This is a genomic window from Brevibacterium sp. HMSC07C04, from assembly GCF_001815905.1.
In the GTDB taxonomy this organism is placed as follows: Bacteria; Actinomycetota; Actinomycetes; order Actinomycetales; family Brevibacteriaceae; genus Brevibacterium.
Window position 1 is genome coordinate 1 of the sequence record NZ_KV823248.1, and the last position, 50,584, is coordinate 50,584.

A 50,584-nucleotide genomic window follows, 5' to 3' on the forward strand; every position below is an offset into this window, starting at 1 on the left:
GGGCCGCAGACACCCAGTCTGCGGCCCTCACCTATGGCTGTTTTCAGGGCACCGCACCGGAAAGTGGGACTCCCAGCCTGCGGCGCGGCGATCAACCTGCAGAGACGATCTCCGCTCCTTCCGCGCGCAGCTCGACCTTGCGGATCTTGCCGGAAACGGTCATCGGGAACGACTCCCTGACCTCGACGTAGCGCGGGATCTTGTAGTGGGCCAATTTGCCCTGGGCGAATTCGCGAACGTCATCAGCTGTCAGCGTCTCTTCTCCTTCGCGGAGAATCACCCAGGCCATAAGCTCTTCGCCGTACTTGGGGTCGGGAACGCCGACCACCTGCACATCGCGAATAGACGGGTGGGTGTACAGGAACTCTTCGATCTCACGCGGGTAGACGTTTTCGCCGCCGCGAATAACCATGTCCTTGATCCGACCGGATATGTCGAGATAGCCGGCTTCGCTCACGATCCCAAGGTCTCCGGTGTGCATCCAGCCATCGGGATCGAGCACCTCGGCAGTTTTGTCCGGCTGGTTCCAGTAGCCCTTCATAACGCAGTAGCCGCGAGTGCATACCTCCCCCTTCTGGCCTCTAGGCAGAGTCTCCCCCGTCACCGGGTCGACGACCTTGACTTCCGTGTGCGGCATAACGGTGCCCACGGTTTCGGTACGAGCTTCAAGCGAGTCGTCGACCCGCGTCATGGTGGACACGGGTGCGGTCTCCGTCATCCCGTAGCAGATCGCCACTTCAGACATATTCATTCGGCCGATGACGGCCCGCATGACTTCAACGGGGCACGTGGATCCTGCCATGACGCCGGTGCGCAGCGTCGACAGATCATAGTCTTCAAAGTTCGGCAGTTCGAGTTCGGCGATGAACATTGTCGGCACACCGTAGAGCGAGGTCGCCTTCGTCTTCTCAACTGCGCTCAGGGCTGCGCTCGGATCGAATCCTGCGCTGGGAATCACCGCCGTGCTTCCATGGCTGAAGGCTGCGAGAATGCCGATGACCATCCCGAAGCAGTGGAAGAACGGCACGGGAAGAACAACCGTGTCCTTTTCGGTGTAGGCCAGGTTCTCCCCAATGAGAAAGCCGTTGTTGAGAATGTTGTGATGTGTCAGAGTCACACCCTTCGGAAAACCGGTTGTTCCCGAGGTGTACTGCAGGTTTATCGGCTCATCACAGTTGAGGGTGTCTGTGATCTGGCGGATGCGAGTGCGGATCTTGGCCCCGTCGTCAGCCAACAGCCTCTCCCCTGTTTCGAGGAGGGCGGAGAAGCGGCTTTCCGCGTTGATGTCCTGCTGCCGCATAGGGGTGGCAGTCTGCTCCTGCGATGTGTCAACGTAGACCACCGACAGGTTCTCGAGCTTCGCAGCGACCGCGCTTGTCACTTCGACGAAGTCGATGTGAGGCGGTGCAGCCACCTGACTGATGAGCATCGAGGCTCCGGAGTGTTCGAGGATGAACTCCAGTTCGTGCTCCCGGTAGGCGGGGTTGATGTTGACGATGATGACGCCGAGCTTGGCGGCCGCGTACATTGTCAAAACCCATTCGGGAATATTCTGGGCGAAGATGCCAAGCCGGTCGCCCTTCTTGAGCCCTCGGTCCATAAGAGCGGCGGCCAAGCGGTCTGTGTCACGCTCAAGTTCCGCGTAGGTCCACGAACGGCCTGTGGGAAGGTCGAGAAGTGCTTGTGCATCCGGGGCCTGTGCTGTCTGCACGGCAAAATGGCCGGCGATGGTGTCGCCGATAAGCCCTGCCGAAGCAGGGCCGGATGAATACGATAGGGTCACGGCTCTGTGCTCCTTGCTGTTGTTTTCACACGCCTGTGTGCGATGAAAATCACTTTGCCATAAACGAGCTTTGGTTTCTACAAACACAGCAGCTTCTGCAGACACCACCTACCACCAGGACTTTCACGCCTATTATGGAGGCATGGGCAAAGTCATAGTCCTCGGATCGATCAACATCGACACGGTCATCCGCACACCCCGCTACCCTCGCTTGGGCGAAACGCTCATGGCAAACAGCGTGCGCACCATGCCGGGAGGAAAGGGGGCCAACCAAGCAGTTGCGGCCAACCGCGCCGGTGCTGAAACACTGTTTCTCTCGTGCGTGGGATCAGACGCCCAGGGCGCCTTCTACCGCAAACACCTCGAGGCTTCGGGACTGGACACGAATTTTGTGCGGACAACCGCGGGGCCGACGGGCTCAGCGACGATCATCGTCGAAGATGCGGGCAACAATGCGATCCTCTTCGATCCCGGTGCCAATGCAGCTGTCGGCGAACCGGAAATCGAGACCATCCTCAACCTGGCACAGCCGGGCGATGTTCTGTCAATCGTTTTGGAAATCCAGGACCAGACGGCCCTGCGCGCTCTTGCTGTGGCTCAAGAGCGCGGTGTCACTACCCTGCTCAACCCCTCCCCCTGGACGCCTGCCGCTCAGAGCCTCGCCGATTCAGCCGACATCGTGATCGTCAACGAACAGGAATCTGCCCGGCTCAACCGAGTCGACGAAAGGGTCTGCATAACATTCGGCGCTCAGGGCGCCCTGTGGCGCGGCGTCCACGCTCCCGCACGCCGTATTGAGGCGGTCGACAGCACCGGCGCAGGCGACACTTTCGCCGGAACACTGGCCGCGGCGGTTGCGCGAGAGCTTTCAACGGAAGAGGCCCTGCAGACAGCGACAGCAGCGGCGACACGAGTCTGCGAACACGACGGCGCGCAGGACTGGAAAACGCTGGATTCCTGAGATTTTCCCCTGCGTTCATTTCGCGTTAACGTAAGCCTTGTCATCTTTCGGTTCCACACCGACCCTCGTCCGGCCGAGCGCGCTCTGCGGGAACGGGTCCCTCGCCAAGCGGAGCCGACCTCGCACATAAGCGGAAGCAGACAGTGGATTTCGTCCTACTCATCGTCGTTCTCGTCATCGCCTTGGCGCTGTTCTTCGATTTCACCAACGGCTTTCACGACACGGCAAACGCCATGGCCACCCCGATTGCGACAGGTGCTCTCAAGCCGAAAACGGCGGTGGGACTCGCCGCAATTCTCAACCTCATCGGAGCTCTCCTGTCGACGGAGGTGGCAAAGACTGTTTCCGGCGGCATCATCAACGAAGAGCAGATAGGCGGGCAGCTGTTCCCCTCCCTCATATTTGCAGGGCTCATCGGCGCTATCTGCTGGAACATGCTGACCTGGCTTTTGGGACTGCCTTCGAGCTCATCTCACGCTCTTTTCGGGGGCCTGATCGGAGCGACGATAGTCGGCATCGGATTCACCGCCGTCAACGTAGGGGGCGTTCTCTCCAAAATCGTTCTGCCCGCAATCCTGTCGCCCCTGACGGCTGCCATCATCGCTTTTGTCGCAACCAAAGTTGCCTACGGCGTGACTCGCCGCTATGACAAAAAGCCATCGGGCCGCGATGGGTTCCGGTGGGGCCAGATCCTCACCTCCAGTCTTGTTGCTCTGGCACACGGCACGAACGATGCGCAGAAGACGATGGGCGTCATCACCCTTGTTCTCATTGCAGTCGGGTGGCAGTCGGCTGAGGACCACGACCCTCAAATCTGGGTAGTGCTGGCCTGTGCTTTCACGATTGCGCTCGGCACCTACATGGGCGGTTGGCGAATCATCCACACGCTCGGCAAGGGGCTCACCCAGGTGCGCCCTGCGCAGGGATTTGCTGCTGAGTCCTCCACCGCGGCGACGATTCTCGCGTCGTCTGCTCTCGGCTTTGCGCTGTCGACGACTCAGGTGGCATCCGGTTCTGTGATCGGCTCCGGAATGGGCAGACGCGGTTCGACCGTGAAATGGTCGATGGCGGGCAAAATTGTGCTCGGCTGGCTCGTCACGCTTCCGGCAGCGGGGCTCATCGGAGCGGCCGCAGCGCTGTTCGTTGTACTTCTGGGCAATTTGGGCCTGGTGCTTGACTTCATTGCCGCCACTGCGACGGTGCTCGGGCTCTATCTCTACTCAAAGCGCGGCAGCAGCGGCCCAGACCAAGCGCTTTCCCACGATGTCGCCGATGCTGGCTACGCTGTGGATGTTGAGCGCGATCTCCCGCCAACCCCACGGCAAGCACGCGCTCAGGAGCGCCGCCGCGTCGAACAGGCGAACAGCGATGATGACAACGGAAAGGCACAGCTGTGATCACAATTGACTGGGGCGCGTTCCTTCTGGTGTTCATCTCGGCTTTGGCTGCGGCGGTATTTCTCGTGGGCTTCTACGCCCTCGGTCTGCGCCTGCTGGTCGCGGGCGGCAAACCGCCGGTGGTTCATCCCGCAGAGTTCCCGGACGCCATCACTGTGATGTCGCCCAAGCAGATCCGCAAGGCTGAAAAGAAGGCCGCAAAAGCCGCCAAGAAGGTCCCTCTGTCACCCGAGGCCCAGAGACTGGTGCTTCTGGGCGCCTATTCATGTTTCGCCCTGTGCGCGGCAGTCATCGTCTTCGGCGTTCTTCTTCTGCTGGTATTCCGCTGATCTTCGAGCCTAGTCAAGAATCTGCACTGTTCAGACGCTAGGGTGAGGCCATGGTCGATCACTCCTCTCACCGCAGCGAGAAGGCCCGCAGCCGCACGGTGTACATCATCATCGCCATTGTCGCGGTCGTCGCTTTCACTGCAGTTGTCGCAATTGCCCAGCTCACATCGAACAACACCAAGTCTTCCGGGGAGGATTCCGCACAGCACGGTTCGTCCTCAGCTGGGTCATCCGCCGACGACAGCGCGAGCAAGGACTCGTCGACACCCGGCGAGGAGGGCGAATGGGTCCGCCGGGACGCAGATGACTCCGCGGCCATCGGAAATGTCGACGCCCCGGTCGTCATCACTGAGTGGACGGACCCCCGCTGCCCGTTCTGCGCTCATTTCCACACCGAAATCCTTCCAGAGCTGCAGAAGAAGTACGTTGACTCCGGAAAAGTGCGCTTCGAATTCATAACCGTCGCGTTCTTCGGCGAGCAGTCCGCGGCAGCTGGTGCAGCCATGGAAGCCGCGGGCAAACAGGGCAAGTACAGCGAGTACTCGGATGCCCTCTATGCGGCCGCGCCCGACAAGGGCCACCCCGATCTTCCCGAAGAGACCCTCGTGAAGTTCGCCGAAACCGCCGGCGTGAGCGACATCGAGCGGTTTCGCACAGACATGAACGATTCCGTGCTTATCGACGCAGTCAGCAGCGCAACTGCCGAAGCACAGCAGCAGTACGGAATTCCGGCTGTGCCGTTCTTCGCATCTTCCGACGGTGAAAGCGCACTGCGGGGCGCTCAGCCAGTCGAAAACTTCTCTGAGTTCATAGACGAACAGCTGGAGAAGGCCGGGGTCGAATGAGTCTGGGCCTGCTTGGAGCTTTTGCAGGCGGGGTCCTTACGCTTCTGAGTCCCTGCTCTGCGATGCTCCTGCCTGCATTCTTCTCTTACGCCTTCACCTCACCCAAGGAACTGCTGGGTCGGACATTCATCTTCTACCTGGGTCTGGTCACTACGCTCGTTCCCCTGGGTATTCTGGCTGGGTCGGTCGGCGCGTTCGTCACCGTGCATCGGGACGCTGTCGTAGCCATCGCCGCAGTCGTCATCAGCATCATGGGCGTTCTCACAGCACTCAACATCAACCTGCCGTTTATGCCCTCCGGGGTGCAGAGCGCGGGACGGTCATCCGCTTCGGTCTACCTGCTCGGTGCAGTCTACGGGGTCGCCGGTGTGTGCGCCGGTCCCATTCTCGGCGCCGTTCTGACTGTCGCTGCAGCGAGTGCCTCGGCACTGTGGGGCGGTCTGATTCTGGTGTTCTTCGCAGCCGGCATGGCTTTTCCGCTCGTGCTCCTTTCAGTGCTGTGGACGCGTCTGCCCGTCGTGCAGAGGATCGTGCGCCCTCGACCGGTTTCTTTCGGGCCGATCACAACCACGTGGACGAATCTGATCGGCGGCCTGCTCATGGTCGCACTGGCAGCACTCCTGTTCTTCACCAGCGGTACGGCCGAATTGTCCGGCTTTCTCGGGGCAGGTGCTCAGGCACGCATTGAAGGGTGGGTTCTGCAGAACTCGTCTGCTGGCGTCGAACTCGTGATTCTCGGCGTCATCGCCGCTGTGGGCGGTCTCATTACACTGTTTGCGCTGAAGAACCGCGGAAAGCGCGATGAGTGAGCTCAGGCCTCAGCAACACTGATTTTGCATTGGCAGGGCACATGGTCTAAGATAGTTCCTGTTGCCCAGACGGGTTCTGGGGGATTGGCGCAGTTGGTAGCGCGTCTCCATGGCATGGAGAAGGTCAGGGGTTCGAATCCCCTATCCTCCACTCGAGAAGCTTTGAGACAGCACTCGTAACAGGCCTCCGGTTGTCCCGGAGGCTTTTTCATTCCCGCTTTTGCCGATCCTGCACCGGCTAAGCGGCAGTCCCCTCTATACCGGCTTCCGTCGCACCATCGCGCAATGCGCATCACTCCCCATGCAGTTCACTGCGATGACAACATCCTGATTCTTCTCTCAAACCCCTAGGCATATGCGCATTCATCTATAAGACTGGTGCCTGCGGCTAGATCCGCCTGACCCGAAGTAAACAATGACGTTCACCATCGGATGAGTTAGGAAGTTTCCATGTCAACGATGAAAGCAGCTGTTGCCGAACAGTTCGGCCACAACCTCAATGTTACCGATTCCAATCTGCCCGAACCCGGCGAGCACCAGGCGCTGGTGAAGCTCATAGCCTCCGGTGTCTGCCACACGGACCTTCACGCTATGGAAGGTGACTGGCCGGTCAAGCCCAGCCCGCCCTTCATTCCCGGTCACGAGGGCGTCGGCATCGTCGAGAAGCTCGGTCCCGGCGAACACACCGTGAATGTCGGCGACACGGTCGGCAACGCCTGGCTGTGGAGCGCATGCGGCCACTGCGAGCACTGCCGTCAGGGTTGGGAAACGCTGTGCGAGCAGCAGGAAAACGGCGGCTATTCCGTCAACGGCTCCTTTGGTCAGTACATGCTCGTCGACACCCGCTACGCCCCGGTCATTCCCGAAGGATCGGACCCCCAAGAGGTCGCACCCGTGCTCTGTGCAGGTGTGACCGTCTACAAGGGCCTCAAGATGACCGAGGCTCGCCCCGGCCAGTGGGTTGTCATCTCCGGCATCGGCGGTCTGGGACACATCGCTGTCCAGTACGCGGTCGCCATGGGCCTGCGCGTGGTCGCAGTAGACATTGCCGAAGACAAGCTGGCCCTGGCTCAGAAGCATGGTGCTGAAATCATCGTCAATGCTTTGACAGAAGATCCCGCACAGGCCATTCAGGACAAGATCGGCGGTGCCCACGGAGTGCTTGTCACCGCCGTCCACGAGCAGGCTTTCAGTCAGGCGATCGGCATGTCCCGCCGCGGCGGAACCATTGTCTTCAACGGTCTGCCGCCGGGCGAGTTCTCCGTGTCGATCTTCAACGTCGTCCTGGCTGGTCTGACCATCCGCGGTTCGATCGTCGGCACGCGTCAGGACATGGTCGAAGCTCTCGACTTCTATGCCGCGGGCAAGATCAAGCCGACGTACTCCACACGCCGCCTTGAGGAGATCAACGACGTCTTCCAGGAGATGCGCGACGGCAAGATCGAAGGTCGCGTGGTCATCGAATACTGATGACTCCCCTGCCGCCGTCAGCGGCAGCCGACGTTCACGAGGCGGAGCTTGGCTCCGCCTCGTGAACCCAATTGAAAGGAGGTGCACCATGACTACTAAAGCCAATATCGGCTTCTGGCTATCGTTGGCAGCCTTCATCGTACTGTTCGGCGCATTCATTGCATCGGGGACCATTTCAGGAATGGAACGCGATGCGAATATCTACGGCGGGCCGTCCGAGCTGATCTTTCCCATCTCCGGAATCGGAGCACTCATTGCCGCCGCAATCGCCGCAATCTTTGCAGTGAAGGGCCGCTCCTCCAAAAACTGAGGATAACAACAGCCAACCCTCACGAGGCGGAACTCACGTTCCGCCTCGTGTTCTGTTTAGAGACTGCCGCAGAAAAGGAGACCGGAAAACTCGACTCTCTGCTCAACGCCCGGAAAGCTTAGAGCCAGCACTCATGGAAACCGCGGCTCGTCCGGAGCTTCGTACCTTTGCCCTTGCTCTCGAGCGGATCTTCACAAACGCCACGGCGCTGACAAGCAGCACACCGCTGACAGCCGCCATGAGCGGAGCTGTGGGCAGGTCGAACACATAGGCCGTCCAGAAGCCCGCCACCGCGCTGATGACAGCAATGACGAGGCTCAGTGCGATGACGACCGGCAGACGATTGCCGAACAGGACCGCAACCGCCGGCGGCACCACAACGAGCGCGACGACGAGAATAGCGCCCGCGGCATTGAACGCCACCACGACAGTTACGGCCACGAGAGCCATGAGCGTGTAGTCAACCGTCCTAACAGGCAGACCCATGGTGCGAGCCAGAACCGGATCGAAAGTCGCCAGGGACAGCACCCTGTAGGTGCAGGCGATGAAAATCGCCGTGACAGCGAAGACACCAAGAAGCATGAGCGCCGTCTGCGGACCGAGGTTCACTCCCCTGACAAGCACGTGTTCACTCGGCAGAGCCATAAGGTTCAGATCACCCGTCAGCACGGTGTCCTCGCAGATGTGCACCGACTTCAGGCTCGTGGACAGAAGAATCACACCACCGGCGAAAAGAGCGGGAAAAATGAGCCCCTGATCGGCGCCTCGTGCTATCAGTCCGGTCCGGCGCAGCCATTCAGATCCGAGCACCACGGTCATGCCCATGGCCGAAGCGGCTGCAATCATCCACGGCGAATGGGTTGTGCCCGACACAATCGCCCCGATGACAACACCGGGCAGAACAGCGTGAGACATCGCGTCAACGAGCATTGACTGGCGCCGAAGCACCAAGAACACCCCCGGCAGAGCACATGTCACCGCGGTGGTAACAGCCAAAAACACGGTCGCCGCTGCAATGCTCATCTGCCCTCACCTCCCACAGCAGCCAACCGGACTGCATTCCGCCGGGCACGCACGGCCCTGCCGATAACCGAGCGCCGCGGGGCAAAAAGAACCGACACGAGGAAAACTGTGAAGAGCACCAACACCACAATCGGGCCTGTCGGCACTCGCCCGAAGCTGACAGCGGCATAGGACCCGACGGCGCCGGCAGCGCCGCCGATCGAACCTGCGAGCATCACCATAGATCTGAGGCTTCCCGTCCACTGGCGGGCAGATGCTGCCGGCATAATCGCAAACGCCACCATGAGGATGAGCCCCACTGACTTCACGCCGATGACGACGGCAACTGTTGTCGCCACCCCCAGTATTGGCCCGAGCACAGCTGACCGATAGCCCAGGGTGTGGGCAAAGACCGGATCGAAGGTGAACAGCCCAAAAGCACGCCAGCCGATGATGACCGTCAGCAGCGCCGCACCGCCGCACACCGCGATCACAAGCAGGTCTTCGTGCGTTGTGGTTGCGGCATTGCCGAAGATATACGTTTCAATGCCCCCACGGCCAGGCAGCGACGACAGCGACGCCGAGCGCAGCAGCACGATACCGCTGCCGTAGAACAAAGCGAGAACTCCGGCCATGGCTGCATCTGAGCCCAGGCGGGTGCCGCTGATCCAATTCACGGCAAACGCCGCAAGAGACGAGGAAATCACCGCGCCGATCGTCAGAGTCACCATCGACCTGCCTGGCACGCCAAGTACGGCAACCGCGATCACAAAGGCCGCAGCAACGCCGAAGACCGCCGAGTGCCCGATGACATCGGCGATGAGAGCCTGCCGGCGGAGATACAGAAAACAGCCCATCGCACCCGAGAAGGACCCCACGAGAACAGTTCCGATGAGCATGGTGCGGAACGTGTAGTTCAGCAGAAGCTCACTCGGTGCGACGAAACCCGCGGCCAGCAGATCAGCGGTCTCCACTGGCGCCGCCCTCCGCTGTGATGATGGTCCCGAAACCGTAGACCGAGCTGAATTCCCGACTTACGAGCACCTCGTCAACAGGCCCGCTGAGCACACAGCGGCCCTTGTTCAAAACGGCGGCGCGAGTGCAGAAATCGCGGACTGTCGTCAGGTCGTGGTGGACAACAACGACTGTCTTGCCGGATGCGCGCAGCTGGCGAATGACCTCGAGGACGACTTTTTCGCTCGACGCGTCGATGCCCGCCAGAGGTTCGTCGAGGAGAAACAGGCCGGGGTCCTGTGCGAGGATGCGGGCCATAAAGGTTCGCTGCTTCTGCCCGCCGGAGAGTTCAGAAATCTGCTGTCGTTCGAGATCCGCAATCCCCATGGTGTTCAGAGCTTCATCAACCCGCTGACGCCGGCTGGCGTTGATGCGGCCGAACAGCCCGACTTCGCCATACAGGCCCATCGTGACGACATCGCGCACTGTTGCCGGGAAATCCCAGTCGATATCCGCAGATTGGGGCATGTAACCCACGTGCCTGCGCATCTGCGAAAGCGGCCCACCGAAGAACTGCACCGTACCCGCCAGGGGTTTGAGCAGTCCCAGTGCTGCTTTCAGAAAAGTCGACTTGCCTGCACCGTTGGGGCCCATGATGGCAAGCACTTCCCCAACGGGAGCCGCGAGATCAACGCCGTCAAGTGCGAGCTTGTCGTGATATGCGGCTGTCAGTCCGCGCGCTTCCAACGCTGGGGCTCCCGCAATGGGTTTAGCTTCCCGAGCTCTGTTTGCCATCGATGCTCCGTTCAGCTCAGGGCTTCTGCAATTGCATTTGCGTTGTGTTCAAAAACACCGAGATACGTGTCAAGCGGGGCGGATTCGCCCAGTGAGTCTGCGTAGAGCTCCTTATCGGAGATCTCGACCTCCCACCCCTTCGCTTTGACCGCCTGCTTGAGGTGTTTGATCGCCTCTGGGCTCTTCAGGTTGTCCTGGAAGATGACCGGCACCTTGTGGTCGGCAATCGTCTTTGCAAGTTCATCAATCTCGGCAGCCGACATTTCGGATTCGGATGACACGAAGTCTGTTGCGTAGATTTCCATGTCGTAGGTCTTGCCCAGGTAGTTGAACGCGTCGTGTCCGGTCACAAGGACGCGATTCTCTTTGGGAATCCGCTCGAGCTTTTCTTTCGCATCCGCCGCAACTGCATCGATTTTCTTGTTGTACTCTTCCGCGTTAGTCGTGTACTGATCCGCGTTTTCGGGGTCGATCTCACCGATCTTCTCTGCCGAGGCCTGCACAACCTGCTTCCACAGGTCGGGTGAGTTCCACACGTGCGGGTCATGGCCTTCGATCTTGCCGTCCTCTTCCCACGGCAGCAGCTCAGATTCGTCAAGCTGTCCAGCCGCGGCAAGCTGCTTGTCGCCGAGCTTGTCCAGCTGATCCATCATCTGGTGCTCCATGTCGCGGCTGGTCCACAGCACGACGTCGGCTGAATCGAGCTTCTCGGTGTCGCGAGTGGTCAGAGGCTGAGTGTGTGGGTCTCCCCCGGGCTTGACGAGCACGGTGACATCGGCGTCGGGGGCGATGTTCCTTGCCGCGTCCCCCAAGTAGCCGGTGGTGGCAACGATGCTGAGCTGCCCCTCTTCACCGTTGCCCGTCGTGGAGGGGGCACAACCTACCGCACTCATTGCCAGTACCGCACCTGCGATGCCCGCCATTGCGCGCTTGAACCCGAGTCGCTTCATTTTCTGCCTTTCGTTGCCGCGAATCCCGCATATATTAAGTTAGCTTAACACACATTAGGATAACCTAATGCCACGAACAAATAAGTGTCTGTTTATGCAGATCCGACCTGAGTCGAGCGCTCCCAAAACTCACGAGGCGGAGCCTGAGCTCCGCCTGGTGATCTGTTTCCGGGGACTACAGTTGGCATATGGCACTCGAGCACACACAGGTCGCCCTCCAACTGCCCTCGGGGCAGGCACAAGCACACATCTGGACTACCGGCACGCCGTCACAGCGACAGCCGCTGCTGTTCATCCACGGCTTTAGAGGTGACCACCACGGCCTGCAGTTCATTGCCGAAAACATCAAAGGTCGGCAGTCTTTCATTCCCGATCTGCCTGGCTTTGGTCAGACTCCTCCCCTGCCTGGCAAGCAGACGCTTGAGACCTACACGTCGTTTGTGCGTGGTCTTGCCGACTGGATTGAAGATCAGACAGGCGAGCAGCCCATTTTGGTGGGCCATTCCTTTGGTTCGATCGTGGCGGCGAATGCTGCGGCTGACGCGGGAGCGTCCACACCCCTCGTGCTCATCAATCCGATCGTCAGCCTGCCCGACCGAGGACCGGGCCGTCTGCTCACAGTGACGGTCGACAATTACTACCGCATTGCCGAAGCCGCTCCAGAGAAAGTCGGCAATTTCCTGCTGAAGAACCGACCGACGGTGCGGCTCATGAGCGAAGCCATGGCCACCAGCCGCGACCGTGACACACGTCGTTTCATCCACGATCAACACCAGCAGCACTTCAGCAGCTTCAGCGACCGAAAATCCCTGGCTGATGCCTACCGAGTATCGACCCACCACACGGTCCGCGAGGTGGAGAAGCAGCTGACCATGCCCGTGTTGGTCATCAGCGGCAGGGCGGACGCGATCGCTTCACCTAGGGCCACTCATGAGTTCGTCAAACGCCTGCCGAACATCGAACACCATGAGTTTCCTCGCGTAGGGCATTTGGTGCACTACGAAAGACCGGCCGAGACGGCTCATCACATTGAAGACTGGCTAGACTGAAACCACACGTCCAGACATCAGGAGGAACCATGTCGGTTGTGAAAATCAATGTTCTGTCAGTGCCTGAAGCACAGGGCGAAGAGCTCGAAGCTCGGTTCGCAAAACGCGCACACAGCGTCGACCAGGCCCCGGGCTTTGAAGGCTTCCAGATGCTTCGGCCCACAGCGGGCACCGAGTCCTACTACATCGTTACCCAGTGGGACTCAGAAGAGTCTTTCCAGGCGTGGGCAGCACAGCGCACGCACCGCAGCCCCAATGAAGCCCTGTCCAAACAAGAGGGCCTGCTGGAATTCGAAGTCGTCGAATTCGACTGACCTTCGATCAGGTCGAAACCAGGCAAAGCCGGTGACCGCAGTGTGCGGTCACCGGCTTTGTCATATGCGTCCCGCCAAAAAGCTGGCAGATCGAGGCGAGGCTGCCAGCTTCGGCGGGGTTGCCATCTTCAAGGAGAAACGAACTCAGTCGTAGGGGTTGAATTCATCAACATCGGCCGCGTCACGCAGACGCCCGGGCTCAGCGAGCCGGTTGACCACAGTCTTGCGGCTGACCGGCGAACCTGACACGTATACCGCACGCGACAGCACATTCGACGCAACACTCGACACAATGATCAGCGAAAGAAAAGCGAGGATCGCCATGAACAGGTGCAGGAACCTAAAGCCCTCCGTGCTGAGCGTAAACACGTAGGCTGCCGCCAGAATCATCGGCATGGCAAGTCCCGTGCCCGGCGAGAAAACATTGATGCGGCTGAGGGCATCGCGCGCCCGGAACATGGCGATGACGGTGCCCAACAGGATGAGGCTTCCCCCGATCCCGAAGATGCCCACGAGAACGACAGCGAGCGTTTCCATCAGCGATGCCCCCTGGTGAGAATACGCGACAGAGCAATCGTCGACAGAATGCCCAACAGCGAAGCCAAGAAGATGACGTCCAGCAGAATGGACAGGTTCACCAGCATCGCTATGAACACCAGAATGCCGATTGCACAGAAGTACACGAGGTCGCCGATGATCGCCCGGGAACCGCTTTCCTTAGCGGTGAGAACGCGAATCAGACCCAGAACGATCGTGCAGGCGAGAATCGCAATGCATACCCAAATGATGACAGTCACTGCTGGTCACTCTTTCGCGGAGGAACTTCGCCGCGCAGGGCCTTGAGCAGCCTGTCCTCCATGTCATAGAGGCCTTCGAGCACATCCTGTTCGGACTCACCGAAAAGAGAGTGGACGAACAGAGTCGGCGGAGTCTTGGAAGTGCCGTACGCGGTCGCGACCACAAGTGTGCCGGGTGTGATCGTGATCGACTGAGCCATCGACGTGATTTCGAAGTCGGTAACACAGCGCAACGGCAGCTGCACGATCATGGGGTTTCCATACGGTGTGCGCCACAGATTCGATATGACATCCCACGTGCCCGACAGGATCTCCTTGAAAATCCACAGAGCGTAGGCGAACAGGCGCAGAGGCTTCATCATCGTCCCAGCACCGCCTCGATATAGGGAGTGTAGTCAAGCATGGATTCGGCGGCCGAGTTCGTAACCTCCGCAAGAGCACCCGCACCGACGAACAGGGCAACGGACACAGCGATGAGCGAAGCGCCCGGGGCCAACAGCTTAGAGGGGATGCGCACATCGGCGGGCAGATCTGTCAGGGCGGCCCTGCCGGTGCTCGAAGAGTCCGGACGGTAGCTGCTCATTGCTCCACCCCAGAAAGTGTTGCGCCACATGCGCTGCAGAGCCAGCACCGTAATGCAGGCGCCGAGCACAATGACCCCGATGAAGACGAATCCCAACGGTGCGGGATTCTCCGCGGCAGAGCGCACAATGCCGAGCTTGCCCCACAGTCCCGATGTCGGAGGCAGGCCGACAAGGGAAAGCAGACCCAGAACATAGAACACGGCGGTCCAGCGGTCGCGAAAAGCAAGGCCCGATAGGCGCCGGAATGCCCCGGTTCCGTAGGTCTGCTCAATAGCCCCGGTCAACAGCAGCAGACCGGCCATCGTAATGATGTGGTGAACCATGTAGAACATACCCGCCGACAGCGATGCGACAGTCAGCAGAGAAGCACCGATGAGAATATGGCCAACGCCGTCGGTCATCATAAAGGCCAGCACATTGCGCATGCGGTTGATGCCCCACGCCGACAGCGTTGCTGTCAGAATCGTGACAACGGCGACAATCGCCAAAGGGATCTGCCAGGAGTTCGCAGACCCATAGGCCACGGTGTAGATGCGGTAGATGCCGTAGAGGCCTACCTTCGTATGCAGGGCCGAGAACAGGGCCATCATGCCTGCCGAGGTGTCGGGATAGGACCGAACCAGCCAGCCGTGCACGGGAACAAAGCCGGACTTAATGCCGAGTGCCGTAACGACGATGGCCAAGCCCAGTCCACCCTGGGCTGTGATGTCGCCGTTCATTCCCATCTGAGCGAGCACAGCGATGTTGACAGTCCCCAGAGCGGCGTAGACAAAGCCGACGCCCATCACCAACAGCGTGGAGGTCAGCAGGTTGACCATGACGAACATGCGGCCGATGCCCAGACGCTTCCACGTGCCGGTCACAGCGATGAGTGCGTAGCTGGGAAGCACCATCACTTCGACCATCACGAAGAAGTTGAAGAGGTCCCCGGTGAGAAACGCGCCGGTGACACCGGCCATCATCATGAGCACGAGCGACGGCAGGAAGCGGTACTGGTCTTCGCCGGTCACAACGAGGAACCAGCAGCACACCACCGCGGCAAGCGAAGTGACGAGCACCATGAGCGCTGCGAACGCGTCGACCACAAATGGGATTGCCAATCCGCCTTCGTAAGCGCCGACGTTTTCGGCGTAGACGCTGCCGTCGATCGTGGCTATGAGCATGTAAACAGCCGCTGCCGCATTGATCAGCGGAATGCCGAGCAGCGCGACCACATTGAGCACACGATGACGGATAAGAACCGTCAGCGCGGTGCCGAACAGCGGCAGGCCGACAAGAACGGTGAGAAGAGCAGCGCTCATGATTCGCCCTCCCGCAGTCCCTGTTTGACCTCGGCGAGAGCTGAGTCGCTCAGCAGTTCGTCCTCAGAAACATCGCCCTCGCGGATTTCACCGGTTTCGGGAAACACCTTCTGGTCATCATCGTGTCCAAGAACTGCCAGGGCGAGCATAAAGATAGTAACGGCCAGGGTGATGACAATGGCTGTGAGCACAAACGCCTGCGGCAGAGGGTCGGCCGCATCAGCCGGAAGGGAGCGACCGCCCAGTGGTTCGTGACGCCAAGCCGATACACCGGAGGCAAGCAGTGCGAAGTTCGCGGCGTGGGAGACCATCGCCAAACCGAAGACGGCCCGCACCATCGACCGCTGCAGCATGAGATAGACCCCGCCGGCGGTCAGGATTCCGATGGTGATCGAAAGAATCACTGTCGGCCTCCGTTCTTCTGGTCTGTTTTCTTCTGTTCGGCGATTCCCAGGCGCCTTCCGCCCCGCAGACGCTGCGCGGCTGTCGGCCTCTGTGCGCGAACTGCCTCAAGCGGACCGGAAAGCTCACCGTGGACCATTTCATCGGTGCGTTCGCGGGTGCGCTCGAAGTCGACATCGCGGTGCATGCGCCCACCGGCGAGGATGTCCGAGCCAGCAGGCGTAAAGGCCGAATCGGAGGTTCCGAGCAGGTTGAACGACACGAGAATCAGTCCGACCACGGCCAGGTAGACGCCCACGTCGAAGATGATCGATGTGGTCCAGTGCTGCCCGGCGAAGTATCCGTGGGCCGGCTCGAGGAACGAACCGGTCATGCCCAGGTTGAGGAAGCCGGTCAGCACAGCAGTCATGATGCCGCCGCCGATGAGGTACAGCGGCAGACGCGGCGGTCCGATTGCGCGGTCGCCCGAGGTCGCCATGTAGGCAAGCCCGATGATGGCCGAACCGACCAGCGCGGCAATGAAGCCTCCGCCGGGCTCGTTGTGGCCGCGCATGAAGATGATGAACGAAGTGATAGCGAGAATCGGTGCTGCAAACTTGAACGTCAAACGCAGCGCAACGAGATTGGGCCAGGCTTCGAATACTGCACGGTGGGCGACGGTTCCCTTGGGCCGGACGGCGACCCACGGTTTGCGCGGAACTTCTGCGATTTCAGACGCCGGCGGGTCAATGTAGCGGTCGCGAACCGATGACATGACGGCGACAATCGCAATGCCCGCCATGCCGAGCACCGTGAGTTCGCCCAGCGTGTCCAGCGCGCGGAACTCCACGAGGATGGTATTGACGATGTTGTCCCCGCCGGAGATCTCAGGAGCTTCGTGCAGATACTTCATGGCGATCTCGGAGCGTTCGCGCCGGCCTGACACAAGGAACGTCACGAGCCCCATAGCGCCGCCGATGATCACTGCGAATACCGCACGACTGAACTGCTTGCGCTTAGGGTAGCGCCAAAAAGTCTTGGGCAGCTTCTGCAGAACAAGCATGAACACGATGATCGTCATCGCTTCAACGAGCAGCTGCGTCAGCGTGACATCGGGAGCTCCAAGGGCCATGAGCTGCACTGTGGCAAGAATGCCGACTGCTGAAAGCGAGATGGTGGCCGTCAGACGCGAACGGGCCATGCAGACCGACAGAACCGCGAACCCGATGACGAGCATGAGGACGACGTCCATCGTGCGGTTGAGGTTCTTCTGCAGGGGCGGCACTCCCCCGGTGGCATACACGGCGATCGCGCCGCCGTAGACGATGACGGCAACGAGCGTAAACGAAGCGGTGATGTGCGGCAGGGCTCGTTCAGAGCCGACAAGTCGGTTCAGAGCAACACCGCAGCGACGGAAGACTCCCTGAATGCCGCGCAGAACCTGGGCTGTCGTAATGGGCGGACCCGATTTGGCGAAAGCAGCGAACACTCTGCTGCGGAACGCTATGACAACAAGGCCCGCGATGATGATGACGATGCTGGCTGCGAGTTCAAGGTTGAAACCGTGCCACATGGACAGGTGAACATCCGCGGGAGCGCCCAGGGCAGAGGCCACACCGGGAGTGAGGAGCGTTTCGAGACTGCCCAGCGAGAACACGAGCGGCACCGATACGAGAATCGGCAAGGCCGCAAAAGTGAACATGATGGGATCAGACGAGCTGAGCTCGGACTTGTCAGCTTCCGGCCCGTCAATGAACGCGCCGAAGACAACCCGCACGCAGTAGGCGATAGTGAAAATCGATGCGAGAGCCGCCGCGACAAGTGCCGCCACACCCGCGGCAGACCCCGCGGAGAGAAGACCGGTGAAGATCGCTTCTTTAGACACAAAGCCCATCAGCGGCGGAATGCCGGCCATGGAAGCCGCACCGACAGCGGTGACGGCGAAGCTGAAAGGAGCGATGCGCACAAGCTTCGGGATTGAGCCGAAGACCCTGGTGTGTCCGATGTGGTCGATGACGCCGACCATCATGAACAGGCCGGACTTGAACAGCGCATGGGCAACAACGTGCAGCAGGCCGGCGGTCAGTGCAAGCGGGGTGCCAACACCCACTGCCGCCACAATGAGTCCCAACTGGCTGACTGTGGAAAACGCCATGAGCTTCTTGACATCGTCCTGCGTCAGCGCCAGCCAGCCGCCTACCGCCACCGTGACAAGGCCCACCGTGGTGAGCAGAACATTCCACACGAGAACATCGTGGAACGCGGGTGAAAAGCGAAACAGCAGGAAGATACCGGCCTTCACCACGGCGGCGGCATGCAGATAGGCGCTCACCGGTGTGGCGGCCGCCATCGCATCGGGCAGCCAGGCGTGGAACGGGAACTGAGCGGACTTGGTGAACGCTGCGACCGCCACCAAAACAGCCGCCGTCGGGGCAAGCCACGGAACATTGATCCACGCGCTGGAGGTCAAAGCCTCAGACACCGAGGTGGTGCCGGTTGCCATAGCGATGAGCGCGACCGCAGCCAGCAGCAGCACCCCACCGAAGAAAGTCATGAACATGGTGCGCAGAGACGGCGCCCACGCAGCGGGACCCGAACGGGCAATCAGCATGAACGAGGCCAACGACGTGACTTCCCAGCACACGAACAGCAGGAAGAGGTCATCTGCCAGGACGAGGCCCACCATGGCGAAAGTGAATGTCGCCATCAGCCAGTAGAAGCTTGTAGTGCGCCCCGGCGGGAAGTAGCGAGTTGAATAGAACAGCACGACCGCGCCGATGATAAGCGCGATATAGGTGAAGATGACGCCGAGCCCATCAGCCTGCAGCGCGGCACGAGCGCCCAACGACGGAACCCAGGCAACGGACCACGACGGGGTCTTCCCGGCCAAGACCGCGGCTGCGGCCGGAGTGAAGACAACCGCGGCGGCTATGTACGCCGCGCCGATGAACCAGCCGGAATTGCGTCCTAAGATCCGCGTGATCAGCGGTACGAGAACAACAACCGCACCCAACAGGCCAAGTGTCGATGCGAGTTCCACGTGGGCGCCTTTCATCATCGGCGAATCGGTAAAGGTCAGAGACATCCTAGCGGCGGGGGAACTCCATCACCAACCCGGCCAGGACAAACACCGGTCTTCGGGAAGGGTTTCACCGTCGCTGACCCCCTTCATTCGAGACCGTGTTCAAGCGCCCAGGCGAGACTGCCTCTTGCGTTCGGCGGTGACGATCGCGGCGAGCTTCCGCGCATGGGCTGTGGGGGCCGATTCTGCCGCCCGCTCCCCCGCCGCGCACGAAGCGGCCGTGACTGCCGCCCAGTCAGCGGTCAGAGCTTCGAGAGTGGCAGCCAGTCCCGCGGCATCCGTCGAAGAGGCGAGGACCGCCGCGTCTGCAAATTCCTCCGCAAGAACAGGATCACTCACAACAATTCCGCGAGATGCGGCACAGGCTTCGACCATGACCATCGGCTGGTTGTCAAAGCCCAGTGAAGTCTGCACAGCCAGGTGACTGCGCAGCAGAAGCTGCTCGACCTGTTCTTGAGGGATCGAGCCGATGCACCGAACGTTTACCGGGTGCCGAGCCAGGTCACCACCGGCGATTTCCAACAGAACCGGCACCTGCCGATCCAAAAGAATCTGCATGGCTTCCAGCGCAACTTCCAACCGCTTTTCGGGGGCAAAGCGACCAATCCATGCCAGACGCAGCGGAACTGAACGAGGCAGCGGCTGCGGTTGAGCTGTTCGCTTGGACGCATTTGACAGGACCACAACGTTCTGCGCGCCCGCGGCACGCAGCTTCTGAGCCTGATGTCCTGACGGCGAGAGCACAACATCAGCACGTCGAGCCATGGCCAGCGTCATCGACCGCAGCGCTGAATCAGCTGGACGGTCGGAAAGTTTCGCACGTGGGGCCTTCTGCCGAGTGAAGAGTCTGTAGAGACCGCGCAGGGCAGGTGCGGCCGGACCAGCGGCTTTCGGTGCACGCCAAAAAAAGGTGTGCACCGTGTGCAGGGTGACTATCCCCATCGCCGAGGCAGTTGTGACCGCTGCCGCGGCAAGACCGAATTCCGAATGCACAACAACCGCGTCCGGTGCGGCTGCTGCCAGTGTGCGCCGCATCCAGCGCTCCAACCCCCGGCCGAAGCGAAAGACCGGCAGTCCCGCGCCGGGAACGCGAACAGTGCCCGGCGGGTTTATGACTTCAACGGAGGGCAGATCTGCCACCAGCCGTGCACGCGGTGCCATAACAGCCACGCTGTGCCCGGCGTCGTGCAGGGCTTTGGCCTGCGCAACAAAGGCTGTCTGCGCGCCGCCCACATAATCCAGGTCGTAGTCACACACCAACAGGAATTTCATGAAACCGCCGATCTCAAAGCATCAGAGGCTGCCGAAGGTGCGTCGCACACGGCACTGCCCTGTGAGGCCGGGCCCGCGTGCGCACACGCGCAGCGGATCACTGTGAAGGCTGGGCTTCGAATTCGGGGAGTTCAATAGCTTCGCAGTCGCCCCACAGTTTGTCGAGACCGTAGTATTCCCTGTCGTCTTCGTGGAAGACATGCACAGTGATGTCACCGTAGTCGACAAGCACCCAACGATTCTCTCCCGTGCCCTCGCGCCGAATCGGCTTGACCTGGTGCTTGCGCAACAGCTGCTCTTCGATGTTGTCAACGACAGCGTGGACCTGCCGCTCGTTCGATGCTGATGCGATGACAAAGGCATCTGTGAGCACCAGATTGTCTGCGACGTCGATTGCGGTGATATCGGCTGCGAGTCGGTCGGATGCTGCTTGAGCTGCCGTGCGGGCCAGCTCTTTTGCCGTGTCAGTTGCGGGCACTGTGACCTTTCTGTTCAGAAGAGCATGATGAGGGCGACGATGATCAGGACGATGGCCACAAGGCCGCCGACCCCGAGGACAATATAGGGAAGCACAGAGGGGCGGTCGCCGACGAGGATTTCTCCGTCTCCGTATGTGACATCGCGGGCTTTCATGGGTCCAACCGGCGGGTTGTCGACCTCTTCGCCTTCGTCTGCCTGCAGAGTTTGGCTTTCTTCCGGCGAGATCTTCACCGATTCAAGCGGCATTGTCGCAGGACCCGAAGCCTCGTTGCGGAAGTCAGGGCTCGGCTGCTGTTTTTCAGTCGACGGCTGGTAGTTGACCCGTGTGCTGGTGCCGAGTGTGCTGGTGCCGAGATTCGCGATGTCCTTGGTCGCGGAGCCAGCAGTCGGAGCCGACGCGGCCGATACGACGGTGATTCCCGGATTGGTGGGCTTGACTACCGGTGCGCGGCGTTCGCGCGGCTTGCTCGCTGCCTGCCTGCGCGCCACCCAGTCGTCGGCCTTCGGGCTTTCGTTGGCCCTGTCAACAGCTCCGGAAATCTTCGGAGCTGTTTCGCCAAGCCGGTGAGCTTCTGCACTGGAGCTCGGCGCGTAGGCCCGAGTGACCGCTGGACTAGACGGTGCGACCGACGCGGGGGTCGTCCTCACCACGGGAGCCGAACCTTTGTCAGAGTATGCGCCCGGCTGCGGCTGTGCCGCCGGTTCTGCAAATGATGAGGTGTTAGTCCGCAGGCCCTGATCAGCATCGTCCTGATCTGCATAGACCGGTGTGGGGTTCAGCCCGTGATCGATCATGTACTGGCGGCGCTCGGCGCGCGTTTGGAAGTGCTGATCTTCGTGCTGGCCGAAGCGAGCCTCTGGAAGAGACGGAGCCTCGCTGCGTGCGGGCGCCGTGCCGGTGGTGGGCGTGCTGCCGCCCGCCCGCCAATTCGATTCGCGTTCGGAGTAGGGAGTCTCTGAGGCAGCGGACGCCTGCGGTTTGACGGTCAGCTTGGCAGGAGCCTGATAATCGCTACTATAGTCGTCATCTGGGACTTCCGCAGAGTGCTGTGCAGCAGCTTCAGCTTCCGCGGCACGACGTTCGGCTTCTCGCCGTTCGCGTCGGGTTAGGTACTGCTCAGCCAATTTCGCTCCTGTAGAGGTTGTGTTTTGCAATGTACTGCACGACGCCATCGGGAACGAGGTACCACACCGGGAAATCGTCACGAACCCGGTCGCGACAGTCAGTTGACGAGATTGCCAGAGCGGGAATCTGCAAGAGGCTCACGCCGTCCTTGGGCAGACCCTCTGACGACAGTTCGTGGCCCGGCCGACTGACGCCGACGAAATGGGCAAGTTCGAAAAGCTCGTCGACTTCTTTCCATGACAGGATCTGTGCAAGTGCATCGGCTCCCGTAATGAAGAACATCTCGGTGCCTTCACCGAGCTTCTCAGCGAGATCGCGCAGCGTGTCGATGGTGTAGGTGTTTCCTGGACGATCAACGTCAACACGGGAAACGGTGAAGCGCGGGTTGGACGCCGTGGCAATCACGGTCATGAGGTAGCGGTGCTCGGCATCGCTGACGTTTCGGCCGGTCTTCTGCCACGGGCGGCCAGTGGGGACGAAGATCACTTCGTCCAACCCGAACCGTGCCGCCACTTCGCTGGCGGCGACCAGGTGGCCGTTGTGGATGGGGTCAAATGTACCGCCCATCACCCCGACCCTGCGCGCTTCGTGGTTCATCATCAGTGGCGGTAGGAGATGCCCTTCCAACTGAGGGCGATGATGCCCGTGAACAACAGGATGCTCAGAGCGGTCACTCCGTACCAGATGGGCTCCATGGGAAGTTCGGCCCCTTCGTGCGCGTGTTCTGCAGCGGTAATGAGAATCTCGTTCACTTTTTCTCCTATAGGTAGGTGTACAGGGTCTGTTTGGGCACCACTTTACCCGTTGGCACGCGGTGCCGCTCGGCGTGTCGGGGTCAGCTGCGAATCTGCCCCGAACCGCGCATGACCCACTTAGAGGTGGTGAGCTCCGCAATGCCCATGGGCCCACGGGCATGGAGCTTCTGCGTAGAGATTCCGACCTCTGCTCCCAAACCGAACTCACCGCCGTCAGTGAATCTGGTAGACACATTGACTCCGACGACAGCGGAGTCGATTGCGTCAACGAAGACATCGGCATTGGCGATCGTGTTTGTGACGATGACGTCGGTGTGACCGGTTGAATAAGCCCGGATGTGCTCGATCGCCTCGTCGACGTCGGCCACAATGCGCACGGCGATCTCGAGGTCGTGATATTCCTTTGCCCAGTCGCGCCGGGTGACGCGGCGGATCCGGACGCCCTCTGGCGCGCATTCGGCGACATCAGAGCCGCCGTGGATGGCAACCCCCGCCTCGTTCAGGCGATACAGGATCTTCGGAAGCACACGACGGGCGGCCTTTTCGTGCACCAACAGCGTCTCCAGGGCATTGCACACGCTCGGTCGGTGGGTTTTCGCGTTGAGGACCAGGTCAGAGGCCATGCGCACACCCGCCGACGAGTCAATGAACATGTGAGTGTTCCCGGCGCCGGTTTCGATGACTGGCACGATCGAGTCGTGCACGACCCGCTGGATGAGATCGGGACCACCCCGCGGAATGAGCAGGTCGACGTAGTCGCGTGCTTTCATCAGCACCGCGGCGCCGTCACGGCCCCACGAGTCAATACTCGAGACTGTGTCTTTCGGCAGCCCCGCCGAAGCCACCGCTCTGCGCAGCAGTTCCACGAGGAGGGTATTGGCAGAAATCGCGGCCGAACCTCCGCGCAGGACCACCGCATTGCCCGCTTTGATTGCCAGAGCCGCAATGTCGACCGTGACATTGGGCCGAGCTTCGTAGATCGCGCCGATCACGCCCATGGGAACGCGCTTCTGCATGAGCTCAATGCCGTTCGGCAGAGTTCGACCGCTGATCAAGCTGCCGACCGGGTCCGACAGACCGATCACGTGCCGAACAGCTGCGGCAATGCTGCGCACCCGCTGCTCGTTCAGTTCAAGCCGGTCAAGCAGCGAATCGGACAAGCCGCGCTTCTTCCCCGTTTCGATGTCTTCCGCACTTGCCGCGACGATATCGTCGATGTTGTCTTCCAAGATCCGGGCTATCGCTTCGAGGGCCGCGTTCTTGTCTGCTGTAGACGCGGTCGACACAACAGCCGAGGCATTCTTGGCGGCCGCGGCGACGCGGGTGACTGCCCGCTCAGTTTTGCGGTCGATCTCAGGGGTTTCCGTCATGTCACACTGTCCCGTTCTTTGTCAACATCATGTCGTTTCGGTGAACGACTTCTCTTTGGAACGATACGCCGAAGCGGCGACCGAGTTCACTTTTGCTCAGGCCGAACATCTGAGGGAGTTCGTCCGCACTGAAGTTTGGAAGACCGCGGGCCAGTCGAGTGCCGCGCGGGTCGACGATGTCCACTGGCTCCCCCGCTTCAAAGCGGCCGGACACATCCACAACACCCGCGGCAAGCAGAGAGCTTCCGCCCTCGGTGAGGGCTTTCGCTGCACCAGCGTCAACGCGAATGGATCCGGCGGGCTCAGCAAGGTGTGCAAGCCACAGCAGCCGTGTCTGCCGTCTGGAATGGGTGGGACCAAAGTACGTTCCGACGTCCTGACCGCGAACCGCGGAGACGGCAAGGTCGAAGGACGTGAGGACGCTGGGGATGCCTGAATCTGCTGCGATCACTGCCGCCTGGACTTTTGTCGCCATGCCTCCTGTGCCGACAGCACTGCCGCTGCCACCTATTGTGAGCGAGGAGAGGTCGTCAGGACCGGCGACGAACGGTATCCGCACCGCCGACGGGTCTTCCGGGGGTGCCGACAGCAGGGACGGCACATCGGACAGCAGAACGAGCGCTTCGGCGTGAGCCATCTGCGCGACGAGAGCGGCAAGCCTGTCGTTGTCTCCGAAGCGAAGTTCGTCCGTTGCCACAGCGTCGTTTTCGTTCACAATCGGCAGAATGTTCATCGCCAGAAGACGGTTGATGGTGTTCTGGGCATTGCGATACGTGGAGCGGCGCACCATGTCATCGACTGTCAGGAGAACCTGTGCCGTCACCACTGCGTGCGCTGCGAGCTCTTCCGTATAGGCGGTCATGAGCAGACTCTGGCCGACAGCGGCCGCTGCCTGCAGGGTCGGGAGGTCCGAAGGGCGCTGATCGATTGGCATGGGACCAAGTCCTGTTGCGACCGCCCCGGAGGTTACGAGAATGACGTTCTTGCCGTCGTCGTGCAGCTTGCCGATGATCTCCGTCAGTTCGACGAGCCGATCGCGATTGAGTCCCCGTTCATCAGTAATCGACGATGAACCGACCTTGACGACGATTGTTTCGGCACGACGGACGGAGTCGCGCACTGCGGCTGCATCAGTCACCGGCTATTCAGCCTCCCGCTGGCTTTTCTCCGCCAGCCGCTCTGCTTCCAGTTCTGCACGTGCGGCGGCTTTCGCGTCCATACGCTCATGGAACGCGGCTTTGCGCTCAGCACGCGAAGCTCGGCGGTTCTCTTCCAGGCGCGAATCGCTGCCGCGCTTGCCCAGGGGCTCTCCCCCACCGAGCAGCGTGGGGTCCCAGTCGAACACGACGGCGTTTTCGGCTGGGCCGATGACAATCGTGTCGCCGGGGTGTGCGCCCTGTTTGACAAGTTCGTCTTCGACCCCGAGCCGCTGCAGGCGGTCGCCCAGGTAGCCGATGGCTTCGTCGTTGGTGAAGTCAGTCTGCAGAATCCAGCGTTCGGGCTTATCGCCGCGGACCCGGTAGACAGGCCCTTCGGGGCCGTTTTCAGGCGTGATGGTGAACGACCCCGCGCGGTCGACCGCCGCGGGTCGGATGATCTGCCGGGCGGGCTCTTCGTCAAGCTCTGCTCGCCTGGCGCGTTCTTCAAGCACGATCTCGGCCATAGCAAAGGACAGCTCTTTCAGCCCTTCGTGGGAAACAGCGGAAATGTCGAAAGTGCGGTAGCCCGCTTCGTTCAGCTCTGCGCGCACAATGTCAGCGAGGTCTTTGCCGTCGGGAATGTCGGTTTTGTTCAGTGCAACCAGCGTCGGCCGCTGAGTCAGCGGCAGCAGCTCGCCGCTGGAGTCGACATCGACTTCATAGGCGGCCAGTTCGGCTTCGATTGTCTTGAGGTCGGTGACGGGATCGCGCTCCGCTTCCCACGTTGCCATGTCGATGACGTGCACGATAGCGGCGCATCGTTCAATGTGCCGCAGGAAGTCCAAGCCGAGCCCCTTGCCCTGAGCCGCGCCAGGGATGAGCCCGGGCACGTCCGCAACGGTAAAGCGCGTGCTGCCCGCCTGCACCACGCCCAGGTTGGGCACCAACGTGGTGAACGGGTAGTCGGCGATCTTGGGCTTCGCAGCAGAAAGTGCAGCAATGAGACTGGACTTCCCGGCAGAGGGATAGCCGACAAGCGCGATGTCTGCGACAGTTTTGAGTTCGAGGACGACGTCGGCTTCTTCGCCGGGCGTGCCCAGCAGGTGAAAGCCGGGAGCTTTGCGCTTAGTCGAAGCCAGAGCCGCATTGCCCAGACCCCCGCGACCGCCCGAGGCGGCGACAAAGCGAGCACCCGAACCAACGAGGTCAGCCAGGATTTCGCCATCGCGGTTCTTCACAACCGTGCCATTGGGAACCGGGACGATGCGATCACCGGCCTTTGCTCCGTGCCGCAGATCCCCAGAACCGGCGGCACCGTTGTCCGCCTTGATGTGCGGCGATCGGTGGTAGCTCAGAAGTGTCGTGGTCTGCGGGTCGACTTGGAAGACGATGTCCCCGCCGTCTCCCCCGTTGCCGCCGTCAGGCCCGCCCAGCGGCTTGAATTTCTCGCGGCGCACAGAGGTGCAGCCGTCACCGCCGTTTCCGGCGGCGAGGAAAAGAGTCACGCGATCGACGAACTCGACAGCCACGGCCTTCCCTTTCTAATGATTGTGGGGCGAGCCGCGTCGCGACTCGCCCCACAATTCTAAACTCTGTTATTCAGCAATGACGCTGACCGTCTTGCGGCCGCGCTTCTGGCCGAATTCCACCGTTCCCGCAGCAAGCGCGAACAGTGTGTCGTCGCCGCCGCGTCCGACGTTGACGCCGGGGTGGAACTTGGTTCCGCGCTGGCGGACGAGGATTTCGCCGTTGTTCACCAGCTGACCGCCGAAGCGCTTGACACCCAGGCGCTTGGCGTTGGAATCACGACCGTTGCGAGTAGAGCTCGCACCCTTCTTTGTTGCCATAGTTCAGTACTCCTGGGTTCTGCTTACTTGATACCGGTGATCTTCAGGCGCGTGAGCTCCTGACGGTGGCCCTGACGACGCTTGTAGCCGGTCTTGTTCTTGTACTTCTGGATGACGATCTTGGGGCCGCGGAGCTCGTCGACGACTTCAGCGCTGACCTTGAGCTTGGCCACGTCTTCCGGGGCGTGGGTCACGGTGTCGCCGTCCACGTGGAGAACGACGTCAAGATCGACAGAGTCTCCGGCTTCGGCTTTGATCCGGTTGACGGTGATGACATCGCCGACAGACACCTTTTCCTGGTGACCACCGACGCGGACAATGGCGTAGACCATAGACAGTCCCCTTCTGCTTTGCTGCAAGCGGCTTTGCGCTCCACTCACATACGTATCGGCAACCTTCCCTTGGCACGGAGCCCATTAGGAGGAAAAGTCAGCCGTGATGCGATTGCACCGACCTGCAATCATAATCTCCGCGGCACCCAAAAGTCAAAGTCAGTGGTGTGCTTCCTGCTCGGCAATCCGCTGGTGTCGGCGGATGACGTGGGCGACGGTGAAGGCGAGAAGCTCTTCTGCGAATTCTGGGTCCAGTCCGCTGGCCTCAGCAAGTGCGCGCAAGCGCTCCAGCTGCCCGCGTTCGCGTTCGGGGTCGGCCGGCGGAAGGTCGGCGGCGGCTTTGAGATGGCCGACTTTCTCAGTGAGTTTGAAACGCTCGGCCATGATGTGGATGAGCACGGCATCGAGGTTGTCAATGCTGGCTCGCAGCTGCCGCAGTTCGTCAGGAATCTCCGTCATGGGAGCCAATGGTACCGGCGGACGCGCCCCACCGTTTGAGATGTTCAGCCAGCGAACGCGAAGTGATGGGCTTTCTGCCGTTTTCACACACGGGAACTCGCCAGGGAAGTTCACCTCGCGGTCTGCTGTCGCCCATGATCGCAGCGAACTCGCCCAGCGGTCCGTCGAGCACGCCGCGCCCGCCGTATCTGTTGGCAAGCGCACCCATTATTGCGGGCACAGCCGGTTCGGTGATCGGGATGTCGGCATCGCCACCCGGAACGCACTCACAGTCATCCCCCGCTGAGAGATCAGCCCCGGCCAGCAGGAATACGGTGTCGGCAAGGGCGTCAATCGCCGAGCCCGCAGCGACTGCATCGGCGAATACTCCTCGCATCCAGGGGCGCTGGCCTTCGTCCAGACTGATGACTGTCTGGGGCAGAGCCCAGGCGTCCACGTGTCCGGCTTGCGGCACCTGCACCGCGACGCGCAGTCCATAACCGAGCCGTGTCGGAGCTGAGACGGCCGCAGTGAACTGTTCGCGGGCTATGAACTGCACCCACAGCCAGAAGTCGATGAGGTCTTCGCGCTCTTCCTTGAATATGTGGACTTCGCGCGAACCTGATGACGCGGGTACCGAGGCATCCATCAGCATGGCCCGATAGACGGCCCAACCGCGCAGGCCGGGACCGGCTTGAGCGCAGAAGCGGGCGAATTCAGCCTGTCTGCTGGTTCGCACGGGAACTTCGTACAGCGCCAAGAGCGACCGGAGTTTGCGATCGCGCACCAGCTGCGGGTTCATCGGCTCGTTGCGCGATGAGCTTTCCAGCAGATCGATGCCGAGCGCCCGCACTGCCTGACGGGTCGCGCTCTGCGCGGTTGCGTACTCCGGGGTGTCGGTGATGCTGATGTACAGCGGATCAAGGGCGCATCGGCTCTCCACGTCAAAGGGGCTGTACCCAGAAGAGGCGGTCACCGGGGCAGTCACAATGGATTCGGCGCCGACCTCGGCGGCCTGTACCGCGATGTCCCTGAGATCAGCGAAATCGCCCACGCCCCACGAACGGCTCATACGGGCTGAGGCCAGGTGGAGACGGAAACCGCGCGCGCTGGGCTGCACAGCCGGTTCACTCACAATGAGAGGTGCTCGGCTGACGGTGCCGGCTGCTTCGCATCGGACTTCGGCAATACCCGGTTCCTGCGCTGGTGCGGTCGCAATGTACTCGTGCCTGACCTCCGAGGCGCCGCCGACCGTCACGGTGTGAGTTCCGGTAATCGTCGGAGCCAGCCTCGCGGCTGCGTGCAGGTCCGAGGCGCCAACGATCGAAACCCGCGCTGATGCTGGATCCGATGTGCGCACTGGTATTGTCACGGGCTGGCCGGTTTGCGCAAGCACTGCCGCCGGCAGGGCGGAAAGCCACTGCCGGCGGGATTCGCGATCTATGAGAATCTGCAGTTCGCCGCTGTCCTCAGCGGTGAAGCCCAGAGTCTGCAGAGCAGAGACCAGCTGATCGTCGGACAGCGGCCGACCCGCGACATCGCGTTCGCCGTCGATGCCGAGCAGGGCGGCCAGTCGGCGCATCCCACCGGTCATATCCGACTGCAGGATCCCCGTCACGGGTCAGTCCTGGCCGATGATGAGGATCGGCGGATTCGGCTCTGTCGGCGCCTCTGGCTCAGCCGGGGTCGGTTTCTTGGCAGCGGGCTCGACTTTGGGTTCGGGCTTCTGGACGGCCTTTTGGATGCGCGTCTGGGAGCCGCCTCCGATCATGAGCAGACCCTCCGATTCCGGTGTCGGCATGCTGATGTCCTCAGCCTGCCCGCCCGCCGCAGCGCCTGCCTTTGCTTCGCTGCCCCGGTCTCTTCCGGAGCTGCTGTCCAAACCCGTTTGCCCATCGGCACCGAATTCAGCGCTTTCGGACGCTTCTGTGGAGCTTTCGGACGCTTCTGCGGATTTGATGCGCCGACCGCCTCCGCGGGTGCCGCGACGACGCCGCGTACGGCGCTCACCCGGCTCAGCTGCCTCAGCGCTGTCGCCGTGTGTCTTCGCGGATTCCGCGTTCCCATTGTCCGGGTTGTCATGCGCTGCCTCAGCCGTTTCGCTGTGCGCGACTGCGGTTTCGTCTGCTTCTGCGGGGACTTCGGATTCGTCGTGATCCCTGATGGTCGCCTTGGCGATGGCAGCCATGGCCTTCTGGGATTCCCGGCTGCGCTTTTCGTCTTCTTCCGACTGCTGTTTGCCACCTGAGCTGCCGTTGGAGCTGTGCGCGGTGTCCTTGTTGTCCCGGCCCTTCCGGCGCGACTTGTACTGACGTCCGGAGTGGTCCGGTTCGGTGCCGGGCAGCATGAGGCCACGGCCGGAGAGGTCTTCTCCGGCTGCGGCAAGTCCCTCAGCCAAGCCTGTGCCGATGCGCTTGCGAGTCATCTGCACCAGCCCCAGTGATGTCACTTCGGCAACCTGGTGCTTGGTGCGGTCGCGGCCCAAGCACTCGACGAGGCGGCGAACCACGAGGTCGCGGTTGGACTCCAGAACCATATCGATGAAGTCGACGACGATGATGCCGCCGATGTCGCGCAGGCGCAGCTGGCGGATGACTTCTTCGGCCGCTTCGAGGTTGTTCTTGGTGACGGTCTCTTCGAGGGATCCGCCGGAGCCGGTGAACTTTCCTGTGTTGACGTCGATGACGGTCATCGCTTCCGTGCGGTCAATCACGAGAGAACCGCCGGAGGGCAGATTGACCTTGCGGTTGAGCGCTTTGTCGATCTGCTCGGAGACGCGGTAGTGCTCGAAGATGTCGTCGTCGCCCTCGTAGCGCGACACACGGTCTCGCAGGTCAGGTGCGACCGATTCGACGTATTCGGTGATGACGCCCCACATGCGGTTGCCGTCGATCACGAGCTCGGTGAAGTCTTCGTTGAAGACATCGCGGATGATGCGCACCATCATGTCCGGTTCGCTGTAGAGGAGTTCGGGGGCGCGCACCTTATTCGAAGTCGATTTGGCCTCGATCGTCTCCCAGCGCTTGTGCAGGCGCTCAATGTCCTGTCGCAGGTCATCTTCCGAGGCGCCTTCGGCGGCTGTGCGCACAATGACGCCAGAGCCGTCGGGGACGGCTTCTTTCAGGATCGTCTTCAGACGGCTGCGCTCGCTGTCGGGAAGTTTGCGCGAAATGCCGGTCATCTGATTGCCGGGAACGTACACGAGGAACCGCCCGGGCAGAGAGATCTGCGCTGTTAAGCGTGCACCCTTGTGCCCGACAGGGTCCTTTGTCACCTGGACGAGCACTGGGTCGCCGGGGTTGAGGGCGACTTCAATGCGACGGGGTTTGCCGTCCATGCCGAGGGCATCCCAGTTGACTTCGCCAGCGTACAGAACGGCGTTGCGGCCCTTCCCGATGTCGACGAACGCAGCCTCCATGCTGGGCAGCACGTTCTGCACGCGCCCGAGGTAGACATTGCCGATCAGCGAACTCTGCTGCCGCTTCTCCGAAAGATAGTGCTCAACGGCAATGCCGTCTTCAGTCACAACCAGCTGGGTTCGACCGTCTTTTTCGCGCACGATCATCGCACGCTCAACCGATTCTCGGCGGGCGAGGAATTCGGCTTCCGTGATGACAGGGCGGCGGCGTCCGGCGGCACGACCTTCCCGGCGGCGCTGGCGCTTGGCTTCAACGCGAGAGGATCCGCGGATGCCGGTCACTTCGCTTTCCAGCGACGAGGCGCGACGGCTGCTGCGCTCGCGGCGTCGCGTGCGGCGCCGCGAGCGCCTGCTGTCGCCATCATTGTCATCATCGCTGTCATCGGATGACGAGTCGCGCCCGTCGTGTTCGCTGTCGTCACTGTGTTTACGGTCGTCTCGACTGCGGCGAGTGCCGTGGCCTTCAGAACCGGAGCCACCAGAACCTGCGGAGTCGTCGTGGGAATCGTCGTTGTCATCGCTGTCATCGCGCGACTTCGAACGACGGCCGCGACCACCGCGCCGACGTCGACGCCGTCCGCCTTCGCGTCCGCCGTCATGACTGTCATCGTGGGAACTGTCATCAGAGTCAGAGCCCTCGGAGTCCTGCGCGTCTTCCGAATCGTCGTAGTCTTCAGGCTCCCAATCGGGATCCACCTGGACGCCCAGTTCGGCCTTCGGCTGCTGGAACAGCAGCGCCCCACCTGCGGGAGCGGTGACCGGCACCGCCTCGGCGCCATCGCCATTGTCAGACGTCTGCGCTGAGAAAGCCGGCGCGGCCTGCACTTCCGCGGAATCGGCGCTCACCGGCAGACCGGCGACCTCCGGTTTGGCGGCGTTGGAGAACAGTCCGCGAGCGAATGCGGTTTCGCCAGCACCGTCCTCCGCGTCTTCATCATTGTGCGCGGTGTCCTCGTCACCGCTTACCTGCGCGTGATCAGAGTCGCCCTCGTCTTCATCGACGTCCCCGTGGACACTGCCCGGGGCTGCTGCCGGTTCCGGCTGACTGTCGGCACGATTCTCCGCACCGCGCTTCTGTCCCGCTTTGTCGGCTATTGATTCCAAAAGCTGTGCGCGGCGACTGTCGTCATCGTCCGCATCGGTTTGGCGGCCCTGAGACTGCTGACGCAGCTGTTCGAGATCGGAAAGGATTCCCTCTGTGGGATCCACTGTGTCACTCATTGAAAACTCCTGCCCCGATGAAGCGGTGCAACAGCCGCGACCGGGATCATGTCCTGTGTCTGAAACGCAAAAGTCTGTGAGCTGTCGTGGGCTCGCGCGAATGCTCAGCGCGGTGGCCCGGGCTTCATCTTGAACCTGGCCGAAGTCCTTCGGAGAGGTGGAAGCACATCCGGCGCGGTTGCTCTGCCGGAGCTCTGCAGATCATTATGTCACAGTGCGCCCGGGACAGTGCTGAATCCGACGCGTGAACCCTGCTGGGCCGTCCTCGATTCGACCGGTCGGCTCATGCGGTGGATGATGTTTCTATGACATCAGGAACCAGTGTGCAGACAGAAGAGCTCTCCGTACCGTCCCCGTGGTTCAGCCGCGGGAGGCCCTTTGGAATCTTCCTCGTGGTGACAGCCGTCATCGGGCTGATCGCATCGTTGGACCTGTCGATTGAGAAAATCAAAAAGCTCGAAAATCCCGGGCATGTCCTTTCCTGTGACTTCAACCCGTTTTTCTCCTGCGGCTCCGTGATGAACTTCTGGCAGGCGCAGCTGTTCGGCTTTCCCAATCAGCTCATCGGCATCGCCGCGTTCATCTTCCCGCTCCTGCTGGGCGTGCTGCTCATCAGCGGCACCGACATCCCCCGCTGGGTCATGGTCGGTCTGCTCACCGGCCTCACCGGCGGTGTCGCACTCGTCATCTTCCTCTTCGTCAGCTCGATCTTCGTCATCGGGATCGGCTGCCCGTGGTGCATCGTCGTGTGGACGGTTGTCATTCCGATGTGGTTCATCACCGCCGGACACCTAGCACTCACGGGAGGCTTTGGAGCGGCTGTCCAGAACTCCCCCGCGGTGCAGGTCTTTGCCTCCCACGCTGTTCTCCTGTCCGCCGCGGCACTTACGCTGATCTACCTGAGCATCGTCGCGAAGTTCTGGACGTTCTTCTCCAGCCTCGTCTGAACAGAAGGGTTCGTCTGGTCCGTCGGGTCTGCAGACAATCCCGAACGGACCGCGGCCCAACAGAAGAAGCCGACCTCCGCCTCGTATGACGAGGCCCTCGCATCACGAGGTGGAGGTCGGCTTCTTCTGGTCTGGAAAGTCAGCCGAGCTCGGGGAACCAGATCTTGATTTCGCGTTCTGCCGACAGGGTCGAATCCGATCCGTGGACAATGTTCTTAACAACACCCTCGCCCCAGGAACGGCCGAAGTCACCGCGAATTGAACCGGGCGCCGCGGTTGTCGGGTTGGTGGTTCCGGCCATCACCCGGAAGGCTTCGATCACCTCTTCGCCGGTGACGACGATCGCAACCGCAGATCCGCTGCCCATGTACTCCAGCAGCGGTTCGTAGAACGGCTTGCCCTCGTGTTCTTCGTAATGACGGCTGAGCATGGAGTGGTCGGCGCGAACCATCTTCATGGCGCTGATCTCGTAGCCCTTCTTCTCCAGCCGAGCGATGACTTCACCGACGAGGCCGCGTTCAACGCCATCGGGCTTGACAAGTACGAGTGTGCGTTCCTTCATCATTCCTCTTTCTCCTGATCTCCGGGTGCAGCGGGCGTACCCGCGCTATAGGCCTGTTTGACGTAGGCGGTGGCTTCGCGGTCAATCCGCCGGCCCCAGTACACGCCGACGGCCCACATAGTGCCGAAGACGGCTGCGACGACGGCAAGACCGCCCAAAACAATACCGCTTGCCAGTATGAGCAGCTGAATCATCCACCCCAGCGCAATCCCGAGGCCTTTCTGGCCGGCCTTCTTCGGCAAGGTCACCGTCGCGGTGATGCACAGAGCGCCGAGCACCACGGCCCCTGCAACAAGCCAGCCGAACGGCAGCGGCTGAAGCCCGTAGCCGACCAGCAGGGCGAAGTAGACGATGATCGCCTCGGAAATGAGAACGGTCCCACCGAGAATCGGCAGCTTCGACTTCAGCGGAAGCTGTGGAAGTTCAGCAGGGGTCTCCTGCGTCATTGAGCATCCTTTCGGCCCAGCAGGGTGCGGGCCTCGGCAACGGTTGACAGCGAACCGGTCACAACAATTCCCGTGCTGCGCTCAGGGTCATCAAGCGCAAGGTCAACGGCACGCATGAGCGCGTCGTTGAGGTTGTCGGTTCGGATGACATCGTCCGGGTCCCACCATTCTTCAGCGGCCTGCGCGAGCTTGTGGGAGCTCAGCGCGCGGGGGCTCTGGGCCTGCGACACGACGATCCTGCCCGCGGTGCGGTAGATGTGCTCCAAAAGCCCGTGCACGTCTTTGTCTTCGTACACTGCGACGACGGCTACGACGTCCGAGAAATCGAAGGAGTCTGCCAGCGCTTCCCTCAGAGCTTCTGCAGCGTCTGGGTTGTGGGCGCCGTCGACGACGATCGTCGGATCGGAGCGCATAACCTCCATGCGACCCGGCGATGTGACGGTGCTCAGCCCGGTGCCGATCGTGTCCGTGTTCAGAGGTTTGTCCTCCGTGCCGAGGAACTGTTCGACGATTGCGACTGCAGCGGCGGCGTTGTCGACCTGGTGGCGGCCCAGCAGCGGTAGGAACAGATCGCTGTAGACGTCATAGGCCCCGCGCATGGTGAAAAGCTGTCCGTCAACGGCCTGTTTGGCTTCGAGGACTTCGAACTCGCGGCCGAACCAGCGCCCGGTGAGCCCGCGGTCGGCCAGCTGACGTTCGAGCTCGGCTGCCGCCTCGTCGTCCTGGCTGCCGATGACAGCCGAGGGCGTCGGCGCTGGGCTGTCGTCCTGCGTCCTGTCGAGGATCCCGGCCTTTGCGGCGGCGATTTCGGTCAGGGTGTCTCCGAGGAACACCTGGTGATCCAGGCTGATGTGGGTGAAGCCGCAGACGTCGGCGTCAGCCACATTGGTTGAGTCCCATTGACCGCCCATCCCGACCTCGAGCACGAAGACGTCGACGGGGGCGTCAGCGAATACGGCGAACGCGAGCACGGTCAGCGCTTCAAAATATGTGAGCGTCGGTCGCCCGTCTCCTGTCAGTTCGGCGTCGACGATGTCGAGAAACGGGCGGATTTCGCCGAATACTCGCACGAATTCGTCGTCGGCAACCGGGGCGCCGTCGACTGCGATCCGCTCTGTGACGGAGTGCAGGTGGGGGCTGGAGAACCGGCCGACGCGCAGATCGTGTGCGCTCAGCAGCGCATCGACCATGCGGACCGTTGAGGTTTTGCCGTTTGTTCCGGCGACCATGATGACCGGGGCTGCCCGGTGGATGTCGCCGAGCAGCTGGCACACCCGCAGGGTGGCGTCCAGGCGCAGTTCGATCTCGGTTTCGCCCGCCCGGGCCTGCAGCGCGGCTTCGGCCAGCTGCAGGCCCGTCGGTTCGGGATTCGTCATGCGTGCTTCTCCACGCGAACGGCGGCACCTTCGGCGAGCTCAGCGGCTTGAAACACCTGTCCTTCGCCGAGCGGCTCCTGGGTGATCCGCAGGGTTTCGGCCAGGGTTTCCTTCGCAATGAGGTCGCTGTAGCCGCTCAGCGCTTCCGCGGCTTCGGCTGGAACGCTGACTGTCACATCGATGCGGTCTGAGACGTGCAGGTCGAGTTCCTTGCGGGCGCTCTGGATGGCGCGGATGGTGTCGCGCGCCTGGCCTTCTGCCCGCAGTTCGTCAGTCACAACCGTGTCGAGTGCCACGAAGCCCGATTCCGTGGGCGCCAGAACAATGCCGTCCTGACCGGATTCTGCGACGTCCTCGAGGGTGTATTCGCCTTCCTGCAGCTCAATGCCCCCGGCGGTGACGACACCGTCGCTGACCGACCAGCCGCCGGACTTGGAGCCCTTGATGGCGGCCTGGACGTTCTTGCCCAGGCGCGGACCGGCCGCACGGGCGTTGACGGTGAGCTTCTGTTCGAGTTTGAAGCCTGCCTCTTCTGCCTTTTCAACAGGCATGACGACGACTTCGCGAACATTGAGTTCGTCGGCGATGATCGACGTGAATTCTTCGCCCAGCTCAACATCTGTGGCGACGGTCAGGCGGGCCAGGGGCAGGCGCACGCGCAGCTTTTCCGCCTTGCGCAGGCTCGAACCGACCGAGCAGATCGACCGGGTGAGGTCCATTGCCCTGACCAGTTCAGGATCGGCTTCGAACAGCGAGCTGTCCGGGTAGTCAGCCAGGTGGACCGAGCGTTCGCCCGTCAGACCGCGATAGATCTCTTCGATCGTGAACGGCAGCAGCGGAGCGGCAACCTTGAGGAACGCCTCGAAGCAGGTGTAGAAGACATCGAAGGTTTCGTGTGTCTGCTCCGTTCCTTCCCAGAAGCGGCGCCGGGAGCGGCGGACGTACCAGTTGGTGAGCATGTCCAGGTGTTCGCGGAACAGCCCGCATGCACTCCACAGATCGTACTCGTCCATGTGCTTGGCGAAGCTGTCGATGAAGTCGCGTGTCTTCGCCAGCAGGTACTGGTCGAGCACCTGCGAGGACTGATAGCGGTGGCCTGCCCGGTAGCCGGAACCGGATTTCCCTTCGGCGGGTGTTTCGCCTGGAGCATCTGCCGTGTTGGAGTACGTGGCGAAGAAGTGCCAGGCATTCCACGCCGGCAGGATGATCTGGCGTACGGAGTCGCGGATGCCCTGCTCGGTGACGATGAGGTTGCCGCCGCGCAGCACGGGGCTGGACATGAGGAACCAGCGCATGGCGTCGGATCCATCGCGCTCGAACACTTCGTTGACGTCCGGGTAGTTGCGCAGCGACTTCGACATCTTGTTGCCGTCGGAGCCCAGGACGATGCCGTGGCAGATGACATCGCGGAATGCGGGCTTGTCGAACAGCGCCGACGCCAGAATGTGCAGCGTGTAGAACCACCCGCGGGTCTGCCCGATGTACTCGACGATGAAGTCCGCCGGGTAGTGGTTGTCGAACCATTCCTTATTGTCAAACGGGTAGTGCACCTGTCCGTAGGGCATAGAACCGGAGTCGAACCACACGTCGAGGATGTCCTCCACGCGGCGCATGGTGGACTTGCCGGTCGGATCGTCCGGGTTGGGCCGGGTCAGCTCGTCGATGAAGGGTCGGTGCAGGTCCGGCTGGCCGTCGTGGTTCAGCGGCAGACGGCCGAAGTCGCGCTCGATCTCCTCAAAGCTGCCGTAGACGTCAATGCGGGGGTAGTCGGGGTTGTCCGACTTCCACACCGGCACGGGGCTGCCCCAGAAGCGGTTGCGCGTGATCGACCAGTCGCGCGCGTTTTCCAGCCATTTTCCGAACTGACCGTGCTTGACGTTGTCAGGCGCCCAGTTGATCAGCTCGTTGTTGGCAAGCATCCGGTCTTTGAACTCGGTGACGCTGACAAACCACGAGGACACGCCCTTATAGATGAGCGGATTGCGGCATCGCCAGCAGTGCGGATACGAGTGGTTGTAGGTTTCGTGCCGCACCAGGACGGTGCCGTCGGTGACGGAGCCGGTGTCGCCTTCACCGGCCGTGGCCTTTTTGAGGTGGCGGATGATCTTGGGGTTGGCGTCGAATACGAGATCGCCGACGTAGTCGACTGCCGGGGCGGTGAAGCGTCCGTCGGGGCCCACGGGCATGACAGCTTCGATTCCCGCGGCTTGCGTGACAACGTAGTCGTCCTCACCGAAGGCGCCTGCGGTGTGCACGAGTCCCGTACCGTCACTCGTGGTGACGAAGTCGCCGTCGAGGATGCGGAAAGCGTTGTCGTGGTCGGCAAAGTAGCCAAACGGCGGAGCGTAGGTGTGACCCAGCAGGTCAGAGCCTTTGAGTTCGGCAACAACCGTCGGCTCTTCGCCGAGTTCGCGGGCGTATGCGGCCAGGCGCTCCTTGGCGATGACGTAGCGCTGCGTGCTGCCGGTGGGCCCGTCGGATTCGACGACGAAGTAGTCGATGTCCGCTCCGACGACGACCGCGAGGTTAGACGGAAGCGTCCACGGAGTGGTCGTCCAGATGAGGAAGCGGGCGTCTTTCAGCGTCGAGTCGGCCAGTGGGCCGGACGTGCAGCGAAGACCGACGGTGACAGCCGGGTCCTGCCGGTCTTTGTAGACGTCGTCGTCCATGCGCAGTTCGTGGTTCGACAGCGGGGTTTCGTCTGACCAGCAGTAGGGCAGAACTCGGAAGCCCTCGTAGATCAGTCCCTTGTCGTAGAGCGTCTTGAAGACCCACAGGACGGACTCCATAAACGTGGGGTTGAGCGTCTTGTAGTCGTTTTCAAAGTCCACCCAGCGGCCCATGCGACCGACGTACTCTTCCCATTCGTCGGTGTATTTGAGCACCGATTCCCGGGCTGCGGCATTGAACTTGTCAATGCCCATGTCAAGGATTTCGTCTTTGGTCTTCAGCCCCAGCTGGCGCATGGCCTCAAGCTCAGCGGGCAGCCCGTGGGTGTCCCAGCCGAAGCGGCGCTCCACGCGCTTGCCCCGCATGGTCTGGTAGCGCGGTACGACGTCTTTGACGTAGCTGGTCAGCAAGTGCCCGTAGTGCGGCAGGCCGTTGGCGAAGGGAGGGCCGTCGTAGAAGACGAATTCGTTTTCGCCGTTTTTGCCGGCATCGCGGTTGTCAATGGATTCCTGGAAGATGCTGTTGTCGTTCCAGAACTTCAGAACGTCCTTTTCCAGGGCCGGGAAGTCCGGGCTGGAGGACATGCCGAAAGCAGAGGTCGTCTGCTTGGGATAGATGTTCTCAGTCATGAGCGTCCTTTATTCGCGGGTCCGGCGGCACCGAACCCGTTTACGGTTTCATCCGTGCGAGGACGACTGCCCGAAGGCTGCCGCGGTACCACCCCGCTTATCCGCTGACGCGGATCGCTCAAAGGCTGTGACGGGCCCACCCGTCCGGTTCTACTGGGCCTGAAGCTCACGAGGCGAAGCTCGCCTGAGCTGTGCAGGCTTTTCTTCCGGATGCTCCCCGGTGATAGCCGGATCAACGCAGGTCTGATCTTACCCCACTGCGAATGCTGCCGAAGTCGCTCACAGCCCCGCGTTGCGCGCCACCTTGTGCTGAGCTGCCTGGGCGATCGGCCGCAGCACCATGAGGTCGACATTGACGTGATGCGGTCGGGTCAGGCTCCACACGACGGCATCGGCGATGTCGTCTTCCGTCAGCGGGTTCTCTACGCCTTCGTAGACGGTGTCGGCGGCTTCCTGCGAACCCATTCGCTTCAGTGAGAACTCCGGTGTTGCGACCATGCCCGGCGCGATCTCCATCACCCGAACCGGACGACCGGCCAGCTCGAGTCGCAGAGTGCCTGCCACCGCATGAACGCCGTGCTTAGATGCTACGTAGCCTCCACCGCCTTCGTACTGGATGAGCCCGGCGGTCGAGCCCATGAGCAGGATGTCCCCGCGCCCGCTTGCTTCCAGGGCCGGCAGGAACGCACGCACGCTGCGCAGAATGCCGAGCACGTTGATGTTGTACTCCTGCGCCCAGCTGTCCGGTGAGGCGTTTTCGACCCAGTCGTTGCCGATAGCCAGACCGGCATTGGCCACCAGGGCGTGCACTGGGCCTTCGGCAGTGATTCTCTCAGCCGCGGCAACAACCGAAGCGCCGTCGGCTACATCGCAGACCTGATAGTCACACCCGGTCTTCGCAGCCAGCTCTCGCAGGCGATCTTCGCGACGGGCCAGGGCGACAACGCTCCAGCCGAGTTCTGTGAGCTTCTCCACGGTCGAAGCTCCGATTCCCGAACTCGCTCCTGTCACAACCGCGCGCAGTTGACTCATAGCTTCCCCTCTCAGCTTCCGGCCCGCTCAGCGGGCCCCGCCCGATTACTGTAGTTGAGAAATGGCGCCGAGCACCCGCCAAGCTCAGCGGCACCTCGCGCCCGGGGACCGCACAGAACAGCCCCGGGCCCAATCCCCGCCGCGGTCTGGGACAATGACGCTATGGATTTTGGTTCTCGCACACATGACTCGGTGCATTTGCCTGACAAGCCCGCCCTCGAAGGTCTCCAAGAAAAATGGGACGCACGCTGGGCGGAAGAGCAAACATACGCCTTCGACCGCGACACGACGCGCGAGGAGGTCTACTCGATCGACACTCCCCCGCCGACGGCGTCGGGATCACTGCACGTCGGCCACGTGTTCTCCTACACCCAGACCGATGTTCTGGCCCGCTACAAGCGGATGACCGGCAGAAACGTCTTCTACCCGCTGGGATGGGACGACAACGGACTGCCCACAGAACGCCGCGTGCAGAACTACTACGGCGTCACCTGCGACCCGTCCCTGCCCTACGAGGGCGACGACTTCGAACTGCCGACCAAGGTCCCGCGCAATCCGCGCGACTTCAAACACGTATCGCGCCAAAAGTTCATCGAGCTGTGCCTCGAACTGTCCGGCGAAGACGAAAAGATATTCGAAGACCTGTTCCGCAAGGTCGGCCTGTCAGTCGACTGGAAGCACTCCTACCGGACGATTGACGCTCACTCCCGCGAAGTCTCGCAGCGGGCATTCCTCGACGAACTCGCCCGCGGCCAGGCATATTCACAAGACGCACCCACCATGTGGGACGTCACATTCGGCACCGCGGTCGCCCAGGCTGAACTGGAAGACCGCGAACGCGAAGGCGCGTATCACAAGGTCACCTTCTTCCCCGCCGGACCCGACGGTCTTGCCGACACCTCGGAAGAGCCCATCGTGATCGTCACATCACGCCCCGAGCTCATTCCCGCCGTGGTCGCCCTCGTAGCCCACCCGGATGACGAACGCTACAAAGACAAGTTCGGCACGAAGTACACATCACCCATCTTCGGTGTGGAAGTTGAAGTCCGCGCCCACGAACTCGCCCAGTCTGACAAGGGCACCGGCATTGCCATGGTGTGTACGTTCGGCGATCTCACCGACGTCACATGGTGGCGCGAGCTCGAACTGCCTCTGCGCGCAGTAGTCAACCGCGCCGGCCGTCTCGAACTTGAAACCCCCGAATGGATTGCAGACTCCGCCAAGGCCGACGCCGCCGAGCAGTACCAGAAGCTGGCCGGCATGACGACCTTCACGGCACGCAAGACGATTGTCGAACTGCTCGAAGAGTCCGGCGACCTCATTGAGGCTCCGCAGCCGATCACCCACCCCGTGCCGTTCTACGAGCGCGGCGAGAAGCCGCTCGAGGTCGTCACCAGCCGCCAGTGGTACATCCGCAACGGCGGCCGCTCTGCCGAGCTTCGCGATGACCTCATTACCCGCGGCCGCGAACTTAGGTGGCTGCCCGGCTTCATGCGCGCCCGCTACGAAAACTGGGTCGAAGGCCTCAACGGCGACTGGCTGGTCTCCCGTCAGCGCTATTTCGGTGTGCCCATCCCGCTGTGGTACCGCTTGGACGCCGAGGGCAATCCCGACTACGACAACCCGATTGTTCCGGACTCGGAGTCCCTGCCGGTCGACCCGCTGCAGGAGACACCCGAGGGCTTCAGTCCAGAACAGCGCGACCAGCCCGGCGGCTTCATGGGCGAACCGGATGTTCTCGACACCTGGGCCACATCCTCACTCACCCCGCAGATCGTCGGCGGATGGAACACTGACGACGACCTCTTCAGCAAGGTCTTCCCGTTCGATCTGCGACCGCAGGGGCACGACATCATCCGCACGTGGCTGTTCTCCACGGTCGTGCGGGCCAATGCGCTCAACGACTCCGTTCCGTGGTCGCACACTGCCCTGTCGGGCTGGATCCTCGACCCGGACCGCAAGAAGATGTCGAAGTCTAAGGGCAATGTCGTTGTGCCCTCGGACATTCTGGCGGAAAACAAGCCCGGCTTCGGTCCGGATGCCGTCCGCTACTGGGCGTCGTCGGCGCGCTTGGGGGTCGACACCGCCTACGACGTATCCCAAATGCAGATTGGCCGCCGCTTGGCCATGAAGATCCTCAACGCGTCGAAGTTCGCTCTGGCCCAGGGCGTCCACTCCGGTCATGTGGGCCAGCTTGAGGATGTCATCAATCCGCTGGACAAGGCCCTGCTGACGGCATTGTCGAAGACAGTCAACAGGGCCGGCAAGTTCTTTGAGGACTACGACTACGCGCACGCCCTCATGGAAGCTGAGTCCTTCTTCTGGGAGTTCACCGACGACTACGTTGAGCTCATCAAGGACCGTTCCTACGGTGCGGCAGGGCAAGAACAGCAGCGCTCAGCACATGTCACCCTGGCCACCGCACTGGAGACTTCCCTGCGCCTGTTCGCACCTTTCATGCCGTTCGTAACGGAGGAAGTGTGGAGCTGGTGGCAGGAAGGCTCGGTGCACGCTCAGGCATGGCCGGCACCTGGCAGCGTCCCGGAACAGGACGACGCAGGCGAATTCTTGGAGACAGTCTCACAGGCGCTCTCGGAAATTCGCCGGACCAAGACAGAGGCCAAGGTGTCTCAGCGCACCGAGATCGTCAAGGCCACTCTGCGCGCACCCCAGGCTGACATCGACACGATTGCCGCAGCCCAGAGCGACCTGCAGGCCGCCGGCCGCGTAGCCGATCTCGTCCTCGAAGTCGCCGCAGATGCAGAAGGCCCACGCGTTGCCGATGTCGAATTCGCACCGGCTGCAGACAAGAAGTAGCGACTTCTGAATGCGCAGAGCGCGCCGCTTGAAGCGGCGCGCTCTTGTGTTTTCTGCTGTTCGGGTTCTTCTGCTTTGTGTCAGCAGCTTTACGTCAGGCGGTCTTCCTTCGCTGCTGGCCAGACTGTTTGTGTGGGACGAGGGTGGGAGCAGCGTTCTCTTCGACTGTTTCGCGGGTGACGAGCACCTTGGCGATGTCATCGCGGCTGGGCAGATCGAACATGACCGGCTGCAGGACTTCTTCCATGATCGAACGCAGTCCTCGCGCACCGGTCCCCCGCAGCAGCGCGAGGTCTGCAATGGACTCAAGCGCTTCAGATGAGAACTCCAGTTCCACACCGTCGTAGGAGAACATCGCCTGGTACTGCTTGACGAGCGCGTTCTTCGGTTCCGAAAGGATGGTGACGAGCGATTCGCGGTCGAGATCTCCCACCGCGGTCAGAACGGGCAGACGACCGATGAATTCGGGAATGAGCCCGAACTTGAGGAGATCCTCGGGCTGCATTTCTGCGTAGAGGTCGATTTCGTCGTCTTTTGAGTGGATCGGCGCCCCAAAGCCAACGCCGTGGCGGCCCTTGCGCGCAGCTACGATCTCTTCCATTCCGGCAAATGCGCCGGCGACGATGAACAGGACATTCGTCGTGTCGATCTGAATGAAGTCCTGCTGCGGGTGCTTGCGTCCGCCCTGCGGCGGCACGGAGGCGACGGTGCCTTCGAGAATCTTCAGAAGTGCCTGCTGAACGCCCTCACCGGAAACGTCGCGTGTGATCGACGGGTTTTCAGACTTCCGCGAGATTTTGTCGATTTCGTCGATGTAGATGATGCCCTTCTGGGCACGTTCGACGTCGAAGTCCGCCGCCTGAATGAGCTTGAGCAGAATGTTCTCGACGTCTTCGCCGACATAGCCGGCTTCAGTCAGCGCCGTGGCGTCGGCTACCGCGAAGGGAACGTTGAGCATCCGTGCGAGCGTCTGCGCCAAATAGGTTTTGCCAGAGCCGGTAGGACCGACAAGGAGGATGTTCGACTTTGCGATTTCCACGCCGCCGTCGTTGCCCTTGCCGTCTTCCAAGGCGTTGATTCGCTTGTAGTGGTTGTACACGGCCACGGCCAATGACCGCTTGGCGGCATCCTGGCCGACAACGTACTCGTCGAGGTGGCTGTAGATTTCGTGTGGTTTGGGCAGTTCGAGCTTCTCAGCAGGCGCGTCTGGCTGGCCGAGTTCTTCTTCGATGATTTCGTTGCACAGGCCAATGCACTCGTCGCAGATGTAGACGCCTGGCCCGGCGATGAGTTTGCGGACCTGCTTCTGCGATTTGCCGCAGAAGTTGCACTTGAGGAGCTCTGCTCCCTCACTGCTGCGAGCCATTCACACTGCCTTTCGCGCCCGGCCGTACCGGGAAGATCAGATTGCTGTACTAGTCGAGTCTTTCACACTGTGCGAGTATGCGCCGCGACCTCTGTCGCGTGTCGATGCCAGACCGGGTGCTGTCAGCCACAGGAGTTCGCGCTGCTTGCCTCACCGCATCTGCTGGCACAGCCGTCAGTACATCACAGACGCAAGAGGCCGTCGGGATTTCCCCGACGGCCCCGTGCTGCAAGCAGCGCCTGTGCGCTCACATCCAGGGGTCAGTCAGCGCCCTTGCGCGAGCTGAGCACCTGGTCGACAAGACCGTATTCCTTGGCTTCTTCGGCTGTCAGGAACAGGTCGCGCTCGATGTCGGTGTTGACCTTCGCGGCATCCTGCCCGGTGTGTTTGGCCAAGGTGTTCTCCAGCCATAGGCGCATGCGCAGAACCTCGTTTGCCTGGATTTCGATGTCCGAGGCCTGCCCTTGGCCGCCGCCCTGCATGGCCGGCTGGTGGATGAGCACCCGCGCGTTCGGCAGCGCGAGACGCTTTCCGGGCGTACCGGCCGCTAGCAGCACGGCAGCGGCCGATGCCGCCTGGCCCAGGCAGACGGTCTGGATCTGCGGCTTGATGTACTGCATCGTGTCGTAGATGGCCGTCAGCGCTGTGAACGACCCTCCGGGCGAGTTGATGTACAGGGTGATGTCGCGGTCGGGGTCCTGGGCTTCGAGCACAAGAAGCTGCGCCATGACATCGTCTGCGGAGGTGTCATCCACCTGGACCCCCAGGAAGATCACCCGATCTTCGAACAGCTTGGTGTACGGGTCCTGCCGCTTGAAGCCGTAGGGGGTGCGCTCTTCGAACTGGGGCATGACGTACCGCGAGTTCGGCATGTTGCCGGCGGTTCCGCCGTAGTATCCGGCACCGCCGGAATAGAGGTCAGCCATTTCTTCTCCTTGGGAATGCGGTTCAGCGGCCATCCGGCACGTCAGCGGCGTGGGTGACGACCTTGTCGATGAAGCCGTAGTCCAGGGCTTCATCTGCAGTGAACCAGTGGTCGCGGTCGTTGTCCTTGAGAATCTGCTCGAGCGACTTGCCCGTCTGCTCTGCTGTCAGTTCGGCCATCTGCTTCTTCATGTGCAGGATGAGCTCTGCCTGGATCTTGATGTCCGTGGCAGTGCCGCCGATGCCGCCGAGGGGCTGGTGCATGAGGATTCGCGCGTGCGGAGTGGCGAAGCGCTTGCCCTTAGCACCCGAGGACAGCAGGAACTGGCCCATAGAAGCCGCCATGCCCATTGCGACGGTGCCCACGTCGGGCTTGATGTACTGCATGGTGTCGTAGATTGCCATGCCTGCCGTAACGGAGCCGCCGGGCGAATTGATGTACAGCCAGATGTCGCGATCGGGATCTTCTGCCGCCAGCAGCATCATCTGGGCGCAGATGCGATTCGCATTGGAGTCGCGGACTTCCGAGCCGAGCCAGATGATCCGCTCTTTCAGCAGACGGTTGAAGATGTGGTCATCCAAACCCATGCCCGCCGTGCCCTCCGAGGCGACCGGCGCGGTCAGTTCGTGTTTGCTCACAAGTTTCTCCTGTGGGTTGATTTCTCTTGACCCTAACCGCCCGCGCGCAACTTTTAGTCCAGCCGGTCCGGATGTTCGCCATGAGCGTGAAAACCCGTGCGCCACAGCGAGCTGAGCGCAAGGTGCGTGCGAACGGCCAGGCCCCGCACGACCCGCTTTTCGAGCAGTCGAAAACAAAAGCAGACGAGGCGGAGCTGGGCTCCGCCTCGTCTGGTCAACCTGCCTAAACAGGGGGGTGGGTCAGTCTTCCGAAGCTTCTTCTTCGGCTTCCTCAGCTTCTTCCGAACCCTTGGTGAATTCGGTCATGTCGATGACTTCGCCCTTGGTGTCCTTCACGACAGCCTTTGCGAGAACCGCGGCCAGCGCCTTGCGACGGCCGACTTCGCCTGCGACGGCGCCAACCTGACCGGACTGGTCAAGGGCCTGAGCGAAGTCGTTGGGGTTCATGCCGTACTGCTGAGCGGAGGTGATGATGTACTCAATGAGTTCGGGCTGGGTGACCTCGATCTCTTCGGCATCCTGCACCTTGTCGAGGATGAACTGAGCGCGCAGCTGCTTTTCAGTCTGCTCGCGGACCTCTGCTGCGTGCTCGTCGTCTTCTTCGCGGCCTTCGCCTTCGAGGTGGCGCTTGACTTCGTCTTCGACAATGCGCGAAGGCACCGGAAGGTCGAGCTTTTCGATGAGCAGTTCGAGGACCTTGTCGCGGGCCTCAACACCCTGCTGCAGTTCCTTGTTGGACTTCGCCTGCGCCTTGAGGTCTTCTTTGAGTTCGTCGATGGTGTCGAATTCGGAGGCAAGCTGGGCGAAGTCGTCATCTGCTTCGGGCAGTTCGCGTTCCTTGACCGCGGTGAGCTTGATGGTCACCTGCGCTTCTTCGCCTTCGTGCTCGCCGCCGGCAAGCTTCGTTTCGAACGTGGTCTCTTCGTCAGCCGACAGGCCTTCGAGTGCTTCGTCCATGCCGTCGAGCATGGTGCCAGCACCGACCTGGTAGGAAACCTCGGAGGCCGAGTCGATCTCTTCGTCGTCAATCTTGGCCGTCAGGTCGAGGGTGACGAAGTCGTCTTTCTCAGCAGGACGGTCAACTGCCTTGAGCGAACCAAAGCGGCCGCGCAGGGCTTCGAGTTCCTGCTCGACATCTTCTTCGGTGACTTCGAGCGGCTCAACTTCAACTTCGAGGCTCGAGTAGTCGGGCAGTTCGAACTCCGGCACGGCGTCGACTTCGACGGTGAAGGTCAGGTCGCCCTCTTCTTTGCCGTCCAGGCCCGGCATTTCGAGGTCTTCGATTTCCGGGGTGCCCAGCGGCTGGATGTCGTTTTCGGCAATAGCCTTGCGGAAGAAGCCGTCAAGGCTGTTGTTGACAGCCTCCTGGATGACAGCTGCACGGCCGACGCGCTGGTCGATGATGCGCGCGGGAACTTTGCCGCGGCGGAAGCCGGGAATTGAGACCTGCTTGGCGATCTCCTTGTATGCCTCGTCGACGCTCGGCTTGAGATCGGCGTAGGGCGCTTCGATGCTGAGCTTCACCCGAGTGGGTTCAATGCGTTCGACGGAGCTCTTCACTGTCTACCTCTTCAAATTTGACTAACGGGAACGTCGCCGTCACCGCAGGCCGACCGAGGAGCCACTCCCCCGGGCACGTGCGGCTGTGCGTGCGACACACAGCGCTCTATCCTAGTGTGTCCGCCTATCAGAATGCACACCGGGGCGCACCCGCGCTGCGCGAGGGACAGGTTTCTGTGTGAACCCGCAAAGACAAAGAAGTGAACATCAGGCTATGATTGAATGTCCAACTGCGCTCGCTTTCTATTTCCGCGGGCACTCCCCAGGCATACCTTGCGAAACCAACTGACTCAGAGGCGAAGACGTGAAGGGACCGAAAACCACCGCTAAGCACCGGATCCTCAGAACCATCGGTGCCGCTACCTTGTGGACGCTCATCTTCTTAAGCGTTGCACTGCTCCTCACCGGAATCTTCATCCGCAAGCAGTGGGGACAGATCACCGTCGACCAGATGCTGACCAACATAGCCGGCGCCGGTCAGGGCGGCGGCTACGTCTGGATCACCGTCTTCTGGGTTATCGTCGCGCCTCTTGCCATCACCGCTCTGCTGTTCGCGGGTCGCCGACTCTGGATCCGATACCGCGTGTCGGCTCGCCTGCGCTTGTCTGCTGCGCGCCGCCGTATTCGACACGCGGCGGTGCGAGGTGTGGCCTCCGCCCTTGTCGTCCTGCTCATCGGGGGAACCGTCATCACCGGTTCGACCTCGTTCTCTTCGGCAGTTCAGCTTCCCACCTACATCAAATCCGTCAGCAGCTCGATGAACATTGGCGACTATTACCGTGAGCCGACCGTCGTGGGCAATAAGAACGCACGCAACATCGTGGTGGTCTACGTGGAGTCTGCCGAAAACCACCTTGCTGACGATTCACTGTTCCCGGTGAACATGCTGGAGCCCATGGAGGATGCCACGAAGGGCTGGGGCGAAATTCCAGACCTCAAGCAGTACAACGGAGGCGGCTGGACCATGGCCGGCATCACATCCACCCAGTGCGGCATCCCACTCAAGGGGAAGGGATCTGCCACCGGTGACAAGGTCATGAACAACCTCGCTGTTGCCGACTTCATGCCGGGCATCGACTGCTTCGGCGATGTCCTGAAGGAAAACGGCTACAAGAACGTGTTCCTCGGCGGCGCAAGTGCCGAATTCGCATCAAAGGGCTCGTTCCTGCGTACGCACGGCTACGACGAAATCAAAGACCTCGCCCACTGGAGGGAAATCGGCGAAAAGGAAAAGGACATGCGTCCCGACTGGGGTCTGAGCGACCGCCGTCTCATGGAGCACGCCAAGGACGAAGTCTCGACGCTGCACCGCGAATCGGCCGAGACGGGCCAGCCGTTCAACCTTTCGGTTCTTACGCTCGATTCCCACGAGCCCATCCACCGCTACCACGACTGCCCGCAGCGCACCGGAGACGATGAACTCGCATCGGTTTGGCTGTGCTCGTCGGAAGCTGTCGGCGGCTTTGTCAAGCACATGGAAGATGAGGGGATCCTCGAGGACACCTCGGTTGTCCTGATGGGCGACCACCTCAAGCACATGGCCGACTGGAACGTCTACCACGAAGAGCTGGACGACAAGACCGACCGTTCGGTATTCAGCCGCATCTGGATGCCCGGCACCAAGGACGGCAAGCTTCCCCTCGGCGAGCCTCGTTCCGGTGCCGATCAGCTGAACATGCTGCCTACCCTGCTGGAGGTGGCCGGTCTCGAAGTCAAGGACCGTCAGGCTGGCATTGGCGTATCGGTCTTCTCTCAGGCCGTTCCACACGACTCTGCTCAAGCACTCAATGATGATGCCTATGCCGAGCTGACACTGGCTCGTTCGGCTGACTTCTATAAGAAGGTGTGGGGCATGGAAGAACCGCAAGAAGCTCCGAGTACGCAGCCCGGCGACAGCGCCGAATGATTCAAAGCTCGGGGGCCGTCAGTCTGACTGACGGCCCCCGAGTGTTTCTGCTGCGGCAGCGCCGTGGGTTCTACAGCAGGAGCACCGCGATCCCGGCGAACAGCAGCATGCCGATATTGCAGTGCAGGAACGTTGGGATCACGGTGTCTCGGATGTGATCGTGGTGCCCATCGGCAGCCAGGCCGGAGGTCACGCCGAGAGAAATGGTCGATGCTGGAGAGCCAGCGTCTCCGAGGCCCGCCGCCGCACCGAGCAGGCAGACTGCGGCAAGAGGATCAAGTCCCTTTTCCAATGCGAGAGGAATGTAGATCGGAGCAAGGATCGGCACACTGGCAAAGGAATCTCCGAAGCCGATCGTGATGAACAGGCCGGCAAAGCCGGAGGCGACGGTGATGATGATGGCAATGTGGCTCATCATGAGCACGCCGTGGGTGAAGACATCGTCCTGTTCCCTCCACCGGAATACGCCGGCCAGGGTCAGGATGAGAAATCTGATCATTGCGCCGACAAGCAGAGAATCGAAGGCAATCTGGAATATGAGTGCCGCGGTTACCGCGATGAGTGTCATGATCAGCTGGAACGGGTGCAGCGACACAGCTTTCTCAGATCCCGCACTCCCCTGCGCGTCAGCCTGACGGTCTGCCTGCGGCAGCTGAGGGTAGTCGCGAGGTTTGCGGTAACTGAAGAAAACGGCCGTGAGCATCCCGGCTGCCAGACCCATAACGGGCCAGAACATCGCTTTCCACGCCATATCAGGGGTTACAGTGAGCCCCCGCGCATTGCCGAACCCATTGACGTTGGTCATCAGAATTTCGTTGAGGTAGATGGCGCCGAAGCCCGTGGGCAGCAGCAGGCAGCTGGCACTCATGGAGCAGGCGAGTACGACGGCAACGGCGCGGCGGTCGATGCGCAGTCGGTTGAGGACTTCCAAGAGCGGCGGGAGCATGATGGGGATGAAGGCGATGTGCACGGGAACGAGATTTTGGCTGAGCACGGCAGCGCCCGCAAACAGACCGAACAGCCCCCACTTGGCGCCCAGGTTTACCGTGTCTTGTTCTGCGTTTGTCTTCTTTGTGACCCTCTGAGCAAACAGTTCAAGAAGACAGGATCAGCAGCCATACGGCTGCAAGACCACCCAGTGCTGTCAACACTGAAGGCGGAAGAATTGGGGTTACCCGCAAATCGTGGACACGTAGTGG

At 61.5% G+C, this 50,584-nt stretch carries 45 protein-coding genes, 1 tRNA gene and 1 pseudogene; 13 read left to right on the forward strand and 34 right to left on the reverse strand.

The annotated features are described in order from the left end of the window. Window positions 1–91: 91 nt before the first annotated feature. Window positions 92–1,783, reverse strand: coding sequence for an AMP-binding protein (locus HMPREF3162_RS03310; protein ID WP_070776913.1), 1,692 nt, complete (start codon window positions 1,781–1,783; stop codon window positions 92–94). Between the two features lie 142 nt (window positions 1,784–1,925). Here HMPREF3162_RS03310 and HMPREF3162_RS03315 point away from each other — a divergent pair, with 142 nt between their 5' ends. From HMPREF3162_RS03315 to HMPREF3162_RS03350, 8 genes are all read left to right on the forward strand, one after another. After that, window positions 1,926–2,744 (forward strand): ribokinase, encoded by an 819-nt coding sequence (locus tag HMPREF3162_RS03315; protein ID WP_070776914.1) that lies wholly within the window; start codon window positions 1,926–1,928, stop codon window positions 2,742–2,744. A gap of 143 nt (window positions 2,745–2,887) precedes the next feature. Continuing rightward, on the forward strand, window positions 2,888–4,141 hold the full coding sequence (locus HMPREF3162_RS03320; RefSeq protein WP_070776915.1) for an inorganic phosphate transporter: 1,254 nt from the start codon (window positions 2,888–2,890) through the stop codon (window positions 4,139–4,141). Continuing rightward, a complete protein-coding gene (locus HMPREF3162_RS03325; RefSeq protein ID WP_070776916.1) occupies window positions 4,138–4,470 on the forward strand; it encodes a peptidase in 333 nt (110 codons plus the stop codon). The genes HMPREF3162_RS03320 and HMPREF3162_RS03325 overlap by 4 nt, the downstream gene beginning before the upstream one ends. A gap of 50 nt (window positions 4,471–4,520) precedes the next feature. After that, window positions 4,521–5,315, forward strand: a complete 795-nt coding sequence (locus HMPREF3162_RS03330) for a DsbA family protein (protein WP_070776917.1) — start codon at window positions 4,521–4,523, stop codon at window positions 5,313–5,315. After that, window positions 5,312–6,124, forward strand: coding sequence for a cytochrome c biogenesis CcdA family protein (locus tag HMPREF3162_RS03335; RefSeq protein ID WP_070776918.1), 813 nt, complete (start codon window positions 5,312–5,314; stop codon window positions 6,122–6,124). The genes HMPREF3162_RS03330 and HMPREF3162_RS03335 overlap by 4 nt, the downstream gene beginning before the upstream one ends. Window positions 6,125–6,202: 78 nt before the next feature. After that, window positions 6,203–6,275: transfer RNA gene (locus tag HMPREF3162_RS03340), tRNA-Ala, on the forward strand. Window positions 6,276–6,574: 299 nt separating this feature from the next. Next, window positions 6,575–7,594 (forward strand): alcohol dehydrogenase AdhP, encoded by a 1,020-nt coding sequence (gene adhP / locus HMPREF3162_RS03345; protein WP_070776919.1) that lies wholly within the window; start codon window positions 6,575–6,577, stop codon window positions 7,592–7,594. An 88-nt stretch (window positions 7,595–7,682) separates the two neighbouring features. Next, window positions 7,683–7,904 (forward strand): hypothetical protein, encoded by a 222-nt coding sequence (locus HMPREF3162_RS03350; protein ID WP_070776920.1) that lies wholly within the window; start codon window positions 7,683–7,685, stop codon window positions 7,902–7,904. A 102-nt stretch (window positions 7,905–8,006) separates the two neighbouring features. Here the strand turns inward: HMPREF3162_RS03350 and HMPREF3162_RS03355 are convergent, their stop codons facing one another. The 4 genes from HMPREF3162_RS03355 to HMPREF3162_RS03370 are packed head-to-tail and all read right to left on the reverse strand — an operon-like array spanning window position 8,007 to window position 11,605. Then, the gene (locus HMPREF3162_RS03355; RefSeq protein WP_070776921.1) at window positions 8,007–8,927 is read right to left on the reverse strand and encodes a metal ABC transporter permease; all 921 of its coding nucleotides are present in this window, start codon (window positions 8,925–8,927) and stop codon (window positions 8,007–8,009) included. Continuing rightward, a complete protein-coding gene (locus tag HMPREF3162_RS03360; protein ID WP_070776922.1) occupies window positions 8,924–9,880 on the reverse strand; it encodes a metal ABC transporter permease in 957 nt (318 codons plus the stop codon). Before HMPREF3162_RS03360 ends, HMPREF3162_RS03355 begins: the two co-directional genes overlap by 4 nt. After that, entirely contained in the window at window positions 9,867–10,655 is a 789-nt protein-coding gene (locus HMPREF3162_RS03365; protein WP_070776923.1) for a metal ABC transporter ATP-binding protein, read from the reverse strand. The genes HMPREF3162_RS03360 and HMPREF3162_RS03365 overlap by 14 nt, the downstream gene beginning before the upstream one ends. Window positions 10,656–10,666: 11 nt before the next feature. Then, window positions 10,667–11,605, reverse strand: a complete 939-nt coding sequence (locus tag HMPREF3162_RS03370; protein WP_070572915.1) for a metal ABC transporter substrate-binding protein — start codon at window positions 11,603–11,605, stop codon at window positions 10,667–10,669. 188 nt (window positions 11,606–11,793) lie between these two features. Between HMPREF3162_RS03370 and HMPREF3162_RS03375 the strand changes: the two genes are divergently transcribed. Both HMPREF3162_RS03375 and HMPREF3162_RS03380 read left to right on the forward strand, forming a co-directional pair. Next, complete coding sequence (locus HMPREF3162_RS03375; protein ID WP_070776924.1) at window positions 11,794–12,654, forward strand: alpha/beta fold hydrolase; 861 nt, start codon at window positions 11,794–11,796, stop codon at window positions 12,652–12,654. 29 nt (window positions 12,655–12,683) lie between these two features. Further along, window positions 12,684–12,968 carry an antibiotic biosynthesis monooxygenase family protein gene (locus tag HMPREF3162_RS03380; protein WP_070572918.1) on the forward strand — a complete coding sequence of 95 codons (285 nt, stop codon included), beginning with the start codon at window positions 12,684–12,686 and terminating at the stop codon, window positions 12,966–12,968. A 144-nt stretch (window positions 12,969–13,112) separates the two neighbouring features. Here the strand turns inward: HMPREF3162_RS03380 and HMPREF3162_RS03385 are convergent, their stop codons facing one another. The 19 genes and pseudogenes from HMPREF3162_RS03385 to HMPREF3162_RS03470 all read right to left on the reverse strand — a co-directional run bounded on the left by HMPREF3162_RS03385 (window position 13,113) and on the right by HMPREF3162_RS03470 (window position 32,511). After that, a complete protein-coding gene (locus HMPREF3162_RS03385) occupies window positions 13,113–13,505 on the reverse strand; it encodes a cation:proton antiporter (RefSeq protein WP_070572920.1) in 393 nt (130 codons plus the stop codon). Next, window positions 13,505–13,765 (reverse strand): monovalent cation/H+ antiporter complex subunit F, encoded by a 261-nt coding sequence (locus HMPREF3162_RS03390; protein WP_070572922.1) that lies wholly within the window; start codon window positions 13,763–13,765, stop codon window positions 13,505–13,507. The genes HMPREF3162_RS03385 and HMPREF3162_RS03390 overlap by 1 nt, the downstream gene beginning before the upstream one ends. Next, window positions 13,762–14,127 (reverse strand): Na+/H+ antiporter subunit E, encoded by a 366-nt coding sequence (locus tag HMPREF3162_RS03395; RefSeq protein WP_371089256.1) that lies wholly within the window; start codon window positions 14,125–14,127, stop codon window positions 13,762–13,764. Before HMPREF3162_RS03395 ends, HMPREF3162_RS03390 begins: the two co-directional genes overlap by 4 nt. Next, the gene (locus HMPREF3162_RS03400) at window positions 14,124–15,650 is read right to left on the reverse strand and encodes a proton-conducting transporter transmembrane domain-containing protein (RefSeq protein WP_070572925.1); all 1,527 of its coding nucleotides are present in this window, start codon (window positions 15,648–15,650) and stop codon (window positions 14,124–14,126) included. Before HMPREF3162_RS03400 ends, HMPREF3162_RS03395 begins: the two co-directional genes overlap by 4 nt. Window positions 15,651–15,727: 77 nt before the next feature. Next, window positions 15,728–16,054: pseudogene (locus tag HMPREF3162_RS03405) on the reverse strand (sodium:proton antiporter); the annotation flags it as partial. Beyond that, window positions 16,051–19,116, reverse strand: a complete 3,066-nt coding sequence (locus HMPREF3162_RS03410) for a DUF4040 family protein (protein ID WP_070572929.1) — start codon at window positions 19,114–19,116, stop codon at window positions 16,051–16,053. The pseudogene HMPREF3162_RS03405 and the gene HMPREF3162_RS03410, both read right to left, overlap by 4 nt. A 99-nt stretch (window positions 19,117–19,215) precedes the next feature. Further along, complete coding sequence (locus HMPREF3162_RS03415) at window positions 19,216–20,385, reverse strand: glycosyltransferase family 4 protein (protein WP_070572931.1); 1,170 nt, start codon at window positions 20,383–20,385, stop codon at window positions 19,216–19,218. 97 nt (window positions 20,386–20,482) lie between these two features. Next, entirely contained in the window at window positions 20,483–20,863 is a 381-nt protein-coding gene (gene rsfS / locus HMPREF3162_RS03420) for a ribosome silencing factor (protein ID WP_070572933.1), read from the reverse strand. 14 nt (window positions 20,864–20,877) lie between these two features. After that, window positions 20,878–21,990 (reverse strand): hypothetical protein, encoded by a 1,113-nt coding sequence (locus HMPREF3162_RS03425; RefSeq protein WP_070572934.1) that lies wholly within the window; start codon window positions 21,988–21,990, stop codon window positions 20,878–20,880. Beyond that, window positions 21,983–22,591: a nicotinate-nucleotide adenylyltransferase gene (gene nadD / locus HMPREF3162_RS03430; RefSeq protein ID WP_370919374.1), complete on the reverse strand. Its 609-nt coding sequence runs from the start codon at window positions 22,589–22,591 to the stop codon at window positions 21,983–21,985. The genes HMPREF3162_RS03425 and nadD overlap by 8 nt, the downstream gene beginning before the upstream one ends. Then, window positions 22,591–22,743, reverse strand: a complete 153-nt coding sequence (locus HMPREF3162_RS11775) for a hypothetical protein (RefSeq protein WP_176745864.1) — start codon at window positions 22,741–22,743, stop codon at window positions 22,591–22,593. Before HMPREF3162_RS11775 ends, nadD begins: the two co-directional genes overlap by 1 nt. An 83-nt stretch (window positions 22,744–22,826) precedes the next feature. Continuing rightward, a complete protein-coding gene (locus tag HMPREF3162_RS03435; protein ID WP_070572936.1) occupies window positions 22,827–24,116 on the reverse strand; it encodes a glutamate-5-semialdehyde dehydrogenase in 1,290 nt (429 codons plus the stop codon). A gap of 1 nt (window position 24,117) precedes the next feature. Then, window positions 24,118–25,254, reverse strand: coding sequence for a glutamate 5-kinase (gene proB, locus HMPREF3162_RS03440; protein WP_070572938.1), 1,137 nt, complete (start codon window positions 25,252–25,254; stop codon window positions 24,118–24,120). A 3-nt stretch (window positions 25,255–25,257) separates the two neighbouring features. Continuing rightward, window positions 25,258–26,784 carry a GTPase ObgE gene (gene obgE / locus HMPREF3162_RS03445; protein ID WP_070572940.1) on the reverse strand — a complete coding sequence of 509 codons (1,527 nt, stop codon included), beginning with the start codon at window positions 26,782–26,784 and terminating at the stop codon, window positions 25,258–25,260. A gap of 66 nt (window positions 26,785–26,850) precedes the next feature. Next, a complete protein-coding gene (rpmA, locus tag HMPREF3162_RS03450) occupies window positions 26,851–27,102 on the reverse strand; it encodes a 50S ribosomal protein L27 (protein ID WP_019175392.1) in 252 nt (83 codons plus the stop codon). Between the two features lie 23 nt (window positions 27,103–27,125). After that, window positions 27,126–27,434: a 50S ribosomal protein L21 gene (gene rplU, locus HMPREF3162_RS03455; RefSeq protein ID WP_019175393.1), complete on the reverse strand. Its 309-nt coding sequence runs from the start codon at window positions 27,432–27,434 to the stop codon at window positions 27,126–27,128. A 159-nt stretch (window positions 27,435–27,593) separates the two neighbouring features. Then, window positions 27,594–27,893 (reverse strand): chorismate mutase, encoded by a 300-nt coding sequence (locus tag HMPREF3162_RS03460; RefSeq protein WP_070572942.1) that lies wholly within the window; start codon window positions 27,891–27,893, stop codon window positions 27,594–27,596. Next, complete coding sequence (locus HMPREF3162_RS03465) at window positions 27,877–29,490, reverse strand: 4-alpha-glucanotransferase (RefSeq protein WP_070776926.1); 1,614 nt, start codon at window positions 29,488–29,490, stop codon at window positions 27,877–27,879. The genes HMPREF3162_RS03460 and HMPREF3162_RS03465 overlap by 17 nt, the downstream gene beginning before the upstream one ends. A gap of 3 nt (window positions 29,491–29,493) precedes the next feature. Next, window positions 29,494–32,511 (reverse strand): Rne/Rng family ribonuclease, encoded by a 3,018-nt coding sequence (locus HMPREF3162_RS03470; protein ID WP_070776927.1) that lies wholly within the window; start codon window positions 32,509–32,511, stop codon window positions 29,494–29,496. A gap of 305 nt (window positions 32,512–32,816) precedes the next feature. Between HMPREF3162_RS03470 and HMPREF3162_RS03475 the strand changes: the two genes are divergently transcribed. After that, a complete protein-coding gene (locus HMPREF3162_RS03475; RefSeq protein ID WP_070776928.1) occupies window positions 32,817–33,458 on the forward strand; it encodes a vitamin K epoxide reductase family protein in 642 nt (213 codons plus the stop codon). Window positions 33,459–33,597: 139 nt separating this feature from the next. On the opposite strand, the gene ndk is transcribed toward HMPREF3162_RS03475, so the two are convergent. From ndk to HMPREF3162_RS03500, 5 genes are all read right to left on the reverse strand, one after another. Then, window positions 33,598–34,020: a nucleoside-diphosphate kinase gene (ndk, locus tag HMPREF3162_RS03480; RefSeq protein WP_070573043.1), complete on the reverse strand. Its 423-nt coding sequence runs from the start codon at window positions 34,018–34,020 to the stop codon at window positions 33,598–33,600. Next, window positions 34,020–34,466 (reverse strand): DUF4233 domain-containing protein, encoded by a 447-nt coding sequence (locus HMPREF3162_RS03485; RefSeq protein WP_070572949.1) that lies wholly within the window; start codon window positions 34,464–34,466, stop codon window positions 34,020–34,022. Before HMPREF3162_RS03485 ends, ndk begins: the two co-directional genes overlap by 1 nt. Beyond that, window positions 34,463–35,842, reverse strand: coding sequence for a bifunctional folylpolyglutamate synthase/dihydrofolate synthase (locus HMPREF3162_RS03490; RefSeq protein ID WP_070776929.1), 1,380 nt, complete (start codon window positions 35,840–35,842; stop codon window positions 34,463–34,465). The genes HMPREF3162_RS03485 and HMPREF3162_RS03490 overlap by 4 nt, the downstream gene beginning before the upstream one ends. Further along, the gene (ileS, locus tag HMPREF3162_RS03495) at window positions 35,839–39,141 is read right to left on the reverse strand and encodes an isoleucine--tRNA ligase (RefSeq protein ID WP_070776930.1); all 3,303 of its coding nucleotides are present in this window, start codon (window positions 39,139–39,141) and stop codon (window positions 35,839–35,841) included. Before ileS ends, HMPREF3162_RS03490 begins: the two co-directional genes overlap by 4 nt. Before the next feature lie 279 nt (window positions 39,142–39,420). After that, complete coding sequence (locus HMPREF3162_RS03500) at window positions 39,421–40,173, reverse strand: SDR family oxidoreductase (protein WP_070572955.1); 753 nt, start codon at window positions 40,171–40,173, stop codon at window positions 39,421–39,423. Window positions 40,174–40,335: 162 nt separating this feature from the next. Between HMPREF3162_RS03500 and valS the strand changes: the two genes are divergently transcribed. After that, window positions 40,336–42,990, forward strand: a complete 2,655-nt coding sequence (valS, locus tag HMPREF3162_RS03505; RefSeq protein WP_070776931.1) for a valine--tRNA ligase — start codon at window positions 40,336–40,338, stop codon at window positions 42,988–42,990. Between the two features lie 94 nt (window positions 42,991–43,084). Here valS and clpX read toward each other — a convergent pair whose 3' ends face one another. The 4 genes from clpX to tig all read right to left on the reverse strand — a co-directional run bounded on the left by clpX (window position 43,085) and on the right by tig (window position 47,479). Continuing rightward, on the reverse strand, window positions 43,085–44,356 hold the full coding sequence (gene clpX / locus HMPREF3162_RS03510; RefSeq protein WP_070572959.1) for an ATP-dependent Clp protease ATP-binding subunit ClpX: 1,272 nt from the start codon (window positions 44,354–44,356) through the stop codon (window positions 43,085–43,087). 260 nt (window positions 44,357–44,616) lie between these two features. Continuing rightward, entirely contained in the window at window positions 44,617–45,282 is a 666-nt protein-coding gene (locus HMPREF3162_RS03515) for an ATP-dependent Clp protease proteolytic subunit (protein WP_070573047.1), read from the reverse strand. 22 nt (window positions 45,283–45,304) lie between these two features. Next, on the reverse strand, window positions 45,305–45,919 hold the full coding sequence (locus HMPREF3162_RS03520; RefSeq protein ID WP_370919375.1) for an ATP-dependent Clp protease proteolytic subunit: 615 nt from the start codon (window positions 45,917–45,919) through the stop codon (window positions 45,305–45,307). A gap of 240 nt (window positions 45,920–46,159) precedes the next feature. Then, window positions 46,160–47,479 carry a trigger factor gene (gene tig / locus HMPREF3162_RS03525; RefSeq protein WP_070572960.1) on the reverse strand — a complete coding sequence of 440 codons (1,320 nt, stop codon included), beginning with the start codon at window positions 47,477–47,479 and terminating at the stop codon, window positions 46,160–46,162. 304 nt (window positions 47,480–47,783) lie between these two features. Here tig and HMPREF3162_RS03530 point away from each other — a divergent pair, with 304 nt between their 5' ends. Continuing rightward, window positions 47,784–49,385 (forward strand): sulfatase-like hydrolase/transferase, encoded by a 1,602-nt coding sequence (locus HMPREF3162_RS03530; protein ID WP_226829151.1) that lies wholly within the window; start codon window positions 47,784–47,786, stop codon window positions 49,383–49,385. A gap of 70 nt (window positions 49,386–49,455) precedes the next feature. On the opposite strand, the gene HMPREF3162_RS03535 is transcribed toward HMPREF3162_RS03530, so the two are convergent. Next, window positions 49,456–50,379, reverse strand: a complete 924-nt coding sequence (locus tag HMPREF3162_RS03535; protein ID WP_256282675.1) for a Na+/H+ antiporter NhaC family protein — start codon at window positions 50,377–50,379, stop codon at window positions 49,456–49,458. Between the last annotated feature and the right edge of the window lie 205 nt (window positions 50,380–50,584).

Bases quoted from the DNA above. Each gene is read 5' to 3' on its own strand.
- HMPREF3162_RS03315 (WP_070776914.1), top strand. From the start codon at position 1,926: ATGGGCAAAGTCATAGTCCTCGGATCGATCAACATCGACACGGTCATC.
- HMPREF3162_RS03330 (WP_070776917.1), top strand. From the start codon at position 4,521: ATGGTCGATCACTCCTCTCACCGCAGCGAGAAGGCCCGCAGCCGCACG.
- HMPREF3162_RS03335 (WP_070776918.1), top strand. From the start codon at position 5,312: ATGAGTCTGGGCCTGCTTGGAGCTTTTGCAGGCGGGGTCCTTACGCTT.
- adhP (WP_070776919.1), top strand. From the start codon at position 6,575: ATGTCAACGATGAAAGCAGCTGTTGCCGAACAGTTCGGCCACAACCTC.
- HMPREF3162_RS03350 (WP_070776920.1), top strand. From the start codon at position 7,683: ATGACTACTAAAGCCAATATCGGCTTCTGGCTATCGTTGGCAGCCTTC.
- HMPREF3162_RS03355 (WP_070776921.1), bottom strand. From the start codon at position 8,927: ATGAGCATTGCAGCGGCGACCGTGTTTTTGGCTGTTACCACCGCGGTG.
- HMPREF3162_RS03365 (WP_070776923.1), bottom strand. From the start codon at position 10,655: ATGGCAAACAGAGCTCGGGAAGCTAAACCCATTGCGGGAGCCCCAGCG.
- HMPREF3162_RS03370 (WP_070572915.1), bottom strand. From the start codon at position 11,605: ATGAAGCGACTCGGGTTCAAGCGCGCAATGGCGGGCATCGCAGGTGCG.
- HMPREF3162_RS03375 (WP_070776924.1), top strand. From the start codon at position 11,794: ATGGCACTCGAGCACACACAGGTCGCCCTCCAACTGCCCTCGGGGCAG.
- HMPREF3162_RS03380 (WP_070572918.1), top strand. From the start codon at position 12,684: ATGTCGGTTGTGAAAATCAATGTTCTGTCAGTGCCTGAAGCACAGGGC.
- HMPREF3162_RS03385 (WP_070572920.1), bottom strand. From the start codon at position 13,505: ATGGAAACGCTCGCTGTCGTTCTCGTGGGCATCTTCGGGATCGGGGGA.
- HMPREF3162_RS03395 (WP_371089256.1), bottom strand. From the start codon at position 14,127: ATGATGAAGCCTCTGCGCCTGTTCGCCTACGCTCTGTGGATTTTCAAG.
- HMPREF3162_RS03400 (WP_070572925.1), bottom strand. From the start codon at position 15,650: ATGAGCGCTGCTCTTCTCACCGTTCTTGTCGGCCTGCCGCTGTTCGGC.
- HMPREF3162_RS03410 (WP_070572929.1), bottom strand. From the start codon at position 19,116: ATGTCTCTGACCTTTACCGATTCGCCGATGATGAAAGGCGCCCACGTG.
- HMPREF3162_RS03415 (WP_070572931.1), bottom strand. From the start codon at position 20,385: ATGAAATTCCTGTTGGTGTGTGACTACGACCTGGATTATGTGGGCGGC.
- nadD (WP_370919374.1), bottom strand. From the start codon at position 22,591: ATGATGAACCACGAAGCGCGCAGGGTCGGGGTGATGGGCGGTACATTT.
- HMPREF3162_RS03435 (WP_070572936.1), bottom strand. From the start codon at position 24,116: ATGACGGAAACCCCTGAGATCGACCGCAAAACTGAGCGGGCAGTCACC.
- rpmA (WP_019175392.1), bottom strand. From the start codon at position 27,102: ATGGCAACAAAGAAGGGTGCGAGCTCTACTCGCAACGGTCGTGATTCC.
- rplU (WP_019175393.1), bottom strand. From the start codon at position 27,434: ATGGTCTACGCCATTGTCCGCGTCGGTGGTCACCAGGAAAAGGTGTCT.
- HMPREF3162_RS03460 (WP_070572942.1), bottom strand. From the start codon at position 27,893: ATGACGGAGATTCCTGACGAACTGCGGCAGCTGCGAGCCAGCATTGAC.
- HMPREF3162_RS03470 (WP_070776927.1), bottom strand. From the start codon at position 32,511: ATGAGTGACACAGTGGATCCCACAGAGGGAATCCTTTCCGATCTCGAA.
- HMPREF3162_RS03475 (WP_070776928.1), top strand. From the start codon at position 32,817: ATGACATCAGGAACCAGTGTGCAGACAGAAGAGCTCTCCGTACCGTCC.
- ndk (WP_070573043.1), bottom strand. From the start codon at position 34,020: ATGAAGGAACGCACACTCGTACTTGTCAAGCCCGATGGCGTTGAACGC.
- HMPREF3162_RS03485 (WP_070572949.1), bottom strand. From the start codon at position 34,466: ATGACGCAGGAGACCCCTGCTGAACTTCCACAGCTTCCGCTGAAGTCG.
- HMPREF3162_RS03490 (WP_070776929.1), bottom strand. From the start codon at position 35,842: ATGACGAATCCCGAACCGACGGGCCTGCAGCTGGCCGAAGCCGCGCTG.
- ileS (WP_070776930.1), bottom strand. From the start codon at position 39,141: ATGACTGAGAACATCTATCCCAAGCAGACGACCTCTGCTTTCGGCATG.
- HMPREF3162_RS03500 (WP_070572955.1), bottom strand. From the start codon at position 40,173: ATGAGTCAACTGCGCGCGGTTGTGACAGGAGCGAGTTCGGGAATCGGA.
- valS (WP_070776931.1), top strand. From the start codon at position 40,336: ATGGATTTTGGTTCTCGCACACATGACTCGGTGCATTTGCCTGACAAG.
- clpX (WP_070572959.1), bottom strand. From the start codon at position 44,356: ATGGCTCGCAGCAGTGAGGGAGCAGAGCTCCTCAAGTGCAACTTCTGC.
- HMPREF3162_RS03515 (WP_070573047.1), bottom strand. From the start codon at position 45,282: ATGGCTGACCTCTATTCCGGCGGTGCCGGATACTACGGCGGAACCGCC.